General features: G+C 72.4%; 53 protein-coding genes and 2 pseudogenes (1 of these 55 only partly in view). 24 read left to right on the top strand and 31 right to left on the bottom strand.

All coding sequences use genetic code 11. The features are described from left to right. Both ACIF80_RS24675 and ACIF80_RS24670 read right to left on the bottom strand, forming a co-directional pair. Nucleotides 1-396, bottom strand: partial view of an FAD-binding oxidoreductase gene (locus ACIF80_RS24675; protein WP_399808377.1) — the 5' portion only. The gene continues 1,017 nt to the left of window position 1, outside the view; 396 of the gene's 1,413 nt are visible here — the first part of the coding sequence; its start codon is at nt 394-396; its stop codon lies off the left edge, out of view. A 136-nt stretch (nt 397-532) separates the two neighbouring features. Then, nucleotides 533-2,197 carry a LuxR C-terminal-related transcriptional regulator gene (locus ACIF80_RS24670; protein WP_399808916.1) on the bottom strand — a complete coding sequence of 555 codons (1,665 nt, stop codon included), beginning with the start codon at nt 2,195-2,197 and terminating at the stop codon, nt 533-535. A gap of 217 nt (nt 2,198-2,414) precedes the next feature. On the opposite strand from ACIF80_RS24670, the gene ACIF80_RS24665 reads away from it, so the two are divergent. Then, on the top strand, nt 2,415-2,906 hold the full coding sequence (locus ACIF80_RS24665) for a hypothetical protein (RefSeq protein ID WP_399808374.1): 492 nt from the start codon (nt 2,415-2,417) through the stop codon (nt 2,904-2,906). Nucleotides 2,907-3,000: 94 nt separating this feature from the next. Here ACIF80_RS24665 and ACIF80_RS24660 read toward each other — a convergent pair whose 3' ends face one another. Together ACIF80_RS24660 and ACIF80_RS24655 are read right to left on the bottom strand one after the other, a co-directional pair. After that, nucleotides 3,001-3,216, bottom strand: coding sequence for a dodecin (locus ACIF80_RS24660; RefSeq protein ID WP_381370372.1), 216 nt, complete (start codon nt 3,214-3,216; stop codon nt 3,001-3,003). A 157-nt stretch (nt 3,217-3,373) separates the two neighbouring features. After that, on the bottom strand, nt 3,374-4,735 hold the full coding sequence (locus tag ACIF80_RS24655; RefSeq protein ID WP_399808370.1) for an MFS transporter: 1,362 nt from the start codon (nt 4,733-4,735) through the stop codon (nt 3,374-3,376). Nucleotides 4,736-4,865: 130 nt separating this feature from the next. On the opposite strand from ACIF80_RS24655, the gene ACIF80_RS24650 reads away from it, so the two are divergent. Next, the gene (locus tag ACIF80_RS24650; protein WP_399808367.1) at nt 4,866-5,591 is read left to right on the top strand and encodes a TetR/AcrR family transcriptional regulator; all 726 of its coding nucleotides are present in this window, start codon (nt 4,866-4,868) and stop codon (nt 5,589-5,591) included. Nucleotides 5,592-5,637: 46 nt separating this feature from the next. After that, the gene (locus tag ACIF80_RS24645; RefSeq protein WP_399808364.1) at nt 5,638-7,779 is read left to right on the top strand and encodes an SDR family NAD(P)-dependent oxidoreductase; all 2,142 of its coding nucleotides are present in this window, start codon (nt 5,638-5,640) and stop codon (nt 7,777-7,779) included. Nucleotides 7,780-7,927: 148 nt separating this feature from the next. Here ACIF80_RS24645 and egtD read toward each other — a convergent pair whose 3' ends face one another. Genes egtD through egtA form a run of 4 tightly spaced genes read right to left on the bottom strand, consistent with a single transcriptional unit; the run spans nt 7,928 to nt 12,382 of the window. Next, nucleotides 7,928-8,890 carry an L-histidine N(alpha)-methyltransferase gene (gene egtD / locus ACIF80_RS24640; RefSeq protein WP_399808361.1) on the bottom strand — a complete coding sequence of 321 codons (963 nt, stop codon included), beginning with the start codon at nt 8,888-8,890 and terminating at the stop codon, nt 7,928-7,930. Beyond that, the gene (gene egtC / locus ACIF80_RS24635) at nt 8,887-9,705 is read right to left on the bottom strand and encodes an ergothioneine biosynthesis protein EgtC (protein WP_399808359.1); all 819 of its coding nucleotides are present in this window, start codon (nt 9,703-9,705) and stop codon (nt 8,887-8,889) included. Before egtC ends, egtD begins: the two co-directional genes overlap by 4 nt. Next, nucleotides 9,705-11,021 (bottom strand): ergothioneine biosynthesis protein EgtB, encoded by a 1,317-nt coding sequence (gene egtB / locus ACIF80_RS24630; protein ID WP_399808356.1) that lies wholly within the window; start codon nt 11,019-11,021, stop codon nt 9,705-9,707. The genes egtC and egtB overlap by 1 nt, the downstream gene beginning before the upstream one ends. Beyond that, nucleotides 11,018-12,382 (bottom strand): ergothioneine biosynthesis glutamate--cysteine ligase EgtA, encoded by a 1,365-nt coding sequence (egtA, locus tag ACIF80_RS24625; RefSeq protein WP_399808354.1) that lies wholly within the window; start codon nt 12,380-12,382, stop codon nt 11,018-11,020. The genes egtB and egtA overlap by 4 nt, the downstream gene beginning before the upstream one ends. 330 nt (nt 12,383-12,712) lie before the next feature. Here egtA and ACIF80_RS24620 point away from each other — a divergent pair, with 330 nt between their 5' ends. Continuing rightward, nucleotides 12,713-13,669 (top strand): TIGR02452 family protein, encoded by a 957-nt coding sequence (locus ACIF80_RS24620; protein WP_399808351.1) that lies wholly within the window; start codon nt 12,713-12,715, stop codon nt 13,667-13,669. Nucleotides 13,670-13,696: 27 nt separating this feature from the next. Here ACIF80_RS24620 and ACIF80_RS24615 read toward each other — a convergent pair whose 3' ends face one another. Together ACIF80_RS24615 and ACIF80_RS24610 are read right to left on the bottom strand one after the other, a co-directional pair. Next, complete coding sequence (locus tag ACIF80_RS24615) at nt 13,697-14,143, bottom strand: type II toxin-antitoxin system PemK/MazF family toxin (RefSeq protein WP_399808348.1); 447 nt, start codon at nt 14,141-14,143, stop codon at nt 13,697-13,699. Between the two features lie 126 nt (nt 14,144-14,269). Next, complete coding sequence (locus ACIF80_RS24610) at nt 14,270-14,698, bottom strand: pyridoxamine 5'-phosphate oxidase family protein (RefSeq protein WP_399808345.1); 429 nt, start codon at nt 14,696-14,698, stop codon at nt 14,270-14,272. A 198-nt stretch (nt 14,699-14,896) separates the two neighbouring features. Here ACIF80_RS24610 and ACIF80_RS24605 point away from each other — a divergent pair, with 198 nt between their 5' ends. From ACIF80_RS24605 to ACIF80_RS24585, 5 genes are all read left to right on the top strand, one after another. After that, nucleotides 14,897-15,436, top strand: a complete 540-nt coding sequence (locus ACIF80_RS24605; protein WP_399808342.1) for an isochorismatase family cysteine hydrolase — start codon at nt 14,897-14,899, stop codon at nt 15,434-15,436. A gap of 133 nt (nt 15,437-15,569) precedes the next feature. Beyond that, nucleotides 15,570-16,034, top strand: coding sequence for an aminoglycoside adenylyltransferase domain-containing protein (locus tag ACIF80_RS24600; RefSeq protein WP_399808340.1), 465 nt, complete (start codon nt 15,570-15,572; stop codon nt 16,032-16,034). Nucleotides 16,035-16,080: 46 nt separating this feature from the next. Further along, the gene (locus tag ACIF80_RS24595; protein WP_399808337.1) at nt 16,081-16,932 is read left to right on the top strand and encodes a serine/threonine protein kinase; all 852 of its coding nucleotides are present in this window, start codon (nt 16,081-16,083) and stop codon (nt 16,930-16,932) included. A 158-nt stretch (nt 16,933-17,090) separates the two neighbouring features. Beyond that, the gene (locus tag ACIF80_RS24590; RefSeq protein ID WP_399808334.1) at nt 17,091-17,540 is read left to right on the top strand and encodes a hypothetical protein; all 450 of its coding nucleotides are present in this window, start codon (nt 17,091-17,093) and stop codon (nt 17,538-17,540) included. 30 nt (nt 17,541-17,570) lie between these two features. Next, a complete protein-coding gene (locus ACIF80_RS24585; RefSeq protein WP_399808331.1) occupies nt 17,571-17,924 on the top strand; it encodes a hypothetical protein in 354 nt (117 codons plus the stop codon). A gap of 67 nt (nt 17,925-17,991) precedes the next feature. Here the strand turns inward: ACIF80_RS24585 and ACIF80_RS24580 are convergent, their stop codons facing one another. Then, nucleotides 17,992-18,387, bottom strand: a complete 396-nt coding sequence (locus ACIF80_RS24580) for a peptidase M23 (protein WP_399808329.1) — start codon at nt 18,385-18,387, stop codon at nt 17,992-17,994. 343 nt (nt 18,388-18,730) lie between these two features. Here ACIF80_RS24580 and ACIF80_RS24575 point away from each other — a divergent pair, with 343 nt between their 5' ends. Further along, complete coding sequence (locus tag ACIF80_RS24575) at nt 18,731-19,159, top strand: VOC family protein (RefSeq protein WP_399808327.1); 429 nt, start codon at nt 18,731-18,733, stop codon at nt 19,157-19,159. Between the two features lie 93 nt (nt 19,160-19,252). Here the strand turns inward: ACIF80_RS24575 and ACIF80_RS24570 are convergent, their stop codons facing one another. Together ACIF80_RS24570 and ACIF80_RS24565 are read right to left on the bottom strand one after the other, a co-directional pair. Continuing rightward, complete coding sequence (locus tag ACIF80_RS24570; protein ID WP_399808324.1) at nt 19,253-20,443, bottom strand: CaiB/BaiF CoA transferase family protein; 1,191 nt, start codon at nt 20,441-20,443, stop codon at nt 19,253-19,255. A gap of 124 nt (nt 20,444-20,567) precedes the next feature. Continuing rightward, a complete protein-coding gene (locus ACIF80_RS24565; protein ID WP_399808322.1) occupies nt 20,568-20,816 on the bottom strand; it encodes a hypothetical protein in 249 nt (82 codons plus the stop codon). A gap of 137 nt (nt 20,817-20,953) precedes the next feature. Here ACIF80_RS24565 and ACIF80_RS24560 point away from each other — a divergent pair, with 137 nt between their 5' ends. Next, on the top strand, nt 20,954-21,859 hold the full coding sequence (locus tag ACIF80_RS24560) for a LysR family transcriptional regulator (RefSeq protein WP_399808913.1): 906 nt from the start codon (nt 20,954-20,956) through the stop codon (nt 21,857-21,859). 86 nt (nt 21,860-21,945) lie between these two features. Here ACIF80_RS24560 and ACIF80_RS24555 read toward each other — a convergent pair whose 3' ends face one another. Then, on the bottom strand, nt 21,946-22,569 hold the full coding sequence (locus tag ACIF80_RS24555; RefSeq protein WP_399808910.1) for a TetR/AcrR family transcriptional regulator: 624 nt from the start codon (nt 22,567-22,569) through the stop codon (nt 21,946-21,948). 303 nt (nt 22,570-22,872) lie between these two features. Here ACIF80_RS24555 and ACIF80_RS24550 point away from each other — a divergent pair, with 303 nt between their 5' ends. Genes ACIF80_RS24550 through ACIF80_RS24535 form a run of 4 tightly spaced genes read left to right on the top strand, consistent with a single transcriptional unit; the run spans nt 22,873 to nt 27,710 of the window. Beyond that, nucleotides 22,873-23,430: a 2Fe-2S iron-sulfur cluster-binding protein gene (locus ACIF80_RS24550; RefSeq protein WP_399808320.1), complete on the top strand. Its 558-nt coding sequence runs from the start codon at nt 22,873-22,875 to the stop codon at nt 23,428-23,430. Continuing rightward, nucleotides 23,427-24,419, top strand: a complete 993-nt coding sequence (locus tag ACIF80_RS24545; protein ID WP_399808317.1) for an FAD binding domain-containing protein — start codon at nt 23,427-23,429, stop codon at nt 24,417-24,419. Before ACIF80_RS24550 ends, ACIF80_RS24545 begins: the two co-directional genes overlap by 4 nt. Beyond that, entirely contained in the window at nt 24,416-26,584 is a 2,169-nt protein-coding gene (locus ACIF80_RS24540) for a xanthine dehydrogenase family protein molybdopterin-binding subunit (protein WP_399808314.1), read from the top strand. Before ACIF80_RS24545 ends, ACIF80_RS24540 begins: the two co-directional genes overlap by 4 nt. Then, complete coding sequence (locus ACIF80_RS24535) at nt 26,577-27,710, top strand: XdhC family protein (protein WP_399808312.1); 1,134 nt, start codon at nt 26,577-26,579, stop codon at nt 27,708-27,710. The genes ACIF80_RS24540 and ACIF80_RS24535 overlap by 8 nt, the downstream gene beginning before the upstream one ends. A gap of 151 nt (nt 27,711-27,861) precedes the next feature. Here ACIF80_RS24535 and ACIF80_RS24530 read toward each other — a convergent pair whose 3' ends face one another. Continuing rightward, the gene (locus ACIF80_RS24530) at nt 27,862-28,425 is read right to left on the bottom strand and encodes an NADPH-dependent FMN reductase (RefSeq protein ID WP_399808310.1); all 564 of its coding nucleotides are present in this window, start codon (nt 28,423-28,425) and stop codon (nt 27,862-27,864) included. 155 nt (nt 28,426-28,580) lie between these two features. On the opposite strand from ACIF80_RS24530, the gene ACIF80_RS24525 reads away from it, so the two are divergent. From ACIF80_RS24525 to ACIF80_RS24515, 3 genes are all read left to right on the top strand, one after another. After that, nucleotides 28,581-29,246, top strand: a complete 666-nt coding sequence (locus ACIF80_RS24525) for a TetR/AcrR family transcriptional regulator (protein ID WP_399808308.1) — start codon at nt 28,581-28,583, stop codon at nt 29,244-29,246. A 120-nt stretch (nt 29,247-29,366) separates the two neighbouring features. Beyond that, nucleotides 29,367-30,506 (top strand): LacI family DNA-binding transcriptional regulator, encoded by a 1,140-nt coding sequence (locus ACIF80_RS24520; protein WP_399808307.1) that lies wholly within the window; start codon nt 29,367-29,369, stop codon nt 30,504-30,506. Nucleotides 30,507-30,796: 290 nt separating this feature from the next. After that, on the top strand, nt 30,797-32,233 hold the full coding sequence (locus ACIF80_RS24515) for an aldehyde dehydrogenase family protein (protein ID WP_399808304.1): 1,437 nt from the start codon (nt 30,797-30,799) through the stop codon (nt 32,231-32,233). A gap of 60 nt (nt 32,234-32,293) precedes the next feature. Here the strand turns inward: ACIF80_RS24515 and trxA are convergent, their stop codons facing one another. Then, complete coding sequence (gene trxA, locus ACIF80_RS24510; RefSeq protein ID WP_399808302.1) at nt 32,294-32,701, bottom strand: thioredoxin; 408 nt, start codon at nt 32,699-32,701, stop codon at nt 32,294-32,296. A 121-nt stretch (nt 32,702-32,822) separates the two neighbouring features. Between trxA and ACIF80_RS24505 the strand changes: the two genes are divergently transcribed. Next, the gene (locus ACIF80_RS24505) at nt 32,823-34,274 is read left to right on the top strand and encodes a dihydrolipoyl dehydrogenase family protein (RefSeq protein ID WP_399808299.1); all 1,452 of its coding nucleotides are present in this window, start codon (nt 32,823-32,825) and stop codon (nt 34,272-34,274) included. A gap of 51 nt (nt 34,275-34,325) precedes the next feature. On the opposite strand, the gene ACIF80_RS24500 is transcribed toward ACIF80_RS24505, so the two are convergent. Beyond that, nucleotides 34,326-34,970, bottom strand: a complete 645-nt coding sequence (locus ACIF80_RS24500; protein WP_399808297.1) for a peptide deformylase — start codon at nt 34,968-34,970, stop codon at nt 34,326-34,328. 145 nt (nt 34,971-35,115) lie between these two features. Here ACIF80_RS24500 and ACIF80_RS24495 point away from each other — a divergent pair, with 145 nt between their 5' ends. Continuing rightward, complete coding sequence (locus ACIF80_RS24495; protein WP_399808294.1) at nt 35,116-36,591, top strand: PepSY-associated TM helix domain-containing protein; 1,476 nt, start codon at nt 35,116-35,118, stop codon at nt 36,589-36,591. 119 nt (nt 36,592-36,710) lie between these two features. Here ACIF80_RS24495 and ACIF80_RS24490 read toward each other — a convergent pair whose 3' ends face one another. Genes ACIF80_RS24490 through ACIF80_RS24480 form a run of 3 tightly spaced genes read right to left on the bottom strand, consistent with a single transcriptional unit; the run spans nt 36,711 to nt 38,106 of the window. Beyond that, nucleotides 36,711-37,076: a tetratricopeptide repeat protein gene (locus tag ACIF80_RS24490; RefSeq protein ID WP_399808907.1), complete on the bottom strand. Its 366-nt coding sequence runs from the start codon at nt 37,074-37,076 to the stop codon at nt 36,711-36,713. A 59-nt stretch (nt 37,077-37,135) separates the two neighbouring features. After that, nucleotides 37,136-37,594: a MarR family transcriptional regulator gene (locus ACIF80_RS24485; RefSeq protein ID WP_399808292.1), complete on the bottom strand. Its 459-nt coding sequence runs from the start codon at nt 37,592-37,594 to the stop codon at nt 37,136-37,138. Beyond that, nucleotides 37,591-38,106: a MarR family winged helix-turn-helix transcriptional regulator gene (locus tag ACIF80_RS24480; protein WP_399808290.1), complete on the bottom strand. Its 516-nt coding sequence runs from the start codon at nt 38,104-38,106 to the stop codon at nt 37,591-37,593. Before ACIF80_RS24480 ends, ACIF80_RS24485 begins: the two co-directional genes overlap by 4 nt. Nucleotides 38,107-38,257: 151 nt before the next feature. On the opposite strand from ACIF80_RS24480, the gene ACIF80_RS24475 reads away from it, so the two are divergent. Further along, nucleotides 38,258-39,223, top strand: coding sequence for a pirin family protein (locus ACIF80_RS24475; protein WP_399808288.1), 966 nt, complete (start codon nt 38,258-38,260; stop codon nt 39,221-39,223). 375 nt (nt 39,224-39,598) lie between these two features. On the opposite strand, the gene ACIF80_RS24470 is transcribed toward ACIF80_RS24475, so the two are convergent. Both ACIF80_RS24470 and ACIF80_RS24465 read right to left on the bottom strand, forming a co-directional pair. Then, on the bottom strand, nt 39,599-40,183 hold the full coding sequence (locus ACIF80_RS24470) for a transposase (protein WP_399808905.1): 585 nt from the start codon (nt 40,181-40,183) through the stop codon (nt 39,599-39,601). A 5-nt stretch (nt 40,184-40,188) separates the two neighbouring features. Beyond that, the gene (locus ACIF80_RS24465) at nt 40,189-40,722 is read right to left on the bottom strand and encodes a transposase (protein WP_399808285.1); all 534 of its coding nucleotides are present in this window, start codon (nt 40,720-40,722) and stop codon (nt 40,189-40,191) included. On the opposite strand from ACIF80_RS24465, the gene ACIF80_RS24460 reads away from it, so the two are divergent. After that, nucleotides 40,712-41,107 (top strand): AAA family ATPase, encoded by a 396-nt coding sequence (locus tag ACIF80_RS24460; RefSeq protein WP_399808283.1) that lies wholly within the window; start codon nt 40,712-40,714, stop codon nt 41,105-41,107. The two genes, ACIF80_RS24465 and ACIF80_RS24460, sit on opposite strands and share 11 nt — an antisense overlap. Before the next feature lie 199 nt (nt 41,108-41,306). Here the strand turns inward: ACIF80_RS24460 and ACIF80_RS24455 are convergent, their stop codons facing one another. The 5 genes from ACIF80_RS24455 to ACIF80_RS24435 form a co-directional block, all read right to left on the bottom strand. After that, nucleotides 41,307-42,482 carry a zinc-dependent alcohol dehydrogenase gene (locus ACIF80_RS24455; RefSeq protein WP_399808281.1) on the bottom strand — a complete coding sequence of 392 codons (1,176 nt, stop codon included), beginning with the start codon at nt 42,480-42,482 and terminating at the stop codon, nt 41,307-41,309. Further along, the gene (locus ACIF80_RS24450; protein ID WP_399808279.1) at nt 42,479-43,417 is read right to left on the bottom strand and encodes an SRPBCC family protein; all 939 of its coding nucleotides are present in this window, start codon (nt 43,415-43,417) and stop codon (nt 42,479-42,481) included. The genes ACIF80_RS24455 and ACIF80_RS24450 overlap by 4 nt, the downstream gene beginning before the upstream one ends. Nucleotides 43,418-43,854: 437 nt before the next feature. After that, nucleotides 43,855-45,030: a glutathione-independent formaldehyde dehydrogenase gene (locus tag ACIF80_RS24445; protein ID WP_399808276.1), complete on the bottom strand. Its 1,176-nt coding sequence runs from the start codon at nt 45,028-45,030 to the stop codon at nt 43,855-43,857. A 309-nt stretch (nt 45,031-45,339) separates the two neighbouring features. Continuing rightward, the gene (locus tag ACIF80_RS24440; protein WP_399808274.1) at nt 45,340-46,452 is read right to left on the bottom strand and encodes a hypothetical protein; all 1,113 of its coding nucleotides are present in this window, start codon (nt 46,450-46,452) and stop codon (nt 45,340-45,342) included. A 614-nt stretch (nt 46,453-47,066) separates the two neighbouring features. Next, nucleotides 47,067-47,927 carry an NAD(P)/FAD-dependent oxidoreductase gene (locus ACIF80_RS24435; RefSeq protein ID WP_399808272.1) on the bottom strand — a complete coding sequence of 287 codons (861 nt, stop codon included), beginning with the start codon at nt 47,925-47,927 and terminating at the stop codon, nt 47,067-47,069. A gap of 140 nt (nt 47,928-48,067) precedes the next feature. Here ACIF80_RS24435 and ACIF80_RS24430 point away from each other — a divergent pair. Next, nucleotides 48,068-48,786: pseudogene (locus tag ACIF80_RS24430) on the top strand (IS6 family transposase). A 42-nt stretch (nt 48,787-48,828) separates the two neighbouring features. Here the strand turns inward: ACIF80_RS24430 and ACIF80_RS24425 are convergent. Further along, complete coding sequence (locus ACIF80_RS24425; RefSeq protein WP_399808270.1) at nt 48,829-49,248, bottom strand: hypothetical protein; 420 nt, start codon at nt 49,246-49,248, stop codon at nt 48,829-48,831. Between the two features lie 197 nt (nt 49,249-49,445). Then, nucleotides 49,446-50,483, bottom strand: a complete 1,038-nt coding sequence (locus ACIF80_RS24420) for an acetate/propionate family kinase (protein WP_399808268.1) — start codon at nt 50,481-50,483, stop codon at nt 49,446-49,448. A 1,075-nt stretch (nt 50,484-51,558) separates the two neighbouring features. Here ACIF80_RS24420 and ACIF80_RS24415 point away from each other — a divergent pair. Next, complete coding sequence (locus tag ACIF80_RS24415; RefSeq protein WP_399808265.1) at nt 51,559-52,095, top strand: phosphate-starvation-inducible PsiE family protein; 537 nt, start codon at nt 51,559-51,561, stop codon at nt 52,093-52,095. On the opposite strand, the gene ACIF80_RS24410 is transcribed toward ACIF80_RS24415, so the two are convergent. Together ACIF80_RS24410 and ACIF80_RS24405 are read right to left on the bottom strand one after the other, a co-directional pair. Then, complete coding sequence (locus ACIF80_RS24410; protein ID WP_399808263.1) at nt 52,069-54,243, bottom strand: FUSC family protein; 2,175 nt, start codon at nt 54,241-54,243, stop codon at nt 52,069-52,071. The genes ACIF80_RS24415 and ACIF80_RS24410 overlap by 27 nt on opposite strands. A 502-nt stretch (nt 54,244-54,745) precedes the next feature. Then, nucleotides 54,746-55,317: pseudogene (locus ACIF80_RS24405) on the bottom strand (hypothetical protein); the annotation flags it as partial.

Genomic DNA, 55,317 nt, shown 5'->3' with positions numbered 1-55,317 from the left:
GGCCAGCCCGAAGGCATGGGTGGCGTGGTTGACGTCCGCCCAGGTGCAGCCGCCCTCGAGGTGGGCCGTCCGGGCCCGCGGGTCGACCCGGATCCCGCGCATCCGGCCGAGGTCGAGCACGACCCCGTCGTCGCAGGTGCCGTAGCCGGCGACGCTGTGCCCTCCGCCGCGCACCGCCAGCGGCAGGTGCTGCTCGCGCGCGAAGTCCACGGTCGCGATGACGTCACCCGCGTCGACGGCCCGCACCACGATCGCGGGCCGTTTGTCGTGCATGGCGTTGTAGACCTGACGCACCTCGTCGTAGTCGGGGGCACCGGGTTCGACGACGTCGCCGCGGACGGCTCCGCGCAGCCGTTCCAGCAGCCTTCCGTCCAGGACCTGTGGTGAGGTGATCATGACCGTCACCCGCTTTCCGCTTTCCGCGTCGCCGGAGACCGACACCACCGGTGTACCTTCTGCGGCTCGGCGCGCTCATCGCGGAAACCGCTCATTCCGGCGCACCGGTATGGGCGAAACGGCCCATGCGCGGGAGTCAGAGCAGGCCGTGCCGGTAGGCGTACGCGGTCGCGGCGGCCCGTGAGGACACGTCGAGCTTGGCGAAGATGTTGTTGAGGTGACGGGCGACCGTGTGCTCGCTGATCACCAGTTCTTCGGCGACGGACCGGTTGGTGGCACCCTGCGCGATCAGCAGCAGCACCTGGACCTCGCGTGCGGTGAGTCCACCCGGCCGGGGCAGCCCACTGGCGAGCAGCGCTGCCGCCCGTCGCGTGTCCGGTTCGGCTCCCAACCGGTCGAAGGATCCCAGGGCCGCCCGCAACTCCATCCGCGCCCCCTCGTCGTCGCCACAGGCGCGGTCGGCCGCGGCCAGGGTCATCCGCACCTGGGCCGCCTCGTACGGGATCCGGAGCTCCAGCCAGAGCGCCAGCGCCCGGCGCAACAGGGGCAGCGCGCGGCCGGGGGCGCCGGCTGCCAGCGCCACCGCGCCGCCCGCCGACGCGGCGGCCGCGTGCAGCAGCGTGGACTCCGAGCCGCACCGGCGCTGCCACCGTCCGGCCAGGGCGGTGAGCTCCCCGGCCGCCGTGCGTGCCTCGTCGAGCCGTCCCAGGGCGAGGGCCACCTCCACTTGGGCGCCGAGCAGCCGGCACCGCTCGAGCCCCTCGTCCTCCCGGCCGGCAAGGGCCGGCCCCAGGGAACCGGCCGCGGCCTCGGCCCTGCCCTGGGCCAGGCGCAGCAGCGCGAGACCGGGCTGCGGGTCGGCACCGAGTTCGTGCGCCCGCCGGTATCCCTCCTCGGCCGGCCCGAACTCTCCGCGCCGCCTCCGGATCTCTCCCAGGAGGTAGAACGCCCGAGCGGTCGTCCGCCGCTCGTTGGGCGGCAGTTCCTCGCAGGTGCGCAACGCTTCGGCCACCGCCCCGGGCCAGTCGCCCCGCAGGTCCAGCACCTCGACCCGGTGCACCCGGCACAGCCCGCGGAAGGTGTTCTCCGCCGGCATCAAGGCGCACCAACTCATCGCCGCCTCGGTCCACTCGGCGGCGCGTCCGACATCGGCGCAGGCCATGCACCGCTGCAGACCGAGGCAGTAGATCCAGCCGGTGAAGAACGAACTGAGCTCGCCCGCCATGACCGTGCACATCGCCTCGTCCAGGACGGCGAGCCCGTCGGTGAACCTGCCCTGCGCCATCAGTACTCCGGCCCGTGCCTGCACGCTCATGGCGAGGAGGTCGGCGCTGCCGCAGCGGCGGGCCGTCGCGCCCATGCGGTCGGCCGTCTCCATCGCCTCCTCGAAGGCACCGCGCTCCTGCGCCCGTTCCGTGTCGACCCAGGAGAGATAGCACTGTTCCACGCACTCGGGCTGGTCGCGCAGATGCCGCCGGGCCCGGCGCAGCCAGCCGGCGGCCACGGCGGAGCGTCCGGCCAGTCGGTGCTCGTAGAAGAGCATCCAGGCCATGTGTCCCGCCCGTTGCTCGGCGCCCGCCGCCGCGTACCCGGCGTGGGCCCGCGTCCGCTGCGTGATCGACTCCTCGATGCGCCCGGTCCACCACGCGGCGTCGGCGAAAGCGGCATGGTCGTCGGGGGTGAGACGGGCGGGGTCCGGGCCACGGAGGAGGAGGTACGCCTCGGCCCATGCCTCCCGGGCCACGGCGTCCCGTGCCTGCCGCAGCGTGTCGACGACCGGGCCGCGGGCCGTGTGGTCCACCGGGCGGGTGGACTCCCGCCCGGTGCCGGCGCTCCGATCGGTCACACGCGGCTCCCTCCCGCTCGTCGTCGAGCAGGACCGTCCTTCTCAGGATAGTCGGGGCAGAGTGCGCGCCGCGGGGCAGTGGAGGGGAGGGGTGTGCGGGGCCGCGGTGTCCGGCCGCGTCCCCATGAACACGGTGACCGAGGGAACCGGCCCCGGGCCTAGGCTGGGCGGCGTGACCAACCGTGACAAGCGCCCGCTCGCCGTGTTCGACCTGGACAACACCCTCGCCGACACCGCGCACCGGCAGCGGTTCCTGGAGCGCAGGCCGCGCGACTGGGACGCCTTCTTCGCCGCCGCGCCCGAGGACGCGCCCCTCGCGGAGGGCGTCGCGCTGGTGCACGAGAGCGCGCGGGAGTGCGAGATCGTCTACCTCACCGGACGCCCCGAGCGCTGCCGGCGCGACACGCTGGACTGGCTGGCCGCCCAGGGGCTGCCCGAAGGGCCGTTGCACATGAGGGGCGACGCCGACCGGCGGCCCGCCCGGTACACCAAGCTCGCGATCCTGCGCCGCCTCGCCCGCACCCGGGAGATCCGGGTGCTCGTGGACGACGACGAGCTGGTCTGCGCGGACGCCCGGCGGGCGGGATTCACCGTGGTGCACGCCCGCTGGACGGCCCCGTCGGGGGAGTTGAAGGCGGCACAGCAGCGGGAGGGGCGGACCTGACGTCCGCCCCTCCCGCTCCCCTCCGGGTGTGCACGGCCTCCGTGCCGTGAGCGCGCCCGGCTGCTCGCGGCCGCCTCCGGGACGGGCGGGTGCCTCAGGCCGGCTCGTCCAGGCGGAAGCCGACCTTCAGGCCCACCTGCCAGTGCGCGATGCGGCCCTCCTCGATCTGGCCGCGCACCTGGGTCACCTCGAACCAGTCCAGATTGCGCAGGGTCTGCGAGGCGCGCTCGACGCCGTTGCGGACGGCCTGTTCCACGCTGTCGGGTGACGTGCCGACGATCTCCGTGACCCGGTAGGTGTGGTTGGACATGCGGGTGCTCCTCTCGCCGGCGGCTCCCACCGGTCCGAGGGCCGCCTCCTGTGACGCACGTCACTCCACCGTGCCCCAGGTGGTGGCCGCGCGCGAGATGTCGGGCCCCGCGCCCGGATCCGGTGTCCGCGGCCCGCGCACCGTCCGGGTCGGCCGTTCAGGACCCGTCGGGTTCCGGGGTCCGTGCGGCCTGTGCGTCGAGGCGGTAGCGGAGCTGCACCGCGAGGGAACCCGCCATCAGGAGGGCGGGCAGGACCGTGAAGCCCAGGAGGATCGCGGTGTGCGCGCCGGTGGTCTGGGTGACCTCCTCGCCGGCCCGCGCGGCGGCGTACCCGCCGAGGGCGAGGACCGCCGAGTACAGGTAGGGACCGACCGCCGCTCCCACGGCTTCCGTCGCCGTCCACACCCCCGTGTAGGCGCCGGTCCGTTCGGTCTCGCTGCTGCCCGCCTCACGGATGGTGTCGGGAACCATCGAGAACGGGAAGAGCTGGAGGCCCGCGAAGCACACCCCGAGGACGACGGTGGCCAGCACGGGCACCGCGAGCCCCGCCGCGTCCCCCACCCCCAGACCGAGGGCGCCGGCGACGAAGACGCCCTGGGCGAGCAGCAGGCAGCGCTGCTTGCCCCAGCGCCGCGAGAAGCGGAACCACAGGGGGGTGGTGAGCAGGGCGGGTGCCACGAACGCCGCCATCAGGACGGTCGTGAAGCCGGGGCGGTGCAGTTCGTGACGCGTGTAGTACGGCAGACCGGCGAGGACGAGGTGGGTGGTGCTGGAGGTGAGGAGGTAGCCGAGGGTGAGGAGGCGGAACGGCACGTTGCGGCGCAGTACGTCCCGCACCTCCGCCAGAGTCGCCCCGGGCCCCCGCCGCCCGGCGGACGCCACGGCCCGGGTGCTCTGCGGGACCCCGGAGGGCAGGAGATCGCGCACGCCGCCCACGCCGACGATCTGGAAGACGACGGTGAACACGCCGAGGACGAGGGCCATCACCACGTAGCGGGCGACCGAGTCGCCCTCACCCGCCAGCAGGGGCGCCAGCGCCCCGCCGACCAGGATGCCGACCGTGAGAACCATCATGCGGAAGGACAGCACCCGGGTCCTGCCGTGGTAGCCGACCGTCATGTCGGTGGGCGTCGCGAGGTAGGGCACCTGGTACGAGGCGAAGAGGACGTTGGCGACGACGAACCAGCCGGCGACCCAGGCGGCCGCGGCCCAGGGCCGGTCGGCCACGGGCGCGGGCACCGCGAAGAGCGCGACGAAGGCCGGGGCGAGGGCGCAGCCCGCCGTCAGGAGCCGCAGCCTGTTCCCGCGGCGGGCCCGTTCCCGGTCGGAGAGGGAACCGACGAAGGGATGGAGGACGATGTCCACGACCTTCGGCACGAGCAGGACGAGGCCCGCCAGCCAGGGGGTCACCCCGAGGGTGTCGGTGAGGAAGTACAGGAGCAGCAGACCGGGGACGGTCACGTAGACACCCATGCCGGCCGAGCCGAGCGCGTAACGCACCAGTGCGGAGCGGGGCACGTTCCCGCCCTCCCCGCCGGCCGCCCGGCCCTGCCGGCCGGGAGGGAGGGGCCCGGGTCGAGCGGAGACGTCCATTTATCCCTCACCTGTTTGATTGCGAAGTCAGCGGATCCTAGCCAGACTGGGCCGGATGAGGAAGAGCTCGCACACACAGGGCCGGGAACCCGCCCGGCGCGGCCCGGGCAGACCCCGACGCGAGGCACGGGAGGGGCCCCCGACCCGTGAGCTGATCCTGCGGGAGGCGACGGCGCTGTTCGCGGCGCGCGGGCCGGAGGGCACCTCGCTGCGCGACATCGCGGCGCGGGTGGGCATCGACGTGTCGAGCCTGCACCACCACTTCCCCTCGAAGAACGCCCTCTACGACGCGTGCTTCGAGCGGGTGCACGAGGCGGAGCGGGCGGCGCTGGCCCCGCTGGTGGCGGAGCTCGCCCGTGCCGCGCCGCACGGCGGGGCGCCGTTCGCCGCGGCGCTGCGCGCGCTGGCCGAAGGCTTCGTGGACTTCCTGGAGGAGCATCCGCACACGACCTTCCTGTGGCTGCGCAGATGGCTCGACCCCGCTCGCGGCACGGGTCTGGACGAGGCGTACGCGCTGCCGCTGTACGGCGAGGTCGAGCGGGTGCTCCTGGAGGCGGCCCACGCGGGGACGGTGCGGGAGGCGACCCCGCATGTCACGGTGCGCAGCCTGGTGTGGGCGGCGCACGGACACGTCACGGCTCTCGCGGCCGCTTCCCCCGCCGAGCGGGAACGCGAGCGCTACGAGTTCCGCGTCTGGGTGCGCCGTTTCCTGGAGGCCCTCTACGGTTCACGGCCGGACGCCGGGGTGACCGGGGCTGGTGCCCCCGCCGGGACGGGGTAATAATCCATCGACCGTTGGATTGATTCCGGGAGAGGGCGCGGGCACGATGGACGCAGGACGAGGCACGACGGTGCCGGGGCGGGTGGCGGTCGTCGGGGGCGGGATCGCGGGCATCGCGGCGGTCAAGGCGCTTCTCGAAGCGGGCGTGGAGGTGTGCGGCATCGAGCGGGCCGGGGAACTGGGCGGGCTGTGGCGGCTCGCCGAGGACACCGCCGCGTACGAGGGGCTGCGGCTCAACACCTCCAAGCCGCGCACCGGGTTCAGCGACCACCCGATGCCGGCGCACTGGCCCGACTACCCCTCGCGCGCCCAACTCCTGTCCTACGTGCGGGGGTACGCGGAGCGCTTCGGTGTCGAACGGCACTACCGCATGAACACCGAACTCGTCGCCGCGCGGCGCACACCGGAGGGCTGGCAGCTCGAACTGGCCGGCCCGGACGGCGTGAGCGAGGAAACCGTGGCCCACCTCGTGGTCGCCAACGGGCACAACCACACACCGCGCCTGCCCGAACCGCCCTACCCCGGCCGGTTCGAGGGGACGGCCTCGCACGCGCACACCTATCGGGAACCCTCCGCGTTCGCGGGCCGCCGGGTCCTCGTCGTGGGCACCGGCAACTCCGCGATGGACATCGCCACCGAGCTGGCGGAGCACGCGAGCGAGGTACTGCTGTCCGCCCGGCGCGGTGTGTGGGTGCTGCCGAAGCGGCTGCTGGGACGGCCCACGGACCAGTGGAACGGAGCCCTCGCCGCCGTGCTCCCGTGGCGGCTGCGCCAGCAGGTCTCCCAGGCGATGCTGCGGCTGACCGGCAGGAGGAGGAACGGGGCGGCGCTGCCCGCGTCCCGCGAGGGGGTGCTGCAGGACCATCCGACACTGAGCGACACGGTCCCGGACCTGGTGGCCGCCGGGAGGATCGGTGTACGCGCGGGCGTCGAAAGCCTCGAGGGACTCCGGGTGCGCTTCACGGACGGGCGCGAGGACGAGGTGGACCACATCCTGTGGTGCACCGGATACCGTGCGACCGTCCCCTTCCTCGACCCGGCACTGGTCCCCGACCCCGCCCGGCTGCCGCTGTACCGGCACGTGTTCCCGCTCGACGAGCCCGCGCTCTCGTTCGTCGGTCTGATGCAGTCGACGGGCTCGGCGCTCCCGGTCGTGGAGGCGCAGAGCAGGCTGCTGGCCGCACACCTCTCCGGGCGCCGGCCCAGGCCGTCGCGCGACCGGATGCGCGCGGCGGTCACCGCCGAACTGGCCGCGGCCCGGGAACGGTGGGGCGAGAAGCGCCCGCACATGCGCCTCGACGTGGACCGCTACCTCCGCCAGGTGGCACGGGACCTCGCGGACCGGCGCCACGCAGCACCGCCCCTCGCGGGGCGGCGGGTGATCGTGACGGGCGCCGCAGGGACCTTCGGCCGGGCACTCGGCACCCGCTTCACCGAACTCGGCGCCCGGGTGGTCGGGTTGGACCTCGTGGCGGACGACACGGGGCGAACGCCCGTCGTGGCCTGCGACCTGACCGACCCCGAGTCCGTCACCAAGGGGGTCGAGGAGGCGGTGCGGCTGCTCGGCGGCGGGGTGGACGTCCTCGTCAACAACGCGGGCAGGGGCGGACCCGCGCCCGCGGAACTGCGGCCCGGCGGCGAGGTGCGGGCCCAGCTGCGGCTCAACCTCCTCGCCGCCTGGGACGTGACGGCCACCGCCCTGCCGTACCTCGAACAAGCCCATGGCCGCGTCGTGTTCATCGCCTCGCGCATGGCGGCACTGCCGCTGCCGCTCGCCGCCGCCTACGGGGTCTCCAAGCGGGCGCTCGCCGCGTACGCGGACACCCTGCGGCTGGAGGCCGGCTCGCACGTCGGGGTCACCACCGTCTACCCGAGCATGGTGCGCAGCCCGATCCACGACAGCACCCGTGCGGCGGGACTCTCCCTGGACGGAGTGTCCAGACCCGAGCCGATCGAAGGGGTGGTGTCCGCGGTGGTCTCCGCCGTCACGGCCCGGCGGGCGCCCCGCGACGTGGCGACGACGCGCCGCGGGCGGGTCGAAATGGCGCTCGCCCGGCACGCCCCGGCCCTCACCGACCGCATCGTACGGAGGACGGTCGCGGCCCGGCTCGCCGCAGGCGCCTTCGACAGGGCGGCGCTCGCCGAAGGGCTGCGGCGCAGGGCCGGCAGGACCGGCATCGCCGGCTGAACCGGCCGGTGCCGCCGCCCGTCGTGCGGTCCGACGCCGTTGTGGCCGCCGGCCCCCGGCTCTGCCCGTCGGACAGCGAACCGCGCCCGGAAAGGCTCCGGTGAGGCGAGGGCCCGGTGACCCCGGGCCCTCGCCGCCGTCCGCCCCGTCAGCGCGCCACGCTCAGCGACAGCGCGAACCGTCCCTCCTCGTCCGTCCACCACCGGGCCGACTCCAGCCCGGCAGCGTCCAGTTCCTCCCGTACGCGCTCCTTGCGGAACTTCGCCGAGACCTCGGTGCGCAGCTCCTCGCCCGCGCCGAAGTCGACGGCGAGATCGAGCGCCGGGATCTTCACCGTCTGCCGGTCGCGCGAGCGCAGGCGCATCTCGATCCACTCGTGCTCGGCGTCCCACACGGCCACATGCTCGAAGGCGGCCGGATCGAAGTCGGCGCCCAGCTCCCTGTTGATGACGGTCAGGACGTTCCTGTTGAACGCGGCCGTCACCCCGGCCGCGTCGTCGTACGCCCGGACCAGCACCTCCTCGTCCTTGACCAGGTCCGTGCCGAGGAGCAGCGCGTCCCCGGGGGCGAGCATCGCCCGCACGGAGGCCAGGAACGAGGCCCGCTCGGCGGGCAGCAGATTGCCGACCGTGCCGCCGAGGAACGCCACCAGACGCGGTCCCGGGGTCTCGGGCAGCGTCATGCGGCCGGTGAAGTCGTCGACCAGGGCGTGCACGTTCAGCCCCGGCCGCTCGGCGGCGAGCGCCCGGCCCGCCAGGGTCAGGGCGCTCTCGCTGACGTCGACGGGGACGTACGTGTGCAGCCCGGTCAGGGCGTCGAGCAGATGGCGGGTCTTCTCCGAGGAGCCGGAGCCCAGTTCGATGAGGGTACGGGCCCCGGACGCCTCGGCGATCTCACCGGAGCGGGCGAGCAGGATCTCGCGCTCGGCGCGCGTCGGGTAGTACTCCGGCAGCCCGGTGATCTCCTCGAACAGCTCACTGCCCCGCGCGTCGTAGAACCACTTCGGCGGCAGCGTTCTGGGGCTGCCGGTCAGGCCCTGGAGGACGTCGGCGCGCAGGGCGGCGTCGGTGGCGTCCTCGGGCAGGGTGCGGGTGAGACGGAACGGACTCACGTGCGGGGCTCCTTCGGTGGTGCCGGTGTGTGCGGTGCCGGTGCGGCGGTGTTCGCCAGGACGTCGCCCGGCTCCTTGAGCGGGGTGAGCAGCACGTCCGTGCGGTTCGCGGCCAGCAGGGTGCGGTCGGGGACCTCGCACCAGTGCGGATCGTCGTCGTACGGCTCGGAGGCCACGACGGTGCCGCCGCCCGGCCGGGCGAGGTACCACAGCGTGTCGCCCCACGCGGTCGCGGTGACCGTGTCGCCCTGGGTGAGCACCAGGTTGAGCCGGGACGCGGGGGCCGCCGCGGCGACCTCCAGCACGGTGTCGGCCAGCGCCTGCCCCTCCTCGTCCCCGGCCCGCAGCCTGGCGAGCACCAGGGCCCACACGAACGCGGAGTCGCTGCGGGCCTCCAGCGACAGCACGTCCTCGGGCGGCAGGGTCGTCACGAGCGGCGCGAGCGTGCCCGGCCAGCCCCGCACGGCCCCGTTGTGGCTGAACAGCCAGGCCCCCGCGGCGAACGGCGCCGCCGCGGCCTCGCCGTCCGCCCCCGACAGGGTCGCGTCCCGTACGGCCGCGAGCAGCGCCTGGGTGCGGACGGCCCGGGCGAGATCGGCGAACGACGGATCTCCCCAGATCGGCCCCGCCCTGCGGTACCGGGCCGGCACCGGGTCCCCCGCCGCGTACCAGCCCACCCCGAAACCATCGGCGTTGACGGTCCCGTACCGCTGATGCCGGGGCGCCCACGACTGGCGGTACAGCCCGTGCGGCGGGTCCACGAGGAGCCGGCCGAGCGTCTCCTCGGGCCCCACGTAAGCGAGGTGACGGCACATCAGACACTCTCCGAGCGGGCCGTGCGGAACCCGGAGAAGATCTGCCGCCGGACCGGATGGTCCCAGTTGCGGAACGTGCCCCGGCAGGCCACCGCGTCCACCGCGAACGAACCACCGCGCAGCACCTTGTACCCGGCCCCGAAGAACACCTCCGAGTACTCCTTGTACGGGAACGCCCTGAACCCCGGGTAGGGCAGGAAGTCGCTGGACGTCCACTCCCACACGTCGCCGATCAGCTGACGCACCCCGAGCGGCGACTCACCGGCCGGATAGCTGCCCGCGGGCGCGGGCCGCAGGTGGCGCTGGCCGAGGTTGGCGTGCTCCGGGCCCGGGTCGGCGTCGCCCCAGGGGTAGCGCGCCGAGCGGTCGCCGGCCGGATCGTGCCGGGCGGCCTTCTCCCACTCGGCCTCGGTGGGCAGCCGGCGCCCGGCCCAGCGGGCGTACGCGTCCGCCTCGTACCAGCACACGTGCAGCACCGGCTCGTCGGGCGGCACGGCCTCGGTCGCGCCGAAGCGGCGCCGCAGCCACTGCCCGCCGTCCCGCCGCCAGAACAGCGGGGCGGTGACGGAGTTCCGGCGGATGTGGGCCCAGCCCTCCGCGGTCCACCAGCGCGGCTCGTCGTAACCGCCGTCCTCGATGAACGCCTGGTACGCCGCGTTCGTCACCGGCGTCGTGTCGATGTGGAACGGCGCCACCTCGCGCCGGTGCGCCGGACGTTCGTTGTCCAGCGCCCACGGCTCGTCCGAGGTGCCCATGGTGAACGGGCCGCCCGGGACGAGCACCTCGGACGGACCGGTGAACAACGGCACCGGCTGCGGGTCCGGAGCCGTCAGGGCCTGCGGACCGCTGCGCAGCTGATGGGTGATCAGCATCGTCTCGTCGTGCTGCTGTTCGTGCTGCGCGACCATCCCGAAGGCGAATCCCGCCTCGGTCAGCCGCTCGCCGTGGAACGCGGTGCTCTCGAGCACGTCCAGCGCCCGGCCGCGCACGTCCGAGGCGTAGCGGCGGGCCTCCTCGGGAGGCAGCAGCGGCAGCTTCGGCCGCTCGGCACGCGGGTGCTCGAAGGCGTCGTAGACGCTGTCGATCTCGGGCCGTATCGCCTCCTGCCCGCCGACCGCCCGCAGCAGCCACTGTTCCTCCTGGTTGCCTATGTGGGCGAGGTCCCACACCAGCGGCGACATCAGCGGTGAGTGCTGCGCGGTGAGATCGGGCCCGTCGACACAGCTGGTCAGCAGGGTGGTCCGGTCGCGCGCGGTGACCAGCGAGGCGACCGCGCGCTCGCGCAGGGCTTCGGCATCGAGGGCGGGGTCGGTCATGAGGAGATGTCCTTCCCGTGCGGATGCGCTCCGCGTGTGTGCGGGCCGGGAGCGCTGGAAGTGCCGTGGGGGTGTGTGCCGGGTGCGCCGTCGGCTCCGGCGCGCAGGGCGTCGAGCAGGTCGTCGGCCGGGCAGCGGCCGCGGGCGACATGGCGCTCCTGGTAGGCCGCCACCGCGTCCACGACCTCGGTCGTGGCACCGAGCCCGGGCAGGGCCCGCAGTGCCGCCGCGAAGCAGAGGGCGGCCACCTCGCGCAGCTCCGGGTCGGCCAGGCCGTCGCGGGCCGCGTCCCGCCACAGCGGGTTGTGCGGCGCGGGCATGCCATGGGTCCGTTCGGCCAGCGGCTTCACCGCCCGGTAGGCCGTCTCGGAGGCCTCCGGATCGTCGAACAGCGCCGTCGTCACGGCCAGCGGCACGATCCAGCCGTGGTCACCGGGCTGCGCGTCGATCATCCGCAGCTCCAGATGGCCGCGCGGCCTGACCGGCGGGAACAGCGTCGTGAGGTGGTAGTCGAGGTCTTCCCGGGTGGGTGCCCTCGGCACCCCGGACCTGGTCCACTCGCGGAAGGTCAGCCCGTCCGGCACGTCCCACGGCCCGCTGTCCTGCCGTACGCACATCACCGGCGCGTCCAGGACGTGCCGGGTCCAGGCGCCGCGCGGCTCGGAGTCCAGCACGGGGCCGCCCGCGCGGCCGGTGCCGATCTGGGCCCAGCGCAGCTGCCGGGTGGACAGCCAGCCGGTGGGCCGGCCCCCGGCCAGCGGGGAGTTGGCGAACGCGGCCACCAGCACCGGGCCCAGCTGGTGCGCCAGCCACCAGCGCCGCACGTGACCGAGGGTGCCGGGCTCCTCGTACCCGGCGTCCAGGCACACCTGTACGGAGGTCGACGTGCACATCATGGCGCGGCCGGCGGGGCCGGTGCGGTCGAGACAGGCCTCCATGGCGTCGTAGCGCGGTTCGCGCAGGAACCGGCGTGGTGTGTGCCAGGGATCGTGGCCGATGCCGACGAGGCCGAGGCCGTCCTCGCGCAGTACCGCGCGGACGGCGTCGAGGTCGGCGCGGACGGCGTTGACGCACTCCATGAGGGAGGCGGCGGGCTGCGAGCTGAGCTCCAGCTGGCCTCCGGGTTCGACGGTGAGCGCCGAATTCAGGGGCACGGTCCGCAGAGCGGCGTAGGCCGCTTCGAGTCGTTCGGATGTCACGGGGAGCCGCGGGGCCCGCAGCTCGTGGACCAGCCATTCCACCTCCACACCGAGGCGGCGTGGTGGTCCGGTCTTGAAGCAGATGCCCCGTACGAGGGCCTCCGCATCGGCTTCGGTGATGGCGGGACGGGGCTCGATACAGCCGCTCGCCGAATCGGACATGTGGGAATCCTCCTGAGATACCTCCATGTCGCCGGCCCGGGGTCTTTTGACCGGACAGGCATCAACTCGTCCAGCCAAAACCCTCACGCCGTCCGGCACAAGAGCGCCTGGCGGGCGGTCCGGGCCGGTAACCTCTCCTCCCCGCCCGTTTCCGAGGGCTTTTCCCCGCGTCCCGGGCCTTCCATGAGGGGAAACTCCGTTGCGTCGCCTCCCCAGCATCGCTCACGATGCTCCCATGAGCACGACGGGGGAGAGACCGGGCGGTATGCCGGCGAAGACCACGGGGGCGATCGCGGGGCGCGCGGTCACGGCGCGTACGGGGGTCGCGGCGTGAGCGCGCGTCTGCGCGGCATCGCGCGAGAGACCGAGCGGATCGTGGCGTCGGGAGGCTACCGCGCTCCGGCCGACGGCCACGAGGTGCGCCTGGCGGCGGCGGTCGGGGCCGCGCAGGACGGCACGCGGATGTACGGGCCGGAGCCGCTGCGGGTGCGGGTCCCGGCGCATGTGCCGGTGCCGGTCCTCGCCCCGGCTTCGGTGCGCTCTTCGGGGCCGGCACCGGACCGGGGCCCGGCTCCGGGCGTCGGCGGGCACCCGTCCTCGCCCTTCCGGCCGGTGGGGGCCCGGATCGAGGTCACCGGGGAGAGCAGCCTGGAGGCCGCGCGCCGGCTCACAGGAGAGGGGGACGGCACGCACAGCGTTCCCGCGGTGCTGAATTTCGCCTCCGCGCGCAATCCCGGCGGCGGCTATCTCAACGGTGCCCAGGCCCAGGAAGAGGCGTTGTGCCGGGCCTCCGCCCTGTACGTCTGCCTGTTGCGGGCAGCCGAGTTCTACGATCACCACCGGACGCACCGCGACCCGTTCTACACCGACCGGGTGATCCACTCGCCCGCCGTGCCCGTCTTCCGCGACGATCGCGGCCGGTTCCTCGACGAGCCGTTCCCCGTCGGCTTCCTCACCTCGGCCGCGCCGAACGCCGGCGTGATCCTGCGGACCGCGCCGGAGCGCGCGGCCGAGCTGCCCCGTGCCCTGGCGGTCAGGGCGGAGCGGGTGCTGGAGACCGCCGTCGCCCACGGCTACCGGCGGCTGGTGCTGGGCGCCTGGGGCTGCGGGGTCTTCCGGAACGATCCCACGCAGGTGGCGGCCGCGTTCCGGGCGCTGCTGGAGCCGGGCGGGCGGTTCGCCGGAGCGTTCGAGCACGTGGTGTTCGGGATTCTGGACCGGACGCGCGGAAGCGGGGTCCGCACGGCGTTCGAGCGGACCTTCGCAGATCTGACGCCGGTCTCTTGAGGAACCCGGCGGCGGATCGGATGAGGGTCAGTTCCAGCCGTACCGCTCGCGCAGCCGGTGACGCACCAGATTGAACCGCATCCGGTCCAGGGCGCACGCCTCGCGGCGCATGCCGTCCTCGTGCAGCCGCAGCACCCGGTCGACGGCGACCCACGAATCGCGGCCCGAGCGGTCCCACGGCCCGCTCCCGATGGGCACCCAGTCCCGGTCCCCGTTGCGCTGCCTGCTCGACAGCTGCACCGCGAGGAAGGTCCCGGCCGGCTCCCGCGCGACCACGAGTACCGGACGGTCCTTGCCCCGGCCGTCGTTCTCCTCGTAGGGCACCCAGGTCCAGACTATTTCCCCCGGGTCGGGGTCACCGTCGTGTTCGGGCGAGTATTCCGTGCGTACCGGGCCCGCCCTGCCGGGCTCGGCCTCCGTGGTGGCGGTGGGGCCGAAGCGGCCGGGGACTTCATCAGTGCTGTACTCGGTCACAGGCGTACCGTACGGGACGTCCCCGGGACCGTGATCAACTGCCAGGCCCGGCAAGGGCGTCGTACGGCTCCCGGTGGACCGCGGCGGACGGCGGCCGTGGCGCGCACGGTGCACGGGGTGGAAGGGTCACCCTGTGCCGTGCACGCTCGCACCCGTGAGTTCCCTGCCCGAGACCATCCCGGCCTCGATCCGTACGAACACCCCGTCCCGCATCGGCATCCAGGAATCGGGGCCGGTCCGCAGCAGCCGCTCGTGCTCGGCGGGATCGGTCACCACCGCGGCCCGGCCCGTGACCACCACGCTCCATCCGGCCCGGTGCTCGGCATGGAATTCGTCGGCCTCGAAGGCCACCACGACCCCGTCGACCGCACGCACCAGGTCGGAGTCCCGCGAGGTGCACAGCAGCACGGAGGCGTCCGCGTCCAGGGAGAAATTGACGGGCAGGACGGCGGGCAGTGCCTGCCGGGTGTACACGACGCGACCGACCGGCACCTGGGCCAGCAGGCGCAGGCACTCCTGGCGTTCGAGTGCGCGGAAACCATCGCTTTGGAACATCAGTCCATGGTCGGCGGCCGATCCCGGCCGGGCTAGGGCCGGACGGCCCTGATGAGCCACCGGCACCCGGAGAGTGGCCGCCGGCGCGTGAAAACGGTACGGGTGGGTACCCCGGGGTCCGGTGGGGTCCGGCAGGGACGGCCGGGCCCTGCCGTCGGATCCCGTTCGAGTTCGGGGGGCCAAAGGGAAACTGATGCCATGGGCAGGACCGCACTGATCGTCATCGACATGATCAACACCTACGACCACCAGGACGCCGAGCTGCTGATGCCGTCCGCGGAGTCGGTCGTACCGGTCATCTCGAGCCTGCTGCACCGGGCGCGACAGCGGGACGTCCCGGTGATCTACGTCAACGACAACTTCGGGGAGTGGCGCTCGCACCACGGCGAGCTGCTCGACAAGGCGCTCGCGGGGCCTCAGGCGCACCTCGTCGAACCGCTGCGGCCGACCGACTCCTCACTCTTCGTGGTCAAGGCCCGCCACTCGATCTTCTTCGAGACACCGCTGCACTATCTCCTCCACCAGCAGGACGTCGACCGGCTCGTCCTGTGCGGCCAGGTGACGGAGCAGTGCGTGCTGTACTCCGCACTCGACGCCCACATCCGCCACCTCGACGTGGTGATCCCCCGCGACGCCGTCGCCCACATTCACGCCGACCTGGCGGACGCCGCCCTGCGGATGATGGAACGCAACATGAGCGCACACGTGTGCGACAGTGGCGAGCTGTGGGCGGAGTGACGGCGCGGCCCGTCTCCCCGGCACGGGGCCGGGACGCGTCGCCCCGCGCGACACCGGCCGTATGGCGCGTACCCCAGGCCCTCCCACTGCTTCCTCCCCTTCCCCTCCACCCCGCAGCCCCTGCCCACGGGCGGTGATCGCCGAACCGCAACGCGCCGCGCTGCTCGTCGCGTTGCGCGCCTCCGTCCGCGAGCACGCCGACGGCGAAGACCATCTGGCGGACAACCGGGTACTCAACGGCTGCCGCTCCCTGGTGTTCTGCCGCACGGGCCGGTGGTTCCCCAAGCGACGGGCGGCGGAGGCGGTCGCCGTCACCGAAACCGACTTCCGGGACCTCGTCGAAGCAGCGGTGCACAGCTTCGAACGCCCGCGCGGGTCCGCGCTCTCCCTGCCCCCCGCCGACGTGCGTGACTTCCTGAAGCGGGTGGCCGACCGTGTCGACGAGACCGCGGAGGCGGAGGCGACCGCAGCCACCGGGGAGGCCGGGGGGATCACGGCGAAGGGGTCGGATCCGCGCTCCCCGCAGGATGGCCGGGGCACTTGGCCGGACACATGGCCGAGGCGCCAGGTCCCGACCGCTCGTGCCGACTCCCCGTAAGCGGAACCCGCCCCTACAATTCTGGCGACGGATCGGGGGAACGGCCGTGGAAACGATCATCGTCCAGTTGCCGGATCCCGCGCGGCCACCGGAGAGCGGGACGCGTGCGGAGACGGGGACGCGCACAGGGGGAGGAACGGGCAAGCCCGCGCTGCTGCACCTGGGGCCGGGTGACGTCGTCGACTTCGGGCGCGGGCCGGCCGTCGGCGGGGGAGTGTCCATCACCCTGGCCGATCCCGGAATCTCCCGCCGCGCCGGGCAGTTGGAGGCGGCGGGCGACTACTGGCGGCTGTCCAACTTCAGCCGCAGCGTGTCCTATGTGGTGGAGAACCTGGAGGGCGCCGGGGAGTACATCACCGTGGCTCCGGGCCGGCTCGGCGCACCCGTGCCCTTCGAGTTCTCCCGTGTGGTGCTCCCCGCCCTCACCGGTACGGCGGCCTTCAAGGTATTCGCCCCCCAGCACGCCTACCTCGGTGAGCGGTCCGCGCACGGCATCGGCGAACAGACCGTCCACCCCTTCGCGCTGGACCCGACATCGAAGTACTTCCTCGTCCTCGTCGCCCTGTGCGAGCCCTTGCTGCGGGACCCGTCGGACTCGGGACTGCCCGGCGTCGGGGAGATCGCGGAGCGACTGCGCCCACTCGAGTCCTGCCGTGACCTGACCCGCTCCGCGGTGAACTACCACATCGACTACCTGGCCTTCGCCAAGCTGCGCCTGGACCTCGGGGAGGAGACCGGGGGTCCGGCCGACGGCGGTCGCACCGGAGCCAAACGCGCCCGCCTCGCCTCGGTCGCGCTGCGCTTCGGCCTGGTGCGCGAGGAACACCTCGCCCTGCTCCCCCGCAGGGGAGCGCCCCGTCCGGGCGGCGACGAGGGCGCCCGCGCCGACGGCTCCTGACGGGCGGCGGACTCCGACGGGCCCCGGACCCTGATACCTGTCAGGTGCCGGAGGGGCGGTGACGGCCCGTACGGTCACGGTCACGGACGGCGGCCGGCCGGAAGGCCGGCCGGCGTCCGCGCACGACCAGGACACCGCCGACACATGAAAGAGGGACCATGAGCCGCCGACCTCTGAGGACTCTGCTGGCCGCGGGAGGCGCTGCCGCAGTGATGGCGCTCCTCCCCGCCTCCGCCCACGCCGCACCGCACTCGGGCGGCGACTACGGCGCCTACGGAATGGAGGGGCAGTACCCCACCATTTCCAGCTGCGCGGGCACCTTCGGCCAGGTGGGGCCCACTCAGCGCTTCGAGAACATGGCACTGAAGTACTTCTACTCCGGCAGCTGCGGCTCCTTCGCCCGGATCGAGAACTCCCGCGCCAACTGCGCCGCCGTACTGGAACGTTCGAACAACGGCGTGGGCCGCGCCGACGGATGGGTCTCCGAGACCGTCGACTCCGGCCTCACCTACGCGTACACGAAGATCGGCAACAACCTCCACGGCCGCGTCTCCCGCGCCCTGCTCACCTGCGACGGACACGTCCTGGCCGCGACGAACTGGTTCTGACAAGGGACAAGGGACAAGAAGGAGTAGGGCATGCCCGAGTTCAAGCGCACCCGGAGACTGCTGTGTGCCGCCGTGGCGGGTACCGCCCTGGCGCTGCTCCCGGCGTCGGCCGGCGCACAGGGGACGTCGCCGGACGAAGGCACCGGCACCCGGCAAGTGCTGTCCAGGGGAGGGTACTTCCTGGGGGACGGCGTCAACATCCGCAGCCGTCCCGTCGACGGCACCGTCCTGGGCCAGGGCTACTTCCGGGAGACGTTCACCGCGTACTGCTGGAGCTCGGACGGATACTGGATCCGCCTGACGGCCCACCGGGGGAACGTCACGGGGTGGGTCAGCGTCAACTACGTCTTCTACACGGACAGCGGCCCGATGGGCTACTGCTGACGGAGCGATGCCTGTGGCGGGCCACCGGGAACGGTGACCCGCCACAGGCATGTCGTGACGCGGCGGTTCAGCAGTCGGGCACGCCCGCGATCTTCTGTCCGCCCCGCAGGTACAGGTTGTTCACCCAGGCGACGTCGCTGCCGGAGAGCTCCATGACCTGGGTCCACCAGTTGTTGGAGCCCACGGCCGGGTCGGTGACCGTCTCACCCTGCGTCTGGCACACGGCGTCCAGCCAGTACTGCGAGCGGACCGCCAGGATGTTGGACCGGGTGTTCGGCCACTCCCGCAGGTTCACGTTGGTCGCCCACACGTACACGTTGGTGAGCGCCGGGTCGTCCGCGGCCGCCGCGGGCGCGACGGAGCCGCGCTCCGCCGGCGCGGCCAGGGCGGTGCCGGTGAGGCCGCTGACGGTCAGGGCGGCCGCGGCCAGGGCGGTGGCGGTACGGCGCGTAAGGTTCCTCATGGTGTCCCCCGGACATTGACGGTGCCGATGCGCGGTCCGGGTCGGCGGTCGGCCGACGCGGCCCGTGCTCAGCACCCTAGGGAGACGCCGGCCCGCCGGGTCCCTGACAGATGTCAGGACTGCGCCCCGGCTCAGTCCCACGGCCCTGCCCGGCCGGCAACGGCAGCCCGCCGCCACAAGCACGCTCCGGCGCCGGGTGCCCGTCGGCCGTCCGTCCGCGGCCGGCGAAACCCCCTCGACGGACACTGACGCCGTTGTCTACCATCACCGTGCGGCATCGCGTGCCGGTCATCGGCTGGGTGAGGCATGGAGGCGCCGCGGATGCCCGTGGAGGCATTGACCAGTGTCAGTCGAGTTCAACCACACCATCGTTCTCACCCGTGACCGGGAGAAGTCCGCCCATTTCCTCGCCCGGATCCTGGGGCTCGAGGTCGGCGAACCGGCCGGAGTCTTCCTTCCGGTGACGACGGCCAACGGCGTCACCCTGGACTTCGCGACCATCGACGCCGACATCCCGGTACAGCACTACGCGTTCCTCGTCTCCGAGGACGAGTTCGGCCCCGTCCTCGACCGGCTCGTGGAGGCCGGAATCCCCATCCAGGCCGATCCGCACGGCCGCCACCCGCGCCGTGTCAACCGCCACGACGGCGGCCACGGCGTGTACTTCACCGACCCGGCCGGACACGGTCTGGAAGTCATCACCCGCCCCTACGGAACCGACCCCGACTCCCCGCTCAACGGTGTCATGGAGGAGGTCCCCGGGGCGGTCTGATCCGTCCGAGCGGCTGCCGGAGGGCCGGGCCGCACGGGTTGGGGACTTTCCCGGCCCACGCGGCCCGGCCCCTGCGACCGCTCCGCGGCCCGTTCAGACGACCGCGTCCGCGCGCAGGGCCGTGATGTCGGCGGGGGAGTGGCCGAGGTCGCCGAGAATGGACTCGGTGTGCTCGCCGACGGCGGGCACCGGGTCCATGCGGGGCGCGAGACCCGCGAGGTCGGCCGGGGGGAGCAGGGCCTCCACCGTCGCGCCGGGGACCGCCACCTCGCGCCAGCGGTCGCGGGCGGCGAGGACCGGATGGCCGAGGAAGGCGGCGACGTCGTTGACCCCGGCACAGGCGATGCCGATCGCCTCCAGGTCCTCGAGGAGTTCATCGGCGTCGGAGCGGGCGAAGCGCTCGGCGATCACGGCATCGAGTTCCTCACGGTGCGTCACGCGCGCGGAACCGGTCGCGAAGCGCGGATCGTCGGTCAGCTCGGGACGGCCCAGGAACCCGGTGCACAGAGCCGCCCACTCGCGCTCGTTCTGGATGGAGAACAGCACCTCGCGGCCGTCCGCGGCCCGGTACGTCCCGTACGGGGCGATGGTGGCGTGCTGCGTGCCCAGGCGCGGGGGCTGGCTGCCGCCGTAACGGGTGTAGTAGGCGGGCTGGCCCATCCACTCGGCCAGGGCCTCGAACAGCGACACCTCCACGGGGTGGACGGTGCCGGCGGTCGCCCGGGTGTAGAGAGCGGTGAGGATCCCGCTGTACGCGTACATTCCGGCGGCGATGTCGGCCACCGAGACACCGGTGCGGGCGGTCCCCTCCGGCGTTCCGGTCAGCGACACCAGGCCCGTCTGGCACTGCACCAGCAGGTCGTACGCCTTGCGGTCGGCCCAGGGGCCGGACGTGCCGTAGCCGGAAATGGTGCACGGGATCAGGCGGGGGTGACGCCGGGCGAGGCCGTCGGTGCCCAGGCCCAGCCGGTCTGCCGCGCCCGGTGCCAGGTTCTGCACGAACACATCGGCGCCGGCGAGGAGTTGGTGCAGGATCTCGCGGCCCCGCGGATCCTTGAGGTTCAGTGTGAGGGACTCCTTGGAGCGGTTGAGCCACACGAAATAGCTGGAGTGGCCGTGGACGGTCGTGTCGTAGCGGCGGGCGAAGTCGCCCCCGCCCGGCCGCTCCACCTTGATCACACGGGCTCCGAGGTCGGCGAGCTGCCGGGTGGCGTACGGCGCGGCCACGGCCTGCTCCAGGCTGACCACCGTGACCCCGGACAGGGGATGTCTGTGCACGTCCACGTCTTCCGCTCGCCTTCCGCTCGTCTTCCCGGACCGGCCCCGGCCGCCCGCCGCCCCGTCCGCTCGATCAGTACAGCCGGTGCGAGCGGCCTGTCAACGGCCGCCCCCGGTCCGTTCGGCCCGCTCAGCCGCGTGTCCCGCACGCCCGGACGTGCGGAATCCCGGCGGGCGGCCTGCTGCGGGTGACGACGCGCGCGCCGCGGCCGTCGACGGCACGGACCTGGAGCGAGCCGCATCCGCAACGGGTCCACACCGTGCTGCCCGCGGCGGTGCTGTGCCGTGACACCAGCTGGAACGGCTCGGCGTCGTCCGGCCATCCGCAGTACGGGCAGACGATGCCGGTCGTGCCGGTGGTTCCGTACGCGCTGGTCATAGTGGCTCCTCGGCTCCTCGAAGTTCGGCTCCCGGTACGAAAGGCCCGGGCGGCCGTCGTGACACGACCAGGGTGCGTCGCGCCTTCCGTACACGTCCAGGTTGACTTTATGGACCCGACCGTGAAGCGTGAGCTACATGATTGACCTGCGCCGGCTGCACGTCCTCAGGGCGGTCGCCCACTACGGCACGGTCACCGCGGCCGCCCGCGCCCTGCACTTCACCCCGTCCGCCGCCTCCCAGCAGATCCGCCAGCTCGCCCGCGACCTGGGTGTCGACCTGCTGGAACCGCAGGGACGCGGCGTACGGCTCTCCCCGGCCGCCGAGAGCCTGCTCGCGCACGCCGACGCCATCGAGACCCGCTGGGAACAGGCCGAACTGGATCTGCGGGCCGACCACGGTGCCCCCACCGGGCTGCTGCGGGTCACCGGGTTCCCGGTGGCGATCTCGGTCCTGCTGGCCCCCATGGCCGCCCGGCTGGGCGCCCGTCATCCCAGGCTGACGGTACGGATCCTGGAGACGGAGGTGTCGAAGAGCTTCGACCTGCTCTTCGAGGGGGCCACCGATCTGGCGATCGTCGAGGCGACCCCGCTCAACCCACCGCTGAGTGACGCGCGCTTCGACCAACAGCCCCTGCTGGACGACCCGTTCGACCTCGTGGTCCCCGAAGGGCACCCGCTGGCCGGCCGCGAGCGGGCCGGTCTCGAGGAGGCGGCGCGCGAACCGTGGATCGCGCCGGTGCCGGAGAGCCCCTGCCGGCCCCATGTGATGTCGGCCTGCGGCGCCGCAGGGTTCACCCCGGACGTCGTCCACCACGCCCTCGACTGGAACGTCACCGCCCATCTCGTCGCGCACGGGCTCGGCGTCGCCCTGATCCCGCGCCTGGCGCAGCTGACCCCGCACCTCCCGATCACCCGCGTACGCTGCACCGGCAACCCGCACCGCAAACTGCTGACCTGCACCCGAGGGGGCGGCCACGCCCGCCCGGCGGTCGAGGCCGCGCTGCGGGAACTGCGGGAGCTGGCGCCGACGGCCGTCGGCTGAGAGCGGTACCCCTCGCGAGGGCCTCGCGCCCGCCGCACCACCGGGCTCCTAGACACCACCAGGGCGCCCCGCCACCGGGTTCCCGGCTACCGCCCGGGTGCCCCCGCGCGCAGCCCGTCCATGACGATGTCCAGCAGCCGGGTGGCCCTGGTCCGCCAGTCCCCGGCGGGGTCGAGCTGCCACAGGCCGCCGATCGCGAGAATCATGTCGTCCGAGGTCACCCCGGGACGGATGGTTCCGGCCTCCTCGCAGGCACGCAGCAGGAGTTCGGCCGCCTCGATCACGGGGTTGGGCCCCGGCTTCGCCGGACTTCCCGGCGCGCCGGTCGCCTGCCTGATGGCGTCGGCCAGCCCGGCCTTGGTCATCGCGAACAGGGCGAGCCGGTCCATCCATTCGCGCAGGGCGCGGTCGGGTTCCCGGGTCTCCAGCAGCCGCGCCGCGCTGTCGGCCACCTGGCGCATCTCGTTGCGGTAGATCTCCAGGACAAGATCCTCCCGGCTGGGGAAGTTCCGGTAGAGCGTGCCCTGGCCGACGCCCGCCTTCTTGGCGATCACGCTCAGCGGGGTGTCGGCCGACCGGGTCAATTCGGCCAGCGCGACCTCCAGGATGCGCTCGCGGTTGCGTTGCGCGTCCGACCGCAGGGGTGCCTGCGCGCGCGGGGGCGCCTCCTTGCCCTGCGGCGTGTCCTCGCCGCCCGTCTCCCGGCCCATGTCCCGCTCCACGTCCCGACCCACTCGTCCGTCCTCCTCCCGGGCATGGCCGAAACCCGTTCTTGCTAAGCGGACAACTGTCCACTAAATTTCCCCGGTAACGGACAACCGTCCGCTTCGGTGCATCGTAGCGGTGGCCCCGGACAGCGCGGGAGGGGCGGGCGTGCCCGTGCCCGCGGGCGGCCGACGCCGGCACCCCGGTCCGTTGACGAACTCCCACCTGTCGACCTTCTGACCCTTTCCCACTCGTCCGCCTCCCGAGGGCCTTGCCGGCCTGCACGGATCCGCGAAGGAAGGCTGCTCATGGCTCCCCCGACGTCCAGCAGCGTCACCCTGAACATCAACGGCGAGAAGCACACGCTGTCCGTCGACCACCGCACCACCCTGCTCGACGCCCTGCGCGAGCGCCTCGATCTGACCGGCACCAAGAAGGGCTGCGACCAGGGACAGTGCGGTGCCTGCACCGTCCTGGTGGACGGCCGCCGGACCGTGTCCTGCCTGCAACTGGCCGTGGCGGCGGAGGACCGGGAGATCACCACCGTGGAAGGCCTCGCCGAGGGGGAGCGGCTGCACCCCGTGCAGCAGGCCTTCCTCGACCTGGACGGTTTCCAGTGCGGTTACTGCACGCCCGGCCAGATCTGTTCCGCCGTCGCCGTCATCGAGGAGCACGCCGCGGGCTGGCCCAGCGCGGTCACCGACGACGTACGGCCCGAAGCGGGACCGCCTCCGCTGACCCCGCAGGAGATCCGCGAACGGATGAGCGGCAACCTGTGCCGCTGCGGCGCCTACGTCTCGATCGTCGAGGCCGTCGCCCGCGCCGCCGCCGAACGTACCGAGGCCACCGAGGAGGCCGTCGCATGAGGGAGTTCGACTACCGGCGCGCCGACGACGTCCCGGGCGCGGTCGCCCTGCTCGACACCGATCCCGACGCCCGCTACCTCGGTGGCGGAACCAACCTCGTCGACCTGATGAAGACCGGCGTCGAACGCCCCGCGCGACTCGTCGACGTACGCCGACTCCCGCTGGACCGGATCGAGTCGGCCGATGACGGCGGACTGCGCATCGGCGCCACCGTCACCAACAGCGACCTCGCCGCCCACCCCGAGGTCCGCCGCCGCTACCCGGCACTGACCGAGGCGGTGCTCGCCGGAGCCTCCGGGCAACTGCGCAACATGGCCACCGTGGGCGGGAACCTGCTCCAGCGCACCCGCTGCGGTTATTTCGCCGACGTGACCAAGCCCTGCAACAAGCGGCTCCCCGGCAGTGGTTGCCCCGCCGTCGAGGGCGAGCACCACAACCACGCGATCCTGGGGGCCTCCGAGCACTGCGTCGCCGTCCACCCCTCCGACATGGGGGTGGCACTGACCGCGTTCGACGCCGTCGTCTCCTATCAAACAGCCGACGGTCCGGGCAAGTTGCCCCTCGCCGACTTCTATCTGCCCGTCGGTGACACCCCGCACCGGGAGACCGCGCTGCCCCGGGGCGCGCTCATCACCGGCATCACGCTGCCGCCCGTGCCGTCGGCCGCCCACTCCCGCTACCGCAAGGTGCGCGAACGCGCCTCGTACGCCTTCGCGATCGGCTCGGTCGCCGCCGCCCTCGACGTCAGCAACGGCGTCGTGCGCGAGGCGCGGCTCGCCCTCGGCGCCGTCGCGTCCCGGCCCTGGCGGGCGCACGCCGCCGAACGCGTCCTCAACGGGGCCCCGGCGTCCGCCGACTACTTCGCCGCGGCCGCCGACGCCGAACTGGCCGCTGCCCGGCCGCTGCCCGGCAACACGTACAAGGTGACCCTCATGCGCAACCTCGTGGTGGCCGTCCTGTCCGAACTCGCCGAGGAGGCCGCCCGATGACCGTCACCACGACCGGCACGGAGACCGGCCCCGAGCATGCCACCACAGCTGCCACCACGACCGTGACCGGCGCCGTCGGCACCGCGCACACGCGGGTGGAGGGCCGCGACAAGGTGACCGGAGCCGCCCGGTACGCGGGGGAGATCCCCTTCGCCGACCTCGCCCACGGCTGGCTGGTGCTGTCCACCGTCGCCCGCGGCCGGATCGGCTCCGTCGAGACCGCTCCCGTCCTCGCCATGCCGGGTGTCCTCACCGTGCTGCACCACGGGAACGCCCCGCGCCTCCACCTCGACTACATCGGCCTGCTGGGGGTCCGGCCGGACCCGACCGCCGCCGTCTTCCAGAACGACCGCGTCCCGCACGCGGGGTGGCCCGTCGCGCTCGTCGTCGCCGAGACCTCCGAGCAGGCCCGCGAGGCGGCAGAGGCCCTTGTGGTGACCTACGAACAGGAGCCGCACGACATCGAGTTCAGGGGCGACCGCCCCGACGCGTTCACACTGGAAGGGCAGATGCCCGCGGTGACCGAGAAGGGCGACCTGGACGCCGAACTCGCGGCCTCCGCACACGTCGTGGACGTCGAGTACACCACCCCCGAAGAGCACCACAGCATGATGGAGCCGCACGCGGCGACCGCCCGGTGGGACGACGGGCGGCTCGACGTCGTCGACTCCAACCAGGGCACCACCTGGGTCGCCGACGAACTCTCCCGGATGTTCTCCCTCGACGCGTCCGCCGTGCGGGTGCGCTCCGAGCACGTCGGCGGCGGCTTCGGCAGCAAGGGCGTGCGCGCCCACCAGGTGTCCGCCGTCATGGCGGCGACCGCGCTGCGGCGCCCGGTCCGTGTGGTCCTGACCCGTCGCCAGATGTTCTCGCTCACCGGCTACCGCAGCCCCACCGCCCAGCGCGTCAGGCTCGGCGCCGACGCCGACGGGCGGCTGCGCGCCCTGGAACACCGCTCGCTCAGCCAGACCTCGACGGTCTGGGACTTCGTCGAGCCCAGCGCCGGCGTGGCCCGGGTGATGTACGACGCCCCCGCCCACCGCACCGCGATCGAGGCGGTGCGGCTCGACGTGCCGTCGCCGACCTGGATGCGCGCGCCCGGCGAGGCCCCCGGCGCGTTCGCCCTGGAGGCGGCGCTCGACGAACTCGCCGAGCGGTGCGGCGTCGACCCGATCGAGCTGCGCCTGCGCAACGAACCCGAACGGGGCCCGGTCTCCGGGATGCCGTTCAGCGGACACAACCTCGCCGCCTGCTTCCGGGAGGGCGCCCGGCGCTTCGGCTGGGCCGGCCGCGACCCGCGCCCCGGTCTGCGCCGGGAGGGCAACCTGCTGATCGGCACGGGCACGGCCGCCGCGTCCTTCCCCGCGGGAGCCGGCCCTTCCACGGCCGCGGTGACGGCGGAGGCGGACGGCACCTTCACCGTGCGGATCGCGGCGGCCGACATCGGCACCGGGGCCCGGACCGCGCTCACCCTGGTCGCCGCCGACGCGCTCCGGGTGGCGCCCGCGCGGATCCGGATGCGGATCGGCGACAGCGACTTCGGCCCCGCGATGATCGCCGGCGGTTCCACCGGCACCCGTTCCTGGGCCTGGGCGATCACCGTCGCGGCCGACGAACTGCGGGAACGCCTGGCGGGGGAGACCGGCATTCCGGCCGAGGGCATCACCGTACGCTCCGACACCACCGCGGCCCTCGGAGCTCTGGCGCAGAAGGAACGGCATTCCTTCGGTGCGCAGTTCGCGGAGGTCGCCGTGGACGTCACCACCGGCGAGGTGCGGGTGCGCCGCATGCTCGGCGTGTTCGCCGCGGGCCGGATCGTCAACCCGCTCACCGCGCGCGGCCAGCTCGTCGGCGGGATGGTCTGGGGCATCTCCATGGCCCTGCACGAGGAAGGGATCCGCGACCGGGCCTCGGGCGGCCACTACGGCGGTGACCTCGCGGGCTACCACATCGCCACGAACGCCGACGTACCGGTCGTCGAGGCGGACTGGGTCGACGACCCGGACCCCGACGACCCGGTCGGCATCAAGGGCATCGGCGAGATCGGCATCGTGGGAGCCGCGGCGGCCATCGCCAACGCGGTCTGGCACGCGACCGGTGTGCGGCACCGGAACCTTCCCATCCGCCCGGACCGGATCCTCACCGCGGGCGGACCGCATGTTTGACATCGCCGGTGAGCTGCATCAATGGCTCACCGAGGGGCGGGAGTTCGCCGTCGCCACCGTGGTGTCCGTGAGCGGCAGCGCACCGCGCGGCCCCGGCGCCGCCCTCGCCGTCGACCGCGAGGGCACGGTGATCGGCTCGGTCTCGGGCGGCTGCGTCGAGGGCGCGGTCCACGAACTGTGCCTCGAGGCGCTCGCCGACGGCGGGACGCGGGTGCAGCGGTTCGGCTACAGCGACGAGGACGCCTTCGCGGTCGGGCTGACCTGTGGCGGGATCATCGACATCGGGGTCACCCCGGTCGGTGCGCACGCCCCCGTCCGCGAAGTGCTGCGGACGGCCCTGTCCGCGGTGGTCCGCGGTGAGCCGGTGGCGCTCGCCCGGATCGTCCGGGGCCCGGCCGAGACGCTCGGCGGCGCGCTCCTGGTCCGCCCCGACGGGTCGTACGAGGGGCACCTCGCCGGCGGTCCCGAGCTGGACCGGACGGCGGCGGCCGAGGCCCGGGCCCTGCTGGACGGCGGCCGCACCGGCACCGTGGGCGTCTCGGCGGACGGATCGCGCTGCCCCGGCGGGGTGACCCTGTTCGTGGAGACGTCGCAGCCGCCGCCCCGCATGATCGTCTTCGGCGCGGTCGACTTCTCGGCGGCTCTGGTGCGGGCCGGCAAGTTCCTCGGCTACCACGTGACCGTCTGCGACGCCCGGCCGGTGTTCGCCACCCGGGCCCGGTTCCCGGAGGCGGACGAGATCGTGGTCGACTGGCCGCACCGCTACCTGCGTACCGCGGTCACCGACGGGCGCACGGTGCTGTGCGTCCTGACCCACGACGCCAAGTTCGACGTCCCCCTGCTGACGGAGGCGCTGGCGATGCCGGTGGCGTTCGTCGGGGCGATGGGATCACGCCGGACCCACGCGGACCGGCAGCGGCGACTGCGCGAGGCGGGCGTGGGCGAGCGGGAGCTGGCCCGGCTCAGGTCGCCGATCGGCCTGGACCTCGGGGCGCGTACGCCGGAGGAGACCGCCCTGTCCATCGCGGCGGAGATCGTCGCGACCCTTCGGGGCGGCACCGGAGCCCCGCTGACCGGCACGCGGACACCGATCCACCGCGGGGAACGGGCGGCGGCGGGCGTCTGAGCGGAGGCCGGAGGCGGAGTGCCGGGGCCGCTGGGCGGGCGTGCTCCCGGGAGCGCGCCCGCCCGTTCTCACGGCCGGAGGGGCCGGAGCCGTCGTCGGTACGGCTCCGGCCCCTCGGGACGCGGATCGGGTGCGTCTCGCGCCGGAGGCGTCAGGCGGCGGCGGGCGCGGCGGCGTGGCTGTTCAGACGGACGATGACCTCGGTCAGCTGCTCCACGACCTCGCTGTCGTCGGCGGGGTGGATCTCGGCGAAACGGGTCACGGAGCCGGGGATGGAGAGCTTGATGTCCTCGACCACCTTGCCGCCCGCGATGCCGAGGGCCTTGCGGGCCTCGTCCTGCGCCCAGACACCGCCGTACTGGCCGTAGGCGGTACCGATCACGGCGACGGGCTTGTCGCCGAGGGGGGCGGCGCCGAACGGGCGGGACAGCCAGTCGATGGCGTTCTTCAGGACGGCCGGGATCGTGCCGTTGTACTCGGGCGTGAAGAGCAGCAGGGCGTCGGCACCGGACACGGCCTCGCGCAGCCGGCCGGCCGCGGCCGGCACGGTGCCCTCGACGTCGATGTCCTCGTTGTAGAACGGGATCTCCGCGAGGCCCTCGTGGACCACGATCTCGGAGCCCTCGGGAGCGAGCTTGACCGCGGCCTCCGCGAGCTGACGGTTGTGAGAGCCGGCGCGAAGGCTGCCGACGAGGGCGAGGATGCGAACAGACATGAGAACTCCTGAGGGGGGTGGAAGGCAGGGTGGAACGGCGCGGCGAAGCACAGGACGAAACATTGCCGCAATCATCCGGACCGGGGTCCGGTTACGTTTCTAGCACTCCAACCGGACCGCGGTCCAGTTTCTTCCCGATGCTTTACGCTGGCTTCATGTCCGCCGTCCCGCCGCCCTCCCCGACGCCCCAGCAGCCCCTCGAGCCGCTGGAGTTGCCGCAACTCGGTGTCGAGATCGATGAGCCCTGCCTGCGGGCCGACGCCGCGCGCAACCGCGCACGCCTGCTGGAGGCAGCCGCCCTGCTGGTGGCGGAGCGTGGCGCGGACGGTCTGACCATGGAGGCGGTCGCCGCGGCGGCCCAGGTGGGCAAGGGGACGGTCTTCCGGCGCTTCGGCGACCGCACCGGACTGCTGACGGCACTGCTCGACCACTCGGAGAAGAAGTTCCAGGCCGCCTTCCTCTCCGGCCCCCCGCCGCTGGGACCGGGCGCGCCGCCCGCGGAGCGGCTGCGGGCCTTCGGCGTCGCCATGCTGCGCCGCACCGCCGACGAGCTGGACCTCCAGCTCGCCGCCGAACCCTGCGCCGACCGTCGCTTCACCAACCCGCCCCGCCGGGTACTGCACCACCACGTGACGCTGCTGCTGCGCGAGGCCGTCCCGGAGGCGGACTGCGACCTCCTCGCCCACACCCTGATGGCGCCGCTCGACCCCGCGCTGGTGCACCACCTGACCCGGCAGTCCGGAATGCCGCTGTCGCGGCTCGAATCCGCGTGGGCGGACCTCGTCGACCGCGTGACGGGACCCACGGCCCCCGCACACTGACCGAGGGTGCGGCTCCCCCCCCCGGCCGGCGACCCGCGGGACCGTCCTGAACTGGGGCGGACGCGGGCCCCCGCGCTCTCAACTCCCCCGGACGACGGGCCTCTTCGCGCTTCTGCAAGGATGCCTCACGTCATGGTGCAGATACCGAACCCGCCCGCCCCCGCAGCCACCGCACCGACGCGCCCCGTGCCCAAAGGTGCCGTGCCCACGCGATCCGTGCCCCCGCCCCGCGCGCCCACGAGCCCCGCGTCCACGAACCCCCCGCCCGCGGGGGCGGTGCCCACGAGCGCCGACGTGGCCCGCCTGGCCGGCGTCTCGCGCGCGACCGTCTCCTACGTCCTGAACAACGCCGACGCCGTCCGGATCAGCGAGCCCACCCGCCGCCGTGTCCGCGAGGCAGCCAGGGAACTCGGGTACGTGCCGCACGCGGCGGCCCGCAGCTTACGCGCCGGGCACAGCCGCATGGTGCTGATGCCCGCCCCCGCCTTCCCGGTCGGCCCGGTCTACAGCCAGTTCATCAACGATCTACAGGTGGCTCTCGGCCGCCTCGACTACACCGTGGTGCAGTACGGCACCGTCGGCGTGCACGACGACGAGGCCGCCCGTGCCTGGGCCGAGCTGCGTCCCGTGGCCGTGCTGGTCCCCGGCTCGGGGCTCGGCCCCCGGGGCGTCGCCGTGCTCAAACGCTCCGGCGCGCGTGCCGTGGTCACCCTCGGCCCGGAAACCGTCGAGGGCGCGCACGCCCTGCTCATGGACCACGACGTCGTCGGCCACAGCGCCGGCGCGCACCTGTTCGACCAGGGGCGGCGCCGCATCGGTGTCGTCGTCCCGCGCGAGCCCGGGCTGGAGGCGTTCTCCGCGCCCCGCCTCGCGGGAGTGCGGGCGGCCCTGCGCGGCACCGGCGCCACCGTCACCGAACTGCCCCTCGCCCACGACGAGGGCGCCGCCGCGCGGCTCGCCGCCCGATGGCGCGACCTCGGCCTCGACGCCGTGTTCACGTACAACGACGAGTACGCGATGCTGCTGATGCGGGCGCTGCAGGACGCCGGTGTCCGCGTCCCCGAGGAGACGGCCGTGGTCGGCGCCGACAACCTCATGCTGGGCCGGCTGCTGCGGCCCCGGCTGACCACTGTCCACCTCGACCTGCCGTCCGGCACCGAGCTCGCCGCACTCGTCGACCGCGCGGTGCGCGACCCGGCCGCCGCCCCCGAGGCGCACAAGGTGCTGGGCGCGTCGGTGATCCGGCGCGAATCCGGCTGACGCCGGCCGGCGCGGGCCGCCGCAGGGCGGTGCGGGCCGGTACGGGGCGGTGCGGGCCGGTACGGGGCGGTGCGAGTGGACATGCGGCACGCGATCACTTCGCCGGATGATGAAGGAAGCCGGATCATCCCGCGGCGGGAGGGCGGGCGGGAGCCGGGGCGCCGGTACGGCACGCCCTGTGCCTCTGACGCGGCGTGACTAGGATGTTGCGCGCTCAACCATTTGGTGCATGCAAGGACAGCCGGGCTCGCGCTCGCGCGGAGCCCGGTGACCGATCGGAGAGCCGTCATATGCCGTTGCTCGACCCCACGACCTGGCAGTCCCGCCCCCTCTCGGGCCCCGACCACACCGTTACGGAACCCGCCACCGGCGAACAGCTGGCCACCGTCACCCTCGCCACCGGTGAGGACGTCGGAGCCGCCGCGGAAGCGGGCCGCGCCGCCCAGGCCGAGTGGGCCCGGACCCCGCACTTCGTCCGTGCCGCGGTACTCCGCAAGGCCGGCGACCTGTTCGGCGCGCACGCCGAAGAACTGCGGGAATGGCTGGTCCGCGAGGCCGGCAGCATCACCGGCAAGGCCGATTTCGAACTGCATGTCGCCGCCCAGGAGTGCTACGAGGCCGCGGCCCTGGCCTCCCGCCCGGCCGGCCAGGTGCTGCCCACCGAGGGGCCCCGGCTGTCGTACACGCGGCGGGTGCCGGTGGGCGTGGTGGGCGTCGTCGCCCCGTTCAACGCGCCGCTGATCCTGTCCATCCGCTCCGTCGCCCCGGCCCTCGCGCTCGGCAACGCCGTCGTCCTGAAGCCGGACCCGCGCACCGCGGTCTGCGGCGGGCTGGCACTCGCCGCGGTGTTCGCCGAGGCGGGACTGCCCGAAGGGCTGCTGCACGTCCTGCCGGGCGGCGCGGAGACCGGCCAGGCGCTCGTCGCCGACCCGCGGATCCCCGTCATCTCGTTCACCGGCTCCACCGGGGCGGGCCGGCACGTCGGCGAGGCCGCAGGCCGTCACCTCAAGCGGGCCCACCTGGAACTCGGCGGAAACTCCGCGCTGGTCGTGCTCGAGGACGCCGACATCGAGGCGGTGATCTCCACGGCCGCCTGGGGATCGTTCTTCCACCAGGGCCAGATCTGCATGACGACCGGACGCCACCTGGTGCATGCCTCGCTCTACGACGAGTACGTGGAACGGCTGGCCGCCAAGGCCGACTCGCTCGCCGTCGGCGACCCGCACCGCGAGCAGGTCCACCTCGGCCCGCTCATCGACCAGGGGCAGCTCGACAAGGTGCACGCCCTGGTCGGGGCCAGCACGGCCGGCGGAGCGAAACTCGCCGCGGGCGGGACCCACGACCGGCTGTTCTACCGGCCCACCGTCCTCGCGGACACCGACGACGACACCCCCGCCTACGCGGAGGAGGTCTTCGGCCCCGTCGCACCCGTACGGTCCTTCACGGGGGCCGACGAGGCCGCCGCCCTGGCCGCCGCGAGCCCCTACGGGCTCTCGCTGGGCATCGTCACCCGGGACGCGGCCCGCGGCCTGGACCTGGCGGAGCGCATCCCGACGGGGATCGTGCACATCAACGACCAGACCGTGAACGACGAGGCCGTCGCTCCCTTCGGCGGCGTCGCCGCCTCCGGCACCGGTTCCCGCTTCGGCGGCGACGCCAACCTGGACGCGTTCACCGACGTGCGCTGGACCACCGTGCGCGGGGACGTCGCGCAGTACCCGTTCTAGAAGCGGCCGGCCTGGAACCATCCGTTCCGGGCGTCGCGGCGACGCCCGGAGCCGGGGTGATCACTCACTCTGGTTCCGGGTGTCCGCCGCGCCGTCGCCCTGCGCCGCCTGCTGCTCGGCGATGGACTTGCGGACCTCGTCCATGTCCAGCTTCCGGGCCTGCCCGATGACGTCCGTGAGCGCGGCCTCGGGCAGCGCGCCCGGCTGCGCGAACACGGCCACCTGGTCGCGGACGATCATCAGCGTCGGAATCGACTGGATGTTGAAGGCCGCGGCCAGCTCCGGCTGCGCCTCCGTGTCCACCTTGCCGAACACCAGGTCCGGGTTCTCCGCCGCCGCCTTGTCGTACACCGGCGCGAACTGACGGCACGGCCCGCACCAGGACGCCCAGAAGTCGATCAGAACGAACTCGTTCTCCGTGACCAGCTGGTCGAAGTTCTCCTTGGTGAGCTCCACAGTGCTGCTCATTGCGTATGTCCCTCTTTCCGATAGCGGGGCGGGCCGTCGGTACAACCACGGCCGGCCGGTCACGTATTCCGCGCCCCCTACCCATGTGGCCGGTACGCACACCACCCACCAGACTGGCGTCATGACGCAGACGCGAACGGAATCGCCGGAATCGGAACCCCTCGACTACGACGTCGTCGTGCTCGGCGCCGGACCCGTCGGGGAGAACGTCGCCGACCGCACCCGCGCGGCAGGGCTCTCCACCGCGATCGTGGAGAGCGAACTCGTGGGCGGCGACTGCTCCTACTGGGCGTGCATGCCCAGCAAGGCCCTGCTGCGCCCCGTCCTCGCGCGGGCCGACGCCCGCCGCCTCCCCGGCCTGAGCGCGTCGGTGCAGGGACCGCTCGACGCGGACGCGGTCCTGGCCCGCCGCAACGAGTACACCTCCCACTGGAAGGACGACGGCCAGGTCCAGTGGCTCGAGTCCGTCGGCGTCGACCTGCACCGCGGCGTCGGCCGGCTCACCGGCCCGCGCACGGTGACCGTCACCGCCCCCGACGGAACGCGGCGCGTCCTCACCGCCCGGCACGCAGTCGCCGTCTGCACCGGCAGCCGCGCGCTGCTGCCCGGCCTGCCGGGACTCGACGAGGTCGCGCCGTGGACCAGCAGGGAGGCCACCAGCGCCCAGGCCGTGCCCGGCAGGCTGATCGTGGTCGGCGGAGGCGTCGTCGCCGCCGAAATGGCCACGGCGTGGCAGGGGCTCGGCTCCCGGGTCACGCTCCTCGTACGCGGCAAGGGCCTGCTGGCCCGCATGGAGCCCTTCGCCGGGGAACTGGTCGCCGAGGCGCTCACCGAGGCCGGCGCGGACATCCGCACCGGCACCTCCGCCACCTCGGTGACCAGGGAGAACGGTGTCGTCGTGGCCGTCACCGACACGGGGGAGCGGATCGAGGCGGACGAGATCCTCTTCGCCACCGGCCGGGCCCCGCGCACCGACGACATCGGCCTGGAGACCGTCGGTCTGGAACCCGGCTCCTGGCTCACCGTGAACGAGAGCCTCCAAGTGACCGGCCAGGACTGGCTCTACGCGGTCGGAGACGTCAACAAGCGCGCCCTGCTCACCCATCAGGGCAAGTACCAGGCCCGTATCGCCGGCGCCGCCATCGCCGCCAGGGCCGCGGGGGAACCGGTGGCCGACCGTGCCTGGGGCGCGCACGCCGCCACCGCCGACCACGACGCCGTCCCCCAGGTCGTGTTCACCGACCCGGAGGCGGCCTCGGTGGGTCTCTCCCTGGCCGAGGCGGAGGAGGCGGGGCACCGCGTCCGCGCCGTCGACGTCGACCTGGCCTCGGTCGCCGGCGCCGGGCTGTACGGCGAGGGCTACACGGGCCGCGCCCGCATGGTCGTCGACCTCGAGAGCGAGACCCTGCGCGGCGTCACCTTCGTCGGCCCCGGCGTGGGCGAACTCCTCCACTCGGCCACCGTCGCGGTTGCCGCCCAGGTGCCGGTGGCCCGTCTGTGGCACGCGGTCCCGTCGTACCCGACGATCAGCGAGGTGTGGCTCCGGCTGCTGGAGGCGTACCGGGACGCCTGAGGGCCCGGAGGGCGGGCGGGCGGGAGTTTCCTCCGCCCCGCCCCCACCCGGTCACGGCAGTTCGAAGCCCAGCGCCCGCGCGGCCTCCTCCGGCGTGGGCCGCGCCCAGCGCTCCGCCATCGCCTGATGGGACGACAACGAGCGCAGCTCGGCCCGGTCGAGGTAGAGCGTGCCGTCGAGGTGGTCCGTCTCGTGCTGCACGATCCGGGCGGGCCAGCCGCCGAACACCTCGTCCACCGCCCGCCCGTGCTCGTCCTGCCCGGTCAGCCGCACCTCGGCGTGCCGCGCCACCACCGCCTGGTAACCCGGCACGCTCAAGCACCCCTCGAAGAACGCCGCCCGTGCGGGCCCGACCGGCTCGTACGCCGGATTGACCAGCACCCGGAACGGCTGCCGCACCCGCCCGCGCGCCACCGCCACCTCCTCCGTGACGGGCGCCGGATCCTCGATCACCGCGATCCGCAGTCCCACCCCGACCTGCGGCGCTGCCAGCCCGACCCCCGGCGCGGCGTACATGGTGACCCGCAGCGCCTCGACGAACCGGGCCAGCAGGGCGGGCCCCAACTGGCCGTCGAAGGGGTCGGACGGCCGCCGCAGCACCGGGTCCCCGGCCGCGACGATGGGCAACGGTCCGTCACCGGAGAGGAGCTGCTCGACCCGCTCGGCCAGGGGTGCGCGATCGTTCGGAGTTCCCATCGAGTCAGGATGCCATGCGTCCGACGGACCGCCGCCGCCACGAGTGACGCAGCTCACACGGAAGCCCCGGGAACTCGGCGCCCCGCCGCTCCGACCACTGGAGCAGCATCACGGCCGCCAAGACGCCCTCGGGAGAAGCCCACCGATGACCACCGCCCCCTCGACCACCGCGGACGAGGCCACCCGACCCCCCACCCCCGCACGGCAGGGATCCGGCTGGAGCACCCTGCGCCCCCTGATCCTGCGCCTGCACTTCTACGCGGGCGTGGTGGTGGCCCCGTTCCTGCTCGTCGCCGCCCTCACCGGCCTGCTGTACGCCGCGTCCTTCCAGGCCGAGAAGATCGTCTACGACCATGAGCTGACCGTCCCCGTCGGCGACCGTGAACTGCCCGTCTCCGAACAGGTCGCCGCCGCCCGCAAGGCCCACCCCGAGGGCACGGTGTCCGCCATACGCCCCTCGCCCGAGGCGGGCGCGACGACCAGGGTGATGCTGTCCGGCGTGGCGGACGTGGACCCGAACCACACCCTCGCCGTGTTCGTCGACCCGTACACCGGGGAGGTGCGCGGCGCGCTGGAACAGTACGGTTCCAGCGGCGCGCTGCCGCTGCGTACCTGGATCGACGAGTTCCACCGCGACCTGCACCTCGGCGAAACGGGCCGCCTCTACAGCGAGTTCGCGGCCAGCTGGCTGTGGGTGATCGCCGGCGGCGGCCTGGTGCTCTGGTTCTCCCGCCGCCGCGCCCTGCGGAAAATCCGCGGCACCAGCGGCCGACGGCGCACCCTGGGACTGCACGGCGGCATCGGCGCCTGGGCCGCGGTCGGCTTCCTCTTCCTCTCCGCGACCGGGCTGACCTGGTCCACGTACACCGGCGCCAACATCGCCGATCTGCGCGCCTCGCTCGGCCAGGAGACGCCCGCGGTGTCGGCCGCGGCGGGCGGCGAACACGCGGAGCACGACACGGCCGGCGGCACCGGGGGTGACGCGGCGCACGGGGCCGGTCTCGACCGGGTCCTCGCGGCGGCACGGGACGAGCGGCTCGACGACCCGGTGGAGATCGTCCCGCCCGCCGACGCGGCCTCCTCGTATGTCGTGAAGCAGATCCAGCGCAGCTGGCCCGAGAAGCAGGACGCCGTCGCCGTCGACCCGGCCACCGGCCAGGTCACCGACGTCGTGCGGTGGGCCGACTACCCGGTGCTCGCCAAACTCAGCCGCTGGGGCATCGACCTGCACACCGGCAGCCTCTTCGGCCTGCCCAACCAGATCGCGCTGATGCTGCTCGCGGCCTCCCTGATCCTGCTGATCCTGTGGGGCTACCGCATGTGGTGGCAGCGCGGCCGGGGCTCGTCCTTCGGACGGCCGATCCCACGCGGCGCCTGGCAGCAGGTTCCGCCGCACATCCTCGTCCCGCTGCTGGCGGCGATCGCCGTACTCGGCTACTTCGTCCCGCTCCTCGGCATCCCGCTGGCCGCCTTCCTCGCCGTCGACATCGTCCTCGGGGAGATCGCCCACCGGCGGGGCCGGAAGAACGGAGGGGGCGGAGGAACCGGGGAAGCCGGGGGAGCAGAGGAAGCCGGGGGAGCCGAGGGCGGCGAACCGGCTGGGGCGGTGCGGACGCCGTAGCCGGAGCACACCCCCGGACGGAACCGCACGCGCGCCGGTGCCCGGCCTCCCCTGGGAGAACCGGGCACCGGCGCGCGTGACATCACCGCGCGGGGCCGGGCCGAGCCCGGGCCCGCCGCCTACGCGGGGTCGGGCTCGCGGTCGACGCCGCCGTCGAAGTCGCCCGCCAGCGCGGCGGCGATCCGCAGGTGGGGCTTCGCCTCCTCGCTCCGCCCCTGCCGCTCCAGGGTGCGGCCGAGCATCAGCCGGGCGTAGTGCTCCACCGGATCGCGTTCCACAATGACGCGCAACTCGGCTTCGGCGCGGCGCAGTTGGGCCGAGTGGTAGTAGGAACGCGCCAGCAGCAGCCGCGGTCCGGTCTGCTCCGGCACCTCCTCGACCAGCCCGCTCAGGACGCGCGCCGCACCGGCGTAGTCCCTGGCGTCGAAGAACAGCCCGGCACGCTCCCAGCGCTCAGCCGGGGTTCCGTGGTCGTAGTAGTACATGGTGTCCACTCGTGACCTCCTTCGACGCCGACAACGGACGGGGTTGCTTGAATATTCCACTACTGGTCCGGGGTGGCCGCCGCTGCGGCCGACTCCCGGTCGGCCCGCTCGGTGACGAGCGCCAGCACCCGTCCGGTGACCGCGAGTTCGTCGGACGGAATGCCGGCGTAGATCCTGGCGGCGATCACCTTGGTCTCGGCGGACGTCGCGTCGTGCAGCTTCCTCCCGGCGTCCGTGATCCGCACCGGGGAAGGCCCGTCCGGGGCCAGCAGTCCCGCGGCGATCAGCCCGTCGACCACGCCGTCCGCCTCCGGGCGGCCGGTCTTCAGGGCGCCGACGACGTCCTCGGCCAGACGGGCGCGGTCGACCGGCCCCTCGGCCACGGCGACGAGCCGGAGGGCCACCGACTGCTGGAAGGAGACGCCGTGGCGGACCAGCACGCTCTCCAGGACGGCGCGGGTCGCATAGTGGGCAAGGCCGATGGCGCGGCTGTCGAAAGGGGGTGCGGTGATGGTCATGAATGCTCCGTCTCGTGAGCGTCGGCGTGGTCGCCGGCGGCGTCCGCCGGCGCGGCGAGGGGCGTGCCGAGGAGGGCCGTCAGATCGCGGGTGAACGCGCGGGTGCGCGGACCGTCGAGGCCGTCGAGGGGCTCCAGCAACTGCTCCAGGAGCACGTGAACGACGTCGATCGCCCGGCGGGCGACCTCGGCGCCCCGTTCCGTGAGCGCCAGTTGCATGGCGCGCGGGTCGCGCGGGTCCCGGGTGCGTTTGAGGAGACCGGCGGCCTCCAGGGCGCGGGCGAGCTTCGACACGTAGAGCGCTTCGAGGCCCGTGTGGTCGGCGAGCCGACGCTGGCTGGGCCGCTCTCCGGCACGCCCCATCCCGTACAGCGACGCGACGAGTGAGTACTGCGCGTGGGTCAGCCCCAGCGGGGCCACCGCGCGGTCGACCGCGACGCACCACTTCATGGACAGTCGCCAGACCAGAAATCCCGGCGTCGCGCCCTCGGGCGCCGAATGGACCGAACTCATGAACCGATACAGTACATGGCTACTATAGCCATGGCTACTAATTCCGTCGTCCTCCGTACCACTGCAACACCTCCCGTCGCCTCCCCCCCCCGCCTTCCGTGTGGCGCGGCGCCTGATTGACGCATTGCCCCGCGGGGCTAAGTTGTGGGGCATGAGCAATCTTGAGCGCGAGGCCGTTCCGTCCCTGTGCGGTGGGCGCGGCTTCGTGGTGGCAGAGCCGGTGCGTGAACTCCTCAGTCCCCGGAAGGTCAAGCTCGGAGAGTCCAGCGAAGTCCGGCGGCTGCTGCCGAACCTGGGCCGGCGCATGGTCGGCGCCTGGTGCTTCGTCGACCATTACGGTCCCGACGACATCGCCGACGAGCCCGGCATGCAGGTGGCACCGCACCCGCACATGGGTCTGCAGACGGTGAGCTGGCTGCACCAGGGCGAGGTCCTGCACCGTGACTCCACGGGCAGCCTCCAGACGATCCGCCCGCGCGAACTGGGCCTGATGACGTCGGGCCGGGCGATCAGCCACTCCGAGGAGAGCCCCCGCTCGCACGCCCGCTTCCTGCACGGCGCCCAGCTCTGGGTCGCCCTCCCGGACGGCCACCGCCACACCGAGCCCCACTTCGAGCACCACGCCGGCCTCCCGGTCGTCACGGCGCGGGGCGTCGACGCCACGCTCATCCTCGGCAGCCTCGACGGCGCCACCTCGCCCGGCACGGCGTACACCCCGATCATCGGCGCCGACCTCTCCCTGTCCGACGGCGCGGACGTCCGCCTGCCCCTGGAACGCGACTTCGAGTACGCGGTCCTCGCGATGTCCGGCGAGGTCCACGTGGACGGCGTACCGGTACTCCCGGGCTCGATGCTCTACCTCGGCTGCGGCCGCGACGAACTCCCGCTGCGCGCCGAGTCCGACGCGTCCGTGATGCTCCTGGGCGGTGAGCCGTTCGAGGAGGAGCTGATCATGTTCTGGAACTGGATCGGCCGGACCCAGGAGGAGATCGAAGAGGCCCGCCGGGACTGGATGGAGGGCACGCGGTTCGGCGAGGTGAAGGGCTACGACGGCGCTCCACTGCCCGCCCCCGAGCTGCCGCCGGTGCCGCTGAAGCCGCGAGGAAGGGTGCGCTGACCTGCGGGGATGCGTCTTTCAGTGTCTTTCAGCTTCGTACTTTACGCAGCCGATTCTCCCCACGCGCTCCCCAGGGCCGTCGATACTCCCCAAATTCTCTCCAGAGGTGCGTCTGGCGTAGCTGCGGTGACGCGGGTGAGTTAGTTCGCCTGCGGCTCTCGGGTCAGCACACTGAGTGACTGCCGCGTCTGCTGTTTAGTGGACGCAGCAGGTCCGGGATAGCGGTTGTCTCACCGCAGCGCAGGCCGCATCCCGTCGATGGCTGACCAACGCGGCTAAGAGGCTCAGTCCGGCGCGGGTCGGCCCCACATGGCACAGGTTGTAGAGACCGTCCAGAGGCGTCCAGCTAATCCAGGGCAGGCGCGTAATGCCAGGTCAGGGCCTCACGGTCCGGGGGAGTCCGCACAGTTGGTGAGACTTGTGTGAGAGCGCGTGCGACGACGAAGCCCCGCCGGAATGCTGGCGGGGCTTCTGTGCGCAGCGGGCTACGACGGGGTGCAGCGTCCAGCGAGGGCACCGCTGTACTCCGGCTCTCCGCTTTCCAGCACGCGGAGCAAGGAGGCGGTGACGACACGCGTCAAACGGCCGAGGCGTAGCACGCGGCACAGAAACTCCCCGCGGCGCACTAGTGTCCTGGGGCAGGCCGAGGAAGGGCATGAACTCGCTCCAGGCCCGCTGCCAGGTGCCGGCGATCGAGGGGTAGCGCTTGCCCCAGGTGGCGTCGAAGTCGGCGAGCCGCTGTCGGGCTTCTTCCTCGTTGACGGCGGTGTAGACGGGCTTGAGGTCGCGGGCGATCTCGGCCCAGTCGCGGCGCGAGGCATAGCGCAGGCTGGCGCGGATGAGGTGGACCACGCAGGTCTGCACCACGGTCTGGGGCCAGACGGTGTTCACCGCGTCGGGCAGGGCGGACAGGCCGTCGCAGACCAGCATGAGGACATCGCGGACGCCTCTGTTCTTGATCTCGGTCAGGACGGTGGTCCAGTACTTGGCGTCATCCCGTAGGTCTGGGCGAGGTGGGAGACGATCTCGCCGGAGGTCAGGCCCTTCGCGGTCAGCGAGAGCACCAGGTCGTCCAGCGCGCCGGTGCGGCGGGCGTAGGCGGGCAGCAGCCGGGGCCGGAAGGTGCCCAGCCGGTCCCGGGGGACCTGCCCCGTCACCGCACTGACCTCCGTCATGACCTTCTTGGCCCGGTAGCCGTTGCGCATGTTGCCGCCCGAACGGGACCCACGCCCGCCGGCCCGGCCGGCCAGGTGCTCGTCCATCTGCGCTTCCAGGGCGGCCTGCATCAGGTGCTGGGCCAGCTCGGGCGGCAGCCCGCCCTCGCCCATCAGCGGCAGCCCCTCCCCACGGACCTTCTCGGCCGCGAGCGCGGCCAGCTCCTCCAGCAGCTCGCTGGACAGACCGTTCGGCGACACTGGCATCGACTTCACGTCGGCACGCGCCGAGCTGCCCGAGGCGGTGCAGGCGCGGTTGACCCGGCCGCCCACCGTGTACGACATCAGCAGTGTGGCCGCGGAACTGGCGGAACGCGCAGGGCTGGAGGATGTCGGCGACGAGCCGCTGCTGGAGGCCGACGTCACCAAGCCCCTGGAGTTGCCGCCGGTCACCGAGGATCTGGCCCAGCAGTTGCTGATGCCGGCGGCATGGCTGAGGGAGACCGCCCAGCAGCCCCAGGAGCAGCGCCAGCTCATCTTCTACGGCCCCCCGGGTACGGGGAAGACGTATCTGGCGCGCGCCCTGGCCGAGCATCTGGCCGGTCCGGGACCGGGTGGAACTCGTACAGTTCCACCCCTCCTGCACGTACGAGGACTTCTTCGAGGGCTTCCGCCCCGTCAGGGCGGACAACGGCATGGTGGCGTTCGAGGTGCTGCCGGGGGCCGTTGAAGCTGCTCGCGGAACGCGCCCGGAAAGACCCGGCAAATCCGCACATCCTCATCATCGATGAGATCAACAGGGCCAACCTGGCCATATTCTTCGGCGAGCTGTACTTCCTGCTGGAGTACCGCGAAGTGAAGTTCCCCCAAGGCCGGCTCGGCTCGTCGGCGTCAGCGACACATGGTGCCGCAGTTCATCGGCGCGGCCCTCACGGCGTGAGGACGACCTTCTCGCAGCGGTCCTTCTTGTTCTTGAACAGGTCGTAGCCGGTCACTGCCTCAGTCAGGGGCAGCCGGTGGGTGATGACCCTGGTGGGGTCGATCTTGCCCTGTTCGATCATGCCCAGCAGCGGTTTCATGTACTTCTGCACGTGGCACTGCCCGGTGCGCAGGGTCAGGGACCTGTTCATCCAGGCGCCCGCCGGGAACTTGTCGATCAGCCCGCCGTAGACGCCGATGACCGACACCACGCCGCCGCTCCGGCAGGACAGGATGGCCTGGCGCAGGACGTGTGGCCGGTCGGTCTCGGAGCGGACCGCCTGCTTGGCGCGGTCGTAGAGATGGACGTGGGAGGCACCGTGTGTGGCCTCCAGTCCGACCGCGTCGATGCACTTGTCGGGGCCCCGGCCGCCGGTGAGTTCGAGCAGGGCGGACCGTACGTCGGTGTCCTCGAAGTCGATGGTCGTGTAGCCCTGGGCGGCGGCCATGTCGAGCCTGTAGGTCTCCTTGTCGATCGCGATGACCTTCTCCGCGCCCAGGACCTGGGCGCTGTCCATGGCGAACTGGCCGACCGGACCGGCGCCCCAGACGGCGACGACGTCACCTTCCTGGATGTCGCACATGTCGGCGCCCATGTACCCGGTCGGCAGGATGTCGGACAGGAACAGCACCTGCTCGTCGGTGAGGTCCGACTCGATTTTGAGGGCGTTGGCGTCTGCTAGCACCACGCGGGCGTACTCTGCCTGGCCGCCGGCGAAGCCGCCGGTGAGGTGTGAGTAGCCGTAGATGCCGACGGTGGGGTGACCGAAGAGCTTCTCCGAGATGCCGGCGTTGGGGTTGGTGTTCTCGCAGCACGAGTACAGCTCCGCGCGGCAGGACGCGCAGGCGCCGCAGGCAATGGGGAAGGGCACGACGACCCGGTCGCCGACGCGCAGTTTGTCGTCGCTGATGCCGGGGCCGACCTCGACGACCTCTCCCATGAACTCGTGGCCCAGAATGTCGCCTTTTTCCATGGTGGGGACGTAGCCGTCGACCAGGTGGAGGTCGGAGCCGCAGATCGCCGTCGAGGTGATTTTCACGATGGCGTCGCGGCGGTTCAGGATCGACGGTTCGGGGACGTCCTGCACCTCGACCGAGTTGCGTCCCGTCCAGCAGTTCGCCTTCATGCCAGGGCCTCCTTCAGTTCGTCCTCGGTCAGCGGTCGGGCCGGGTGCTGCGGGAACTCGCCGCGGGCCCGCTTGCCGCCGGGTGCGCCTTCGGAGCGGACGACCTCACCGGTCTCCGCTATCTGCTTGAAGCGGCGCAGGTCGTCGTCCAGCTGCTGGTGCGGTTCCTCGCCGAAGTAGCGCGCCGCGGCCTTGCCCAGTGCCCCGCCGGGCAGGTCGTAGCGCAGGGTCACCCGGATCTCGGTGCCCCGGTCGCCGGGGGCGGGCACGAAGCGGACCTCGCCGGAGTTGTCGATGTCGGCACCGTCTACCGACTGCCAGGCGATCAGCTGGCCGGGGACGTCCTGAGTGGTCTCGGCGTCCCATTCGACCGCCTTGCCGAACGGCGCGCTGGCCCGCCAGTGACTGGTGCGCGGGCCGGTGACGCGCACCTCGTCCAGGTGCGCCATGAAGTCCGACAGTCGCTCCAGGTCACTCCAGAGGCCATAGACCTCGTCCGGGGGCTGGGTGACAGTGGTGGCCGCGGTCAGTTCCATGGGGGCGCTCCTACGGGTGCGGGTAACGGCCGCGTAGACGTCCGTGGCGGTGATGGCGGTGACCGCGGCGGTCGCGGCGACGGTGCGGCCGAGGCCGCGGCCGTTGTGGTTCTTCAGGGCCCGGGTCAGCGTCGCCAGGTCCATGAGGTCGCCGCCGACGCGGCCCCAGAGCCAGGCGGGATGCGGCCGCCCCAGCAGCCCGGTCGCCGCCGCCAGCTCGCGCACACCGACAGCGGTCGTGACCAGGCGGTGTCGGGAGGTGTCGTCCACGCCCAGGGCCCGGGCGAAGCCCGCCGGGGCGACGACCTGGGGCACGCCCAGGAGTGCGCTGGCCCAGCCGAGGCCGCGTACGAGCGGATCGTGCCGTAGGCGGGAGGTGGAGCGGGTGTCTGTCTTCATGGGTGCTCCCCACGTGCGGTGAGGTGAAGGGAAGGCGTCGGGTCACTCGAGTGAGAAGGTGAAGCCCGCATGTCGGACAACGCCGGAGTTTCCGCGTGGCCCGCATTCAATCCTCGATCCCCCGTCACCCGAACGGGCGCAGCCGTCCGGTGTCGCGGCGTCGTGACGCGCGCCATGGGCTTGACGGGCGTCATCACCGGTGGATCCTTGGCTTCGACTTAAGGAGCGGATGCAGACCCAGCCTCTCGAGTACGCGCCCGTCAAGCTGGGCGGGGGAGGGGCCGCCGTCCGGCCTACCGGGCCGGACGCGAGTGATCGCCACTGGTTGAGGTCCGGCCGGGGTCGGAGGCGGTCGCCGCCCCGGCCCCGGCCGGAGCTGGGGTGATGGCCCCTCGTCGGCCGGACCGGTCCGGGGGATACGGGCGGGACGGCGGCCCTTACCGCTTGTGGCCGTTCCCGTGTCCGTTGGGATGCAGGACCACCTTGGTCCAGCCCTCGTCACGGGCGTCGAAGTGCTCGTAGGCGGTGGGGGCCTCGTCCAGGCTGAGCTCGTGGGAGACGACGAAGCTCGGCTTCGCCTTCCCGCCGGCGATCAGATCCCGCAGCGCCCGGTTGTACTTCTTCACCGGCGCCTGCCCGGTCCCCATGTGCTGGCCCTTGAACCACATCATGCCGAAGTCGATCGGGACCTTGCCCTGTGCCTCCAGTTCGCCCTGGGCCTCCTCGCCGCCGGGGTCCTGGGGCAGGAACACGCCCACCACGCCGATGTCGCCCGTGAACCTGACCGAGTCGATCAGGCCGTTGAGCGTGAGGCTGGCGTCCTCGTGTCCCTCGGGGTCGTGTGCCTGGTAGCCGACGCATTCACAGCCGTTGTCGGCGCCCAGACCGAGGGTGGCCTCCTTGACGACCTCCGCCGGGTTCTGCTCGGCGGTGTTGATCGGGATGGCCCCGATCTCCTCCGCCTTGCGCAGCCGGTCGGGTTGGTGGTCGGCCGTCCAGACGCGGCCGGCGCCCTTGAGGAGGGCGGAGTAGGTCGCCATCAGCCCGACGGGACCGGCCCCGAAGACGATGGTCTGGTCGCCCGGTTTGACGTGGGCCATCTCGGTGGCGTGATAGCCGGTGGGGAAGATGTCGGCGAGCATCACGTAGTCGGTCTGCCGCTCGGCGGCGTCCTCGCCCAGACGCAGCGCGTTGAAGTCGCCGTAGGGCACGCGCAGCAGCCCCGCCTGGCCGCCCTGGTAGGGGCCCATGTCGGCGAATCCGTAAGCGGCTCCGGCGAGGGCCGGTTCCGGCTGCATGGTCAGGCAGTAGTTGGTCAGACCCCGCTCGCACTGCTTGCAGAAGCCGCAGGCGATGTTGAAGGGCAGGACCACGTACTCGCCGACCTGGACCTTGCGGACGGCCGAGCCGACCTCCACGACCTGGCCCATGTTCTCGTGTCCCAGCGTGCGGCCGGACTCGAACGAGGTGCGGCCCTCGTACATGTGCAGGTCCGAACCGCAGATGTTGGTGGTGGTGATCTTGACAATGATGTCGCAGGGATGTTCGATCTTCGCGTCCGGTACGTCCTTCACCGTGACCGTTCGCGGTCCTTCGTATACCACTGCTTTCATGATGACTTCTCTCGGTGTCGCGGTATGACCGCGGCACGGCGATGATGAGACGGCGCAAAGAGCCTGACTCTCGGAAGTTGCTACGACGGGGTCCGTGGCTCCGGCACGCCTCTACGGGCCGTTCGCCCGGATCAGATGGAACGGTGGTGCCGCCACCGGCCCGCCAGGCGGAGCTTCGGCGTCCGGCGGCGTGCCGTGCGAGTCCCCATCGGCCTCCGACGCGAAACAACCATTCCTCGATCGATCAGCGGATTTCTTCGCATCCAGCCGGCCACCGACCAAAGACGCATCTCCGACTCAGATCACCAGCTAGTCACCGTGGTCGTCCTGGAGCATGCGGCGACGTTCCTGTTCGCGCTTGGAGTAGGCGGCTGTCCGGATCGCCTCGTCGCTCTCCAAGCTCGATCCCAGCGCGCCGCCCACCGTGGCGACCGAAGCGACGAACCAGGACAACGTCAAGTATTCCGTGGCGTGCAGCGGGGTCCGTGTCAGGGAGGCGAACACTCGGTCGTTGAGGATGAACAGCGCCCACACCAAGTTGATGACCAACAAACCCACGTAGCAGACGAGCACCCCGATACCCACGGTCACGACCGTCGAGACGTTGTAGAGAGCTGACCGCTTCCTCGCCTCCGGCGAGGCCTCTGCCGTTCGATGCCACAGGTGCGCGTCCACGATCAGCCAGCCGATCATGAGCGCGACGGACCCGACCATGGCGATCACGAGGCGTGGCGTGCTCAGGGACGCGGCCAGGCTCCAGAGGGTGGAGTTCACGGTGGCGATCGCCCCCGTGGCGAGTGCGGCCGCCAGGGCTTTCGACAAGCCCGGCACCAACCGCCACGGCCGGTTGGCGCGGACCATACCGACGAGCACCCTGAGGTAACCGCGCGGCCCGCTGACGACGTAGCGCAGGTCGGCGGTCTCCTGTTCACCGACCGGGCCCGGATGGACAGGCGCGAGACGACTGACGAAGCGCCCGAGCGGCTGCGGAGGTTCCTCGGCCCCAGTGGCCCGCGGACCCGCCAAGCCGAGCACGGCTTCTTCCACCGCCCGCCGGGCCCTCCTCTGCAGCCGCAGGCCCCCCAGCGACGGAAGGGACAGCAGCGCCAAGCCGTGTTCGTGACTCAGTTCCACCACGAGCTTGAGCCCGTGTGAGTGCAGCGGAAGGTCGGTGAGGGCCACGACGATGTCCCAGTTCTCCGCACTTTTGCGGCCCATGATCCGGCGCATCAGGGTGGGCAGGTCCTCCGCCCCCGAGGTGAAGGGCTCACTGACCACCTCCACGTCGAACCGTCGCCCCCGGCCCGACTTTTCGGCGAGCCGAGCAGGCAGTGTCCGCGCCATGCGCTGCGCGATCTCCGTCGGCGCGTCCGGATCCGCCAGGAGAGCCACGACCGTAACGCCCTGCGACGACACCGGCATGGCTGGACCCTTCTCCTCGGCTGTCCCCGCGATCGCAAGTGCCCACAGGATGCCCCCGGGGTGGCGTCGGCGCCACGTGACACGCTGGCCCCCGCCGGCGCAGGTGCAGGCGGGGGCCAGACCTCCTCGTCCTCCCAGAACAGGGCCTGCTCTCACCACCAAGGGCACGATCGCGTGCGCCACCGCGAACATCCGCTCCGGCACCACTCCGGCTCGCGCCGCACGCTGCGCCACCGGCCACCCGCTTCGGTGTCCAACCCGGAAGGACGGATCGATCCGCGCCCACTGACTGGTCGTCGGCCACGAGCTGTGGGACCGCCCGCGCGACGAGATCGGCTGGCAGCAGGACCGCCTGTTCAACCTCGTCACCGTGATCACCTCGTTCATAGGCATCGGTTGCCTGTACGCGACGCTGTTCGTGCTCGGTCATGTCACCGTGGCGTTCCTGCTCACACTGGAGTCGCTGGGCCCCGCTCGTCGAGCACCAGCCCGATGCCGGGTACTACCTCTCCCCCGCTCGGTTCATCCCGCCCATGGGAACTGTCGGCGGTGCGCTGGGCGCCCGTTGGGAGGCGACCGTGTGGTGGGTCGGACCACTTACGTCAGGGGCAGGGTCAGCGCCAGGACACGGACTGGCCCGCCACTGGCCGGCGCCCCTCGGGGCCCGCGGTGCGGACCAGGTTGCCCGTCTGCTTCCGGTGCTCGTGCACGAGGCGGATCGCCATGGCACCTTCACCGGTTACTGAGGCCACCCGTTTGACCGAGCCGCTCCTGACGTCGCCGGCGGCGAAGACCCCGGGAAGGGCGGTCTCCAGCAGCAACGGACCACGGCCGAGTGCGGCCCACCGGGCCGCGTCGGCCGCAGCCTGGGCGTCGGTGCCGGTGAGGACGAAGCCCTTCTCGTTCAGCGGCAGCACACCCCTGGGCCATTCCGTGCGCGGCCGGGCCCCGATGAACACGAACAGCGCCGTGGCCCGCAACTCCCGGAGCTCACTGCTTGCGTTGTCCTTCACCATGAGCGACTCCAGCTTCTCCTCCCCGGAGACGCCCCGGACTTCGGTGTGGAGCAGCACCTCGATCCTCAGGTGCCGTTCCACCTGGTCGACCAGGTAGCGCGACATGTCCGCGTTGAGGTCACCGCCCCGGACGAGGAGGTGGACCCTGGTCGCGTAGTTCGCGAGGAACAGCGCCGCCTGCCCGGCGGAGTTTCCGCCGCCGACCACGGCGACCCGATCCGCTTGGCAGAGACTGGCCTCGTGGACGGTCGCCGCGTAGTAGACGCTGATGCCCTCCAGGCGGTCGATGCCGGGCACCTCAAGCCTGCGACACCACACGCCTGAGGCGAGAATCACGGCGCCCGTCCGGGTCCGGGACCCGTCTGTGAAGGTGACGACGTACTCGTCGTCCTGCGGGGTGAGCCCGCTGACCTGGGCCGGCACCATGAGGCGGGCACCGAGCTTGCGGGCCTGGAACACCGCGCGTTCGATGAGCTCGCCCCCGGAGACGCCCGACGGGAGGCCAAGGTAGTTCTCGATGCGAGGGGCAGTGTCAGGTTGAGCCGGTGGCCTTGGGGCTGGGGTGATCGTCAGGTTTGTTGATCACCAGAGGGGCGGCCGTGGAGACCGGAGCGACGGTGTCGTACCAGGGTTTCCGGTTCCCGGCGGAGATCATCTCCCATGCGGTGTGGCGGTACCACCGCTTCCCCCTGTCGTACCGCGAAGTCGAGGAGCTGCTGCTCGCGCGCCGGAGCGTCGTCTCCCACGAGACGGTCCGGCAGTGGTGCGACCGGCTCGGCCCCCGGTACGCCGCGGCCCTGCGCCGCCGCCGTCCCAGGCCGGCGACAAGTGGCATCTCGGCGAGGCGTTCGTGAAGATCGGCGGGGTGCGGCACCACCTGTGGCGGGCCGTGGGCCAGGACGGTACCGTGCTCGACATCCTGTTCCAGTCCCGGCGCGACGCGGCGGCCGCGAAGCGGTTCCTGGCCAAGCTCATGAAGAAGCAATGCCGGGTGCCCCGGGTGCTGGTCACCGACAAGCTGAAGAGCTACGGCATCGCGCACCGCGAGCTGATGTCGTCGGTCGAGCATCGCTCCCGCAAGGGCCTGAACAACCGGGCCGAGAACAGCCACCAGCCGACGAGGCAGCGTGAACGCGCCATGAAGGGCTTCCGCTCGGCCGGCGGAACCCAAAGGTTCCTGTCCGCGTTCAGCCAGATCTCACCGCACTTCCGGCCCCGCCACCTGATGGCCGCACCCGACTACCGCGCCGAGATGCAGCATCGCTTCACCACCTGGAACCAGATCACCGGGACCACCGCCATGCCCGCCACGGCCTGACCCAGAGCCCACCACCTCACCCCACCTCGACCTGAGACCCCATCAGCCATCCTGCTTATGGACAACTTGACAACACCCTTCCAGCACCAGGCGCTGGAGCTCGGCCCGTTCGAGGGCTTCGACCTCCCACTGAACTGGCTGGTCGGCGTCGAAGCCGTACCGGCGGGCGAAGGCCGGCCAGCGCGGGTCGTCGCGCTTCCCTTCGGCTGCAGGTAGGCCGCAGGCCTGCATCTGGTCGTAGGTGAGGAGAGCCCGCTCGACCTTCGCCCAGCAGTTGGTGCGCGCGACCCAGTCGCGTTGGATGTCGTCGCCGGAGCAGTCGAAGTCTCCGATGTAGAGCAGGACCGCGGGGCGCGGATCGCGGGCGGTGCGCACCCGAACGATGTCGACGTAGGACTGCGAGCTGAAGCCCCGTATGACCAGCACCGGGATGCCGAGGGCGGCAAGCCAGTCGGTGAACATGCGGCGCAGGGCGTCCTAATGGGCGTCGAAGGGGCGGTACGGAGCTCTGATGCGGGCCAGTGGCCTCGATCCCCGTGACCAGACGGGGGCGGCGGACAGGACCAGACGTCGCCCCTCCCCGTGCTGTCCTGGTACAGGAGGCCGGTTCTTTGCGCGGGCCAGGCAAGTGTGGATGTGCCGGCAGTTGCCTTGGCCAGTCACATGCCGAGCACCCGTCGGGTCTCGGCGGCGATCTGCTGTGTCTCGCCGGTTGCGACCACGAGGACCGGGACACCTCTCCCCGCCTGATCGATGCGTCGGAGGCCTTCCCGCATCAAATCTTCCAGTTCGGGGACGAGCAGCCCGCCTCGTACACCGAGAACAGTCAGAGCCGAGCAGATCTCCTCGCGTACCTCGGGTTGGTCTTCGCCGATCTCCCCGGTGAAGACCAGCGCGTCCAGCCGGTCCAGCGAGGCGGCCATCGAGGCGATGCCCCTGCGGCAGCTGAGTGTGAACGTCGCCAGCGCCAACGCGGCCGCGGCATCACCCTCCGCGCGGGCGCGCACCAGGTCCCGGGTGTCTCCCGAGGTACCGGAGAGGCCGAGCAGACCGGAATGCCGGTGGAGCGTGTCATCCAATTCGTCCGTGCTCAGACCGTGCCGCCGCTGCAGCCACAGCAGCGCGCCGGGGTCGAGGCTGCCGCTGCGCCGGCTCATCACCAGGCCTTCCAGCGGAGTGAGGCCCATGGTGGTGTCCACGCTGCGTCCGTTCCGGACGGCGCAGGCCGAGCAGCCGCCGCCCATGTGCACGAGCACGACCTGGAGGTTGTCGACGGGTCGGCGCAGGCCCTGCGCCGACCTCTGCAGTGCCCACGAGTAGGAAAGCCCGTGGAAGCCGTACCGGCGCAGCCCGTATTCGGCTCGCCATCGCTCCGGCACGGCGTACGTGCGCGCCTGTGCCGGCAGATCCTTGTGAAAGACAGTGTCGAAGCAGGCGACATGAGGAACGTCGGGCAGGAGTTCTCGTGCGGCATCGACCACAGGCAGGGCAGGGGTCACGTGCAGCGGCGCGAGATCGGCGACGTCCGCCAGCAGAGCCCGTACGCGTGCGTCGATCAGCGTATGTCCAGTCAGGTGCGGACCGCTGTGGACGATGCGGTGACCAACCGCCGCAGGAGCGGGCACCTCGCTGAGGAAGTTCCGCAGTTCCGCCGCCGCAGCAGGCCCCGGGGGCTCCGAGGCGTCTCGATCCGCCACCCGTTCACCGTCCGCCGCGAACAGAGCGATGTGAAGGCTCGAAGAGCCAGCATCGAGGACCAGTACGTGACCATCACGGCTCTCGTGGGAGTGGTCAGCACTCATCACACACCTCCAGTGCACTCGCGTCCTCCGGCACGGTGCGCCCGCCACGCAGCAACGGCCCAGTACAGGTTCCCCGCCATCGCTTCGCGCCACTCCGGCAGCGCAGAGTCTCCGCTATTGCTCGCGGAACGGTAAGAACTCGGCAGGTTGCGGACGTCCAGGGACTCAGCGGTGACGACCTGCCAGGTCGTGCCGTTGATGAACCCGACGGCCGCGGTGGCGAAGACGTCCGCCAGGGCGCGGGACAGGCTCGGGGATCCGGATCCGGATGCCGGGGCGGCTCGCGTGCAGGGTCCCGGGGAACAGCGCCCAGGACCAGGCGGACGTGCGCAGCCCTGGCACCGCGTAGCGCTCGTGCCTGGATTCCTCCCCGGGCGCCGGACGGCCGACGACGGGCGAACCAGAGGCTCTTCGTCCTGCGTGGCCTGTGCCTGACGGCGCCGGCCACCGCCTGCCGCACCCGGCGCCGCAGACGCCGGGAGCCGAGGGCGGGCGTGAGACAGTGCGACCCTGTGCTCAGGGTCGGCCTCGGTGCGGACCGGGTTGTGCTCCGCCCGGCTCGGCAGGTCGGTGAGGAAGACGCCGATGTCCCAGTCGCCGTCCTCCGGGCGGGTGCCGACGTTTCGGCCACGTCGGACACGTCGACCTGCTCGTTCGCCGCCAGGGGCGCCGTCGGTGTCCGCCTGCCAGCGGATGCCCCTGGCGGTGCGGCGGCGCGGTTCCTCCCGCGGGCCGGGGGCGAGGTCCCGGACCGTCTCGGAGGGCAGATCCCGGGTCGGCACCAGGACGGGCCGCAGGTTCCTGCCGTTCGTGTCCGCGTCGGGCTGTCTCATAACCCTTGTCCTGCCGCCGGGTAGGCCTCGGTGATGTCGCGCCTCGCCGCTTCCCCCAGGCTGCCACCACAGGGAGGGATCCGCTCGTCCACCCGTTCGCCCAGCACGCCGCGCCTGCAGACCGGGGCACCCCTAGCATGCTGACTGTGCGACCCAATATCCCGAAGATCGAGGGCGGCCGGTTGCAGGGCCTCCTGCAGCTCATCGAGGACGGCATCCACCTCGTCGTCGCGGCGCTCCTCGTACTGCTCGCGGGGCTCCTGACCGTCGGGGTCGTCCATGACGTCATCAGCTCGATCCCGGGGCCGTACCGCGAGGAGACGGTCGTTCTCACCGCCCTGGACAACAGCCTGGTGCTGTTCATCGTGGCCGAGCTGCTTCACACTGTCCGCCTCACCATCAGGAACCGGATCCTCGACGCGGAGCCGTTCCTCGTCGTCGGCCTGATTGCCGGCATCCGCAAGGTGCTCATCGTGACGGCCGAGGCGGAGAAGTCCTTCCGGTGGAACGTCGAGGGGATCGAACTGCTCGTCCTGGCGGGGCTGATCCTCGTGATGGCGACAGCGGTCTACGTGTGGCGGCGCTCGACACGGCCGGGAGACTACTTCCCGCTCCAGGAGGCGCGGCGCTCCCCGTCGCCGGAGCCGTCACCCACCCCGGTACGCGGGTCCTGATCCATCACCTTCCGCAGCCACGGCCGCCCGCACCCGCTGCTCCTCGCGAGCGGAGCCGACGTCCCGTTCCAGGGGTGTGCGGCTCACAGCTGTCGCGAGGTCCTCCAAGGCGCGCTTCTGCAGTTCCGCCCCGCGCCGTAGCACCGGGCTCCGGTCCCCGGCGTCACCCTCCCACGCGTGGAGCGCCTCCTCCACGCGCCCCCAGTCCGGATTCCTGTGCTCGCGCACGTCGACTGCCGCCTGCGCGGTGTCTGCCTCCAAGGCCTCGGCGAACCGCTCCGCCTCGGGGGCGAAACGGCTGTCGGCCCGCGGGACGTGGCTCTCCATGAGCATCGCCGCCCGGTCGAGTCCCTTGAGCGCCTCCTGCGCCTCCTCCGCCTCGCGCGATGTCAGACCCCTGGGGCGGACCGGTTCCTGCCTTGCCTGGTCGTAGGCCTCCTGCCAGGCGGCACGTGCCTTCCTACTAGCCAGCAGGGCCCTGCGCATGTCGGCGCGATGCTCCCGGGTCGGTTCGGCGTAGCTGCGGAGCACTGCGGCCGCGTAACGGCCGTTGGCGGCCAGCCAGTCCGCCAACCGGCCCGGCAGCCGGGGGGTCTCCCATGCGGGGAACACCGCGTACGCCAGCATTGCCAGGGCCCCGCCGAGCAGGGTGAGCACCACCCGCTCCGGGACCGTCTGCTCCCATGCCTGGCCGCCCATGCCGAGCAGGAAGACGACGTACGCGGCAGTGAAGCACTGGGAGTAGGCGTAGCCGGTACGGATCAGCGTGTACGACAGGGCCGCCGAGACCACCGCCAGCGCGCCGAACACATGGGCCTCCGGGCCCAGGGCCCGCACCATCCCGGTGGCGAGCGCGACCCCCGCCAGGGTCCCGGCGAGACGGGCCACCGCACGCGCGTACGTCCGGTGGAAGTCCGGCCGCATCACCATCACCGAGGCGATGGGCGCCCAGTAGCCGTGGTCCAGGGGTAGCCGGGAAGCGATCAGATAGCCGAGCGTGGCCACCGCCGCCAGGCGGACGGCGTGCCGGAACACGGGCGAGTCCCGGCGGAGCTCATGGCGGACCGCCCGGACGACGACCGGGAGCAGCCGGAACATTGTCGGGCGCACCAGGAACTGGACGCTCGCGGGGCCGGGCGGCGTAGGCGCTTTGTCGCGCGCGCCGCCGCTCCCGGCGATCTCCAACGCCTCGGCGAGCAGTTCCACAAGCCGTTCGGCGGCCTGCCGGGCAGGCCCCTCCAGCGCCTCGTCCTCCTCGTCGACGCGCAGGACGTCCGCACTCCTGGGCGACACCTCGGCGGGAGTGCCGCGGCGGATCGAACGGGCGGCCGCGTCCAGGACGTCGGCGGCCGCGTCGAGCAACTCCCGTGCGCGGTCCCGCCCGGGCCCCTCCGCCGGGGCGCCGACGTCCGGGTCGGCGAGCGCGGCGACGACCGGCAGAATGCGCTCGGCAAGGCCACGGGGGCCGTGGAGGACGGGGGGACGGGTGCGGGCCTGTGATGGCGTCACGGCGGCCGCGTCCCGGGCCCTCATCAACGGCTCCGGGTCGAACGGGGCGGTCGGGTCGTGCCGCAGCCGGCGGGCGTAGTCCGCCACGGCGGCCAGGGCGTCGGCGAGCGCATCACGATGCGCCCCCCAACGGCGGATCGGGAACAGTAAGATCAGCACGGCCTGCGCCATGCCTCCGAGCGCGATGACCCCGGCGTGTTCCAGGGCTCGCCCGACGCTCGTGGGCAGGGTGATGGTCACCAGCATGCTGCCGACCGTCGTCGCTGCGACGATCCCAACGGTCGATCCGAGGGCCCACGCCATCCCCGCGGCAAAGGCCCATACGGCCAGCAGTGGGAGGAACGTCACGAGTCGCCCCGCCGCCAGGTAGCCCACGAAGGTGCTGAGCGCCAGACCCGCGCCCGCGCCGAGCGCGATCACCTTGCGCGGACGCCAGGTGCGCTGGAAGGTGGCCCCACCCGCGGAGTAGGCACCGAGGGCGGCGGACGCCGCGTACGCAGGGGAGACCAGCCACAGCGTCGGCCCGATGACGATCGCCACCCCAGCAGCCGTGCGCAGCGCGAGCAGGGGCTCCAGCCGCGTCTCCTCGATCGTGAGCCCGGATCGTACGACCTCCCCGAAGGTCCGCAGCCACCTCACGGGTGCGAGCCTAACGGGAACGCCCTGCCGGGGCGCGTCGGCCGCGCCGCCGCCTCCTGGCGGCACCGCGCTCGGCGGACGCGCGCCCCCAAGGCCGCGACCTACGCTCCCGAACCGGCACCCTCGCGTACATTCGCGATCGATGACCACACCCCCGACACCGGATGTTCAGCCCTGGCGGCCGCGGCTCGGCGTCGTCCTCGTGGCCGATCCGGGATGGCCGACGGAGGCCACGAAGCGGCTGAAGAAGGGTGACGGACCTGCCCGGGACAACACCCGCCCCGTCATCGCCATGATCAACCCGCCGGAGCACATCGCGCTGCTGTCGCCATGCTGGAGCCTCGTGCGCGTCGCCCGCCGGCTGAGGGGGGGGCGGCCCTACTTCGGCGGGCGTGGGCTGGTCCGAAGGGCCGCCACGTGCAGCCGGGACTTCCGGCACGCCGCCCATGGTAAGCGGCGATGCCGGTACGCGCGGCCGGGAGCCATTTGTGCCGGTATCGGTTCACTTCGAGGGCTGGTCACCGTGGTCGTCCTGGAGCAAGTGACGACGTTCCTGTTCGCGCTTGGAGTAGGCGGCTGCCCGGATCGCCTCGTCGCTCTCCAAGCCAGAGCCCAGCGCGCCGCCCACCGTGGCGACCGAAGCGACGAACCAGGACAACGTCAAGTACTCCGTGGCGTGCAGCGGGGTTTGTGTCAGGGAGGCGAACACTCGGTCGTTGAGGATGAACAGCGCCCACACCAAGTTGATGACCAACAAACCCACGTAGCAGACGAGCACCCCGATACCCACGGTCACGACCGTCGAGACGTTGTAGAGAGCCCTCCTCTGCCTCGCCTCCGGCGAAACCTCTGCCGTTCGATGCCACAGCTCCCCGTCCACGATCAGCCAGCCGATCATGAGCGCGACGGACCCGACCATGGCGATCACGAGGCGTGGCGTGCTCAGGGACGCGGCCAGGCTCCAGAGGGTGGAGTCCAGGGTGGCGATCGCCCCCGTGGCGAGTGCGGCCGCCAGGGCTTTCGACAAGCCCGGCACCAACCGCCACGGCCGGTTGGCGCGGACCATACCGACGA

Origin of the sequence: Streptomyces sp. NPDC085927 (assembly GCF_044540975.1) — a bacterium.
Classification (GTDB): Bacteria; Actinomycetota; Actinomycetes; order Streptomycetales; family Streptomycetaceae; genus Streptomyces; species Streptomyces hirsutus.
The sequence above is the reverse complement of the archived record's forward strand: the minus strand, read 5'-3'. Positions and strand labels throughout refer to the sequence as shown.

Coding starts and splice junctions, on each gene's coding strand:
- ACIF80_RS24660 (WP_381370372.1), bottom strand. CDS start 3,216: ATGTCCAACCACACCTACCGGGTCACGGAGATCGTCGGCACGTCACCC.
- ACIF80_RS24650 (WP_399808367.1), top strand. CDS start 4,866: ATGAGGAAGAGCTCGCACACACAGGGCCGGGAACCCGCCCGGCGCGGC.
- ACIF80_RS24645 (WP_399808364.1), top strand. CDS start 5,638: ATGGACGCAGGACGAGGCACGACGGTGCCGGGGCGGGTGGCGGTCGTC.
- egtC (WP_399808359.1), bottom strand. CDS start 9,705: ATGTGCCGTCACCTCGCTTACGTGGGGCCCGAGGAGACGCTCGGCCGG.
- egtB (WP_399808356.1), bottom strand. CDS start 11,021: ATGACCGACCCCGCCCTCGATGCCGAAGCCCTGCGCGAGCGCGCGGTC.
- egtA (WP_399808354.1), bottom strand. CDS start 12,382: ATGTCCGATTCGGCGAGCGGCTGTATCGAGCCCCGTCCCGCCATCACC.
- ACIF80_RS24610 (WP_399808345.1), bottom strand. CDS start 14,698: ATGTTCCAAAGCGATGGTTTCCGCGCACTCGAACGCCAGGAGTGCCTG.
- ACIF80_RS24605 (WP_399808342.1), top strand. CDS start 14,897: ATGGGCAGGACCGCACTGATCGTCATCGACATGATCAACACCTACGAC.
- ACIF80_RS24590 (WP_399808334.1), top strand. CDS start 17,091: ATGAGCCGCCGACCTCTGAGGACTCTGCTGGCCGCGGGAGGCGCTGCC.
- ACIF80_RS24585 (WP_399808331.1), top strand. CDS start 17,571: ATGCCCGAGTTCAAGCGCACCCGGAGACTGCTGTGTGCCGCCGTGGCG.
- ACIF80_RS24580 (WP_399808329.1), bottom strand. CDS start 18,387: ATGAGGAACCTTACGCGCCGTACCGCCACCGCCCTGGCCGCGGCCGCC.
- ACIF80_RS24565 (WP_399808322.1), bottom strand. CDS start 20,816: ATGACCAGCGCGTACGGAACCACCGGCACGACCGGCATCGTCTGCCCG.
- ACIF80_RS24560 (WP_399808913.1), top strand. CDS start 20,954: ATGATTGACCTGCGCCGGCTGCACGTCCTCAGGGCGGTCGCCCACTAC.
- ACIF80_RS24555 (WP_399808910.1), bottom strand. CDS start 22,569: ATGGGCCGGGAGACGGGCGGCGAGGACACGCCGCAGGGCAAGGAGGCG.
- ACIF80_RS24550 (WP_399808320.1), top strand. CDS start 22,873: ATGGCTCCCCCGACGTCCAGCAGCGTCACCCTGAACATCAACGGCGAG.
- ACIF80_RS24545 (WP_399808317.1), top strand. CDS start 23,427: ATGAGGGAGTTCGACTACCGGCGCGCCGACGACGTCCCGGGCGCGGTC.
- ACIF80_RS24540 (WP_399808314.1), top strand. CDS start 24,416: ATGACCGTCACCACGACCGGCACGGAGACCGGCCCCGAGCATGCCACC.
- ACIF80_RS24535 (WP_399808312.1), top strand. CDS start 26,577: ATGTTTGACATCGCCGGTGAGCTGCATCAATGGCTCACCGAGGGGCGG.
- ACIF80_RS24530 (WP_399808310.1), bottom strand. CDS start 28,425: ATGTCTGTTCGCATCCTCGCCCTCGTCGGCAGCCTTCGCGCCGGCTCT.
- ACIF80_RS24525 (WP_399808308.1), top strand. CDS start 28,581: ATGTCCGCCGTCCCGCCGCCCTCCCCGACGCCCCAGCAGCCCCTCGAG.
- ACIF80_RS24520 (WP_399808307.1), top strand. CDS start 29,367: ATGCCTCACGTCATGGTGCAGATACCGAACCCGCCCGCCCCCGCAGCC.
- ACIF80_RS24515 (WP_399808304.1), top strand. CDS start 30,797: ATGCCGTTGCTCGACCCCACGACCTGGCAGTCCCGCCCCCTCTCGGGC.
- trxA (WP_399808302.1), bottom strand. CDS start 32,701: ATGAGCAGCACTGTGGAGCTCACCAAGGAGAACTTCGACCAGCTGGTC.
- ACIF80_RS24505 (WP_399808299.1), top strand. CDS start 32,823: ATGACGCAGACGCGAACGGAATCGCCGGAATCGGAACCCCTCGACTAC.
- ACIF80_RS24500 (WP_399808297.1), bottom strand. CDS start 34,970: ATGGGAACTCCGAACGATCGCGCACCCCTGGCCGAGCGGGTCGAGCAG.
- ACIF80_RS24495 (WP_399808294.1), top strand. CDS start 35,116: ATGACCACCGCCCCCTCGACCACCGCGGACGAGGCCACCCGACCCCCC.
- ACIF80_RS24490 (WP_399808907.1), bottom strand. CDS start 37,076: ATGTACTACTACGACCACGGAACCCCGGCTGAGCGCTGGGAGCGTGCC.
- ACIF80_RS24485 (WP_399808292.1), bottom strand. CDS start 37,594: ATGACCATCACCGCACCCCCTTTCGACAGCCGCGCCATCGGCCTTGCC.
- ACIF80_RS24480 (WP_399808290.1), bottom strand. CDS start 38,106: ATGAGTTCGGTCCATTCGGCGCCCGAGGGCGCGACGCCGGGATTTCTG.
- ACIF80_RS24475 (WP_399808288.1), top strand. CDS start 38,258: ATGAGCAATCTTGAGCGCGAGGCCGTTCCGTCCCTGTGCGGTGGGCGC.
- ACIF80_RS24465 (WP_399808285.1), bottom strand. CDS start 40,722: ATGTCGTACACGGTGGGCGGCCGGGTCAACCGCGCCTGCACCGCCTCG.
- ACIF80_RS24455 (WP_399808281.1), bottom strand. CDS start 42,482: ATGAAGGCGAACTGCTGGACGGGACGCAACTCGGTCGAGGTGCAGGAC.
- ACIF80_RS24450 (WP_399808279.1), bottom strand. CDS start 43,417: ATGAAGACAGACACCCGCTCCACCTCCCGCCTACGGCACGATCCGCTC.
- ACIF80_RS24445 (WP_399808276.1), bottom strand. CDS start 45,030: ATGAAAGCAGTGGTATACGAAGGACCGCGAACGGTCACGGTGAAGGAC.
- ACIF80_RS24440 (WP_399808274.1), bottom strand. CDS start 46,452: ATGCCGGTGTCGTCGCAGGGCGTTACGGTCGTGGCTCTCCTGGCGGAT.
- ACIF80_RS24425 (WP_399808270.1), bottom strand. CDS start 49,248: ATGTTCACCGACTGGCTTGCCGCCCTCGGCATCCCGGTGCTGGTCATA.
- ACIF80_RS24415 (WP_399808265.1), top strand. CDS start 51,559: ATGCTGACTGTGCGACCCAATATCCCGAAGATCGAGGGCGGCCGGTTG.